Source organism: Pseudoalteromonas sp. CO109Y, from assembly GCF_004208935.1.
In the GTDB taxonomy this organism is placed as follows: Bacteria; Pseudomonadota; Gammaproteobacteria; order Enterobacterales; family Alteromonadaceae; genus Pseudoalteromonas; species Pseudoalteromonas shioyasakiensis.
Genome location: NZ_SGPD01000011.1, coordinates 1 through 57,671, shown reverse-complemented (window position 1 = coordinate 57,671; position 57,671 = coordinate 1). Strand labels below are relative to the sequence as shown.

Annotated in this window: 43 protein-coding genes (1 of these 43 running past the window's edge); 6 read left to right on the top strand and 37 right to left on the bottom strand. The window is 40.8% G+C overall.

Features of this window, described 5'->3' with window-relative positions:
* A protein-coding gene (locus EXT43_RS03055; RefSeq protein WP_130166317.1) for a YaeQ family protein crosses the window boundary here: on the bottom strand, positions 1–106 show its 5' portion. 422 nt of this gene lie to the left of the window's left edge; 106 of the gene's 528 nt are visible here — the first part of the coding sequence; its start codon is at positions 104–106; its stop codon lies off the left edge, out of view.
* A 166-nt stretch (positions 107–272) separates the two neighbouring features.
* Between EXT43_RS03055 and EXT43_RS03050 the strand changes: the two genes are divergently transcribed.
* Complete coding sequence (locus EXT43_RS03050) at positions 273–2,687, top strand: TonB-dependent receptor (protein ID WP_130166488.1); 2,415 nt, start codon at positions 273–275, stop codon at positions 2,685–2,687.
* Between the two features lie 86 nt (positions 2,688–2,773).
* On the opposite strand, the gene glnS is transcribed toward EXT43_RS03050, so the two are convergent.
* Positions 2,774–4,441 (bottom strand): glutamine--tRNA ligase, encoded by a 1,668-nt coding sequence (gene glnS, locus EXT43_RS03045; protein ID WP_130166316.1) that lies wholly within the window; start codon positions 4,439–4,441, stop codon positions 2,774–2,776.
* A 228-nt stretch (positions 4,442–4,669) separates the two neighbouring features.
* Here glnS and EXT43_RS03040 point away from each other — a divergent pair, with 228 nt between their 5' ends.
* Positions 4,670–5,740, top strand: a complete 1,071-nt coding sequence (locus EXT43_RS03040; protein WP_054561563.1) for a DUF3083 family protein — start codon at positions 4,670–4,672, stop codon at positions 5,738–5,740.
* Positions 5,741–5,817: 77 nt separating this feature from the next.
* Here the strand turns inward: EXT43_RS03040 and argA are convergent, their stop codons facing one another.
* From argA to sdhC, 9 genes are all read right to left on the bottom strand, one after another.
* A complete protein-coding gene (argA, locus tag EXT43_RS03035) occupies positions 5,818–7,158 on the bottom strand; it encodes an amino-acid N-acetyltransferase (RefSeq protein WP_054561564.1) in 1,341 nt (446 codons plus the stop codon).
* Between the two features lie 194 nt (positions 7,159–7,352).
* Positions 7,353–8,225 carry a succinate--CoA ligase subunit alpha gene (sucD, locus tag EXT43_RS03030; protein ID WP_054561565.1) on the bottom strand — a complete coding sequence of 291 codons (873 nt, stop codon included), beginning with the start codon at positions 8,223–8,225 and terminating at the stop codon, positions 7,353–7,355.
* Entirely contained in the window at positions 8,225–9,391 is a 1,167-nt protein-coding gene (gene sucC / locus EXT43_RS03025) for an ADP-forming succinate--CoA ligase subunit beta (protein ID WP_054561566.1), read from the bottom strand. Before sucC ends, sucD begins: the two co-directional genes overlap by 1 nt.
* A 177-nt stretch (positions 9,392–9,568) precedes the next feature.
* Positions 9,569–11,068, bottom strand: a complete 1,500-nt coding sequence (gene odhB / locus EXT43_RS03020; protein WP_130166315.1) for a 2-oxoglutarate dehydrogenase complex dihydrolipoyllysine-residue succinyltransferase — start codon at positions 11,066–11,068, stop codon at positions 9,569–9,571.
* Positions 11,069–11,071: 3 nt separating this feature from the next.
* A complete protein-coding gene (locus EXT43_RS03015; protein WP_063529502.1) occupies positions 11,072–13,891 on the bottom strand; it encodes a 2-oxoglutarate dehydrogenase E1 component in 2,820 nt (939 codons plus the stop codon).
* Between the two features lie 84 nt (positions 13,892–13,975).
* Positions 13,976–14,692, bottom strand: a complete 717-nt coding sequence (locus EXT43_RS03010; protein WP_054551369.1) for a succinate dehydrogenase iron-sulfur subunit — start codon at positions 14,690–14,692, stop codon at positions 13,976–13,978.
* 10 nt (positions 14,693–14,702) lie between these two features.
* Positions 14,703–16,475, bottom strand: a complete 1,773-nt coding sequence (gene sdhA, locus EXT43_RS03005; protein ID WP_054561569.1) for a succinate dehydrogenase flavoprotein subunit — start codon at positions 16,473–16,475, stop codon at positions 14,703–14,705.
* Positions 16,476–16,823, bottom strand: coding sequence for a succinate dehydrogenase, hydrophobic membrane anchor protein (gene sdhD, locus EXT43_RS03000; RefSeq protein ID WP_054551371.1), 348 nt, complete (start codon positions 16,821–16,823; stop codon positions 16,476–16,478).
* Positions 16,814–17,191 (bottom strand): succinate dehydrogenase, cytochrome b556 subunit, encoded by a 378-nt coding sequence (sdhC, locus tag EXT43_RS02995; protein ID WP_082401567.1) that lies wholly within the window; start codon positions 17,189–17,191, stop codon positions 16,814–16,816. The genes sdhD and sdhC overlap by 10 nt, the downstream gene beginning before the upstream one ends.
* A 409-nt stretch (positions 17,192–17,600) precedes the next feature.
* On the opposite strand from sdhC, the gene EXT43_RS02990 reads away from it, so the two are divergent.
* The 3 genes from EXT43_RS02990 to EXT43_RS02980 all read left to right on the top strand — a co-directional run bounded on the left by EXT43_RS02990 (position 17,601) and on the right by EXT43_RS02980 (position 20,640).
* Complete coding sequence (locus EXT43_RS02990; protein ID WP_054551373.1) at positions 17,601–18,887, top strand: citrate synthase; 1,287 nt, start codon at positions 17,601–17,603, stop codon at positions 18,885–18,887.
* Positions 18,888–18,998: 111 nt separating this feature from the next.
* Positions 18,999–20,213 (top strand): SufS family cysteine desulfurase, encoded by a 1,215-nt coding sequence (locus EXT43_RS02985; RefSeq protein ID WP_130166314.1) that lies wholly within the window; start codon positions 18,999–19,001, stop codon positions 20,211–20,213.
* 13 nt (positions 20,214–20,226) lie between these two features.
* A complete protein-coding gene (locus EXT43_RS02980; protein WP_054551375.1) occupies positions 20,227–20,640 on the top strand; it encodes a SufE family protein in 414 nt (137 codons plus the stop codon).
* 3 nt (positions 20,641–20,643) lie between these two features.
* Here EXT43_RS02980 and tcdA read toward each other — a convergent pair whose 3' ends face one another.
* From tcdA to EXT43_RS02945, 7 genes are read right to left on the bottom strand one after another with little or no spacing between them, the layout of a single operon-like run.
* Positions 20,644–21,438, bottom strand: coding sequence for a tRNA cyclic N6-threonylcarbamoyladenosine(37) synthase TcdA (tcdA, locus tag EXT43_RS02975; protein WP_054561573.1), 795 nt, complete (start codon positions 21,436–21,438; stop codon positions 20,644–20,646).
* On the bottom strand, positions 21,439–22,113 hold the full coding sequence (locus tag EXT43_RS02970) for a TIGR01621 family pseudouridine synthase (protein WP_063529407.1): 675 nt from the start codon (positions 22,111–22,113) through the stop codon (positions 21,439–21,441). It abuts the gene before it with no gap.
* A gap of 2 nt (positions 22,114–22,115) precedes the next feature.
* A complete protein-coding gene (gene kdsB / locus EXT43_RS02965; protein WP_130166313.1) occupies positions 22,116–22,871 on the bottom strand; it encodes a 3-deoxy-manno-octulosonate cytidylyltransferase in 756 nt (251 codons plus the stop codon).
* Positions 22,859–23,056: a Trm112 family protein gene (locus tag EXT43_RS02960; RefSeq protein ID WP_036968654.1), complete on the bottom strand. Its 198-nt coding sequence runs from the start codon at positions 23,054–23,056 to the stop codon at positions 22,859–22,861. The genes kdsB and EXT43_RS02960 overlap by 13 nt, the downstream gene beginning before the upstream one ends.
* Entirely contained in the window at positions 23,046–24,023 is a 978-nt protein-coding gene (gene lpxK, locus EXT43_RS02955; protein WP_130166312.1) for a tetraacyldisaccharide 4'-kinase, read from the bottom strand. Before lpxK ends, EXT43_RS02960 begins: the two co-directional genes overlap by 11 nt.
* The gene (gene msbA / locus EXT43_RS02950) at positions 24,023–25,765 is read right to left on the bottom strand and encodes a lipid A export permease/ATP-binding protein MsbA (RefSeq protein WP_054561577.1); all 1,743 of its coding nucleotides are present in this window, start codon (positions 25,763–25,765) and stop codon (positions 24,023–24,025) included. Before msbA ends, lpxK begins: the two co-directional genes overlap by 1 nt.
* Positions 25,766–25,824: 59 nt before the next feature.
* Complete coding sequence (locus EXT43_RS02945) at positions 25,825–27,978, bottom strand: DNA internalization-related competence protein ComEC/Rec2 (protein WP_130166311.1); 2,154 nt, start codon at positions 27,976–27,978, stop codon at positions 25,825–25,827.
* Between the two features lie 96 nt (positions 27,979–28,074).
* Here EXT43_RS02945 and EXT43_RS02940 point away from each other — a divergent pair, with 96 nt between their 5' ends.
* On the top strand, positions 28,075–28,584 hold the full coding sequence (locus EXT43_RS02940) for a DUF2062 domain-containing protein (protein ID WP_054561579.1): 510 nt from the start codon (positions 28,075–28,077) through the stop codon (positions 28,582–28,584).
* A 133-nt stretch (positions 28,585–28,717) separates the two neighbouring features.
* Here the strand turns inward: EXT43_RS02940 and EXT43_RS02935 are convergent, their stop codons facing one another.
* From EXT43_RS02935 to EXT43_RS02845, 19 genes are all read right to left on the bottom strand, one after another.
* Positions 28,718–30,454: a DUF3466 family protein gene (locus EXT43_RS02935; RefSeq protein ID WP_130166310.1), complete on the bottom strand. Its 1,737-nt coding sequence runs from the start codon at positions 30,452–30,454 to the stop codon at positions 28,718–28,720.
* Positions 30,455–30,465: 11 nt separating this feature from the next.
* Positions 30,466–32,376, bottom strand: coding sequence for an ABC transporter ATP-binding protein (locus EXT43_RS02930; protein WP_058585102.1), 1,911 nt, complete (start codon positions 32,374–32,376; stop codon positions 30,466–30,468).
* 14 nt (positions 32,377–32,390) lie between these two features.
* Positions 32,391–32,624 (bottom strand): glutaredoxin family protein, encoded by a 234-nt coding sequence (locus EXT43_RS02925; protein WP_054561582.1) that lies wholly within the window; start codon positions 32,622–32,624, stop codon positions 32,391–32,393.
* Positions 32,617–34,734, bottom strand: coding sequence for a bifunctional 23S rRNA (guanine(2069)-N(7))-methyltransferase RlmK/23S rRNA (guanine(2445)-N(2))-methyltransferase RlmL (gene rlmKL / locus EXT43_RS02920; RefSeq protein ID WP_130166309.1), 2,118 nt, complete (start codon positions 34,732–34,734; stop codon positions 32,617–32,619). Before rlmKL ends, EXT43_RS02925 begins: the two co-directional genes overlap by 8 nt.
* A 178-nt stretch (positions 34,735–34,912) precedes the next feature.
* Positions 34,913–35,443, bottom strand: coding sequence for a cell division protein ZapC domain-containing protein (locus EXT43_RS02915; protein ID WP_055022164.1), 531 nt, complete (start codon positions 35,441–35,443; stop codon positions 34,913–34,915).
* 120 nt (positions 35,444–35,563) lie between these two features.
* Complete coding sequence (gene pyrD, locus EXT43_RS02910) at positions 35,564–36,574, bottom strand: quinone-dependent dihydroorotate dehydrogenase (RefSeq protein WP_130166308.1); 1,011 nt, start codon at positions 36,572–36,574, stop codon at positions 35,564–35,566.
* A 114-nt stretch (positions 36,575–36,688) separates the two neighbouring features.
* On the bottom strand, positions 36,689–41,527 hold the full coding sequence (locus EXT43_RS02905) for an NAD-glutamate dehydrogenase (RefSeq protein WP_130166307.1): 4,839 nt from the start codon (positions 41,525–41,527) through the stop codon (positions 36,689–36,691).
* A 212-nt stretch (positions 41,528–41,739) separates the two neighbouring features.
* A complete protein-coding gene (locus EXT43_RS02900) occupies positions 41,740–44,064 on the bottom strand; it encodes an MMPL family transporter (protein ID WP_054551390.1) in 2,325 nt (774 codons plus the stop codon).
* Complete coding sequence (locus EXT43_RS02895) at positions 44,064–45,068, bottom strand: YCF48-related protein (protein ID WP_130166306.1); 1,005 nt, start codon at positions 45,066–45,068, stop codon at positions 44,064–44,066. The genes EXT43_RS02900 and EXT43_RS02895 overlap by 1 nt, the downstream gene beginning before the upstream one ends.
* Positions 45,069–45,191: 123 nt before the next feature.
* Positions 45,192–46,556, bottom strand: coding sequence for a DUF1329 domain-containing protein (locus EXT43_RS02890; protein ID WP_130166487.1), 1,365 nt, complete (start codon positions 46,554–46,556; stop codon positions 45,192–45,194).
* A 12-nt stretch (positions 46,557–46,568) separates the two neighbouring features.
* Positions 46,569–48,653: a DUF1302 domain-containing protein gene (locus EXT43_RS02885; protein ID WP_130166305.1), complete on the bottom strand. Its 2,085-nt coding sequence runs from the start codon at positions 48,651–48,653 to the stop codon at positions 46,569–46,571.
* 298 nt (positions 48,654–48,951) lie between these two features.
* Positions 48,952–49,173, bottom strand: a complete 222-nt coding sequence (locus tag EXT43_RS02880) for a DUF2835 domain-containing protein (RefSeq protein ID WP_082401568.1) — start codon at positions 49,171–49,173, stop codon at positions 48,952–48,954.
* Positions 49,173–51,767 (bottom strand): aminopeptidase N, encoded by a 2,595-nt coding sequence (pepN, locus tag EXT43_RS02875; RefSeq protein WP_130166304.1) that lies wholly within the window; start codon positions 51,765–51,767, stop codon positions 49,173–49,175. Before pepN ends, EXT43_RS02880 begins: the two co-directional genes overlap by 1 nt.
* 41 nt (positions 51,768–51,808) lie before the next feature.
* Positions 51,809–53,290 (bottom strand): Na+/H+ antiporter NhaC, encoded by a 1,482-nt coding sequence (gene nhaC / locus EXT43_RS02870; RefSeq protein ID WP_054561590.1) that lies wholly within the window; start codon positions 53,288–53,290, stop codon positions 51,809–51,811.
* 178 nt (positions 53,291–53,468) lie between these two features.
* Positions 53,469–55,493 carry a carboxy terminal-processing peptidase gene (prc, locus tag EXT43_RS02865; RefSeq protein WP_062564479.1) on the bottom strand — a complete coding sequence of 675 codons (2,025 nt, stop codon included), beginning with the start codon at positions 55,491–55,493 and terminating at the stop codon, positions 53,469–53,471.
* Positions 55,494–55,520: 27 nt separating this feature from the next.
* The gene (gene proQ, locus EXT43_RS02860; RefSeq protein WP_055022158.1) at positions 55,521–56,171 is read right to left on the bottom strand and encodes an RNA chaperone ProQ; all 651 of its coding nucleotides are present in this window, start codon (positions 56,169–56,171) and stop codon (positions 55,521–55,523) included.
* Positions 56,172–56,185: 14 nt separating this feature from the next.
* On the bottom strand, positions 56,186–56,464 hold the full coding sequence (locus EXT43_RS02855; RefSeq protein ID WP_054561593.1) for a hypothetical protein: 279 nt from the start codon (positions 56,462–56,464) through the stop codon (positions 56,186–56,188).
* Positions 56,461–56,922 carry a GAF domain-containing protein gene (locus EXT43_RS02850; protein WP_054561594.1) on the bottom strand — a complete coding sequence of 154 codons (462 nt, stop codon included), beginning with the start codon at positions 56,920–56,922 and terminating at the stop codon, positions 56,461–56,463. The genes EXT43_RS02855 and EXT43_RS02850 overlap by 4 nt, the downstream gene beginning before the upstream one ends.
* Positions 56,923–57,047: 125 nt before the next feature.
* The gene (locus EXT43_RS02845) at positions 57,048–57,443 is read right to left on the bottom strand and encodes a hypothetical protein (RefSeq protein ID WP_054561595.1); all 396 of its coding nucleotides are present in this window, start codon (positions 57,441–57,443) and stop codon (positions 57,048–57,050) included.
* Between the last annotated feature and the right edge of the window lie 228 nt (positions 57,444–57,671).

Here is a 57,671-nt window from a genome sequence, read left to right as displayed (position 1 = left end):
TTTCACGACGATCACAAGCAGTGGTAAACACCTCTTTATGATTGCGGTGCTCTCTTAAATCAGCAATGGTGAAATTTGCTTTAAATACCCTATTTTTATCAGACATAAGATTTGGCCATCTCAGTGTAACAGTCTAAGTATAGTGTATGGTGTTAAAATCGCGACTTAGGGTTAAGGTATAGGTAAAGTTATAGTATAACGTTATTGCAGTTAAAAAGTTGCGGTGTTATATTATATCACCACAATCAACAACAAACTTAGAAGTAGTAATGATGAAACAAGTTTCAATTCTTTCTAGTGCTGTTGCCGCTGCGCTGTTTTCTCAATCAACAATGGCTGCTGTGATCACAGGTCAAGTATTAGATAAAAACCAACAACCTATCAGCAATGCTGAAATACATGTACACGGCAAATCACAAAGCGTTGTCACTGACAAACAAGGTCAGTTTAAAATTGATGTAGACAGTAAAGGTCAGCTTCACATCAGTAAAAACAATTTCATCGATAAGCGTGTTGCTATTAATGCCGAAGACCAAAATGTTGTGGTTACGCTTACACCAACATCAGTTGAAACTGTTGTTGTTTATGCATCAGCACTTCATAAAAATAGTCTTGAAATGATTTCGCCTGTGAATGTTTTAGCCGGCGATGAGTTAAAAAACAAAGCAAAACCGACATTAGGTGAAACACTAAAAGGTTTACCGGGCGTTAATGCTAGCTACTTTGGCCCAGTTTCATCAAGCCCTATTATTCGTGGTTTAGATGGTCCGCGTGTGAAGATCACCCAAAATGGCCTTGATAGCAGTGATGCATCTCGTATCGGCCCTGACCACGCAACATCAAATGACAGCCTAGCAGCAGAGCAAATCGAAGTACTTCGCGGCCCTGCTACCCTACTTTATGGCTCTGGCGCTATCGGTGGTGTGGTGAACGTTGTTGATAACCGTATTCCTACCGATAACATTGAGTCTTTAACCGGTGCTGCACAATACACACACGATACAGTATCAAATACCAACACCTATGCTGCAAAACTTGAAACCGGTAATGATGGTTTCAACTTCCATTTTGATGGTACAAAGCGCAAAGGTCACGATTATGACACGCCAAACTTCGAGCTTCCTGAGGAACATGAAGAGCACGAGGAGCATGAAGGTGAAGAGCATGAAGAACACGAAACAGCTAACAGCGTAGAAAACACCTTTATCGATAGCCAAACAGTTAACTTTGGTACGAGTTACGTAGGCGATCACCTAACGCTAGGTGTGTCATTCGGCCGCATCGAAACAGATTACGGTATTCCTGCTCATGAGCATCATCATCATGAAGAAGAGGAAGATCATGACGAACATGAAGGTGAAGAAGAGCACGAAGAATCGGTATTTGCACAGCTAGAGCAAGACCGCTGGCAAGGTTACATGAGCTATGCACTTCATGATAACTGGATTGAAAATATCTCACTACGCGTTGGCTACACAGACTACAAACACGCTGAAATTGAAGATGGTGAAGTGGGCACGGTGTTTACAAACAAAACAACCGAAGCACGTGCAACCGTTGAGCACAAGTTAGGCCTTTGGCACGGTATGGCTGGTTATCACTACACTGAGTCTGACTATGATGCAGATGGTGAAGAAGCCTTTACGCCAGCAAGTGTTACTAAAACAAACGCGTTATTCGTTCTTGAAGAGCGCCAGTTTGGTGATGTGACCGTTGAGCTAGGTGCACGCCTTGAAGATTACCAAATCGACTCTGCTGTAAGCATGGCTGAGCACCATCATGATCACGATCATGAAGAGGAAGAAGAGCACCATGACGAAGAAGAAGCTGAAATCATTAACTACAGTGAAGATTTCACAAACCTGAGCTTATCTGCTGGTGCAATTTGGCAATATCAAGAAGGTCAAAGTGTTGCTTTGAGTGTATCTCGTTCAGAACGTGCGCCGCTAAGTGCTGAATTACTTTCAAACGGAATTCATATCTCAACAGGTACTTACGAGCTAGGCCTTGGTTATCATATTGAAGATGGCGAAATTCATTTTGAGCCAGAAGATATCGAGCAAGAAACTGCAACGAACTTTGATTTAAGTTTCCGCCGCTTTATTGGTGACTTTGGTTACACAGTTAACTTCTTCTATAACGACATTGAAAACTACTACTACCAGCAAAATACCGGTTTAGTTTTCGACGAAGAGCATGGCTTAGAATCAGCAGCTGATGCAGATGAAGATGCAATGGCGGTTTACCAATTCACAAGTAAAGATGCGAAATTATACGGTATTGAATTTGACGTACATTATCAAGTGACGCCAAGTGCGCTAGTTAAAGTGTTTGGTGATTCAACAACGGCTAAGCTAAAAGATGATGAAGGTTACTTACCGCGTATTCCGGCTAATAAACTGGGTTCTGAATTACAGTACACAGTGTCTGATTGGAAGTTTAGCCTAACAGGTACTCATTATTTTGAGCAGTCTGACATTACTGCTTACGAGACAAAAACTGACGGCTATACCCTATTTGATGCATCAGCTAACTACCAACTTGACTTAGGTCCTGTTGATACACAGCTTTACATCAATGTTGACAACTTAACTGATGAACTTGGTTTCGTACACAGCTCATTCATTAAAGAAAAAGCACCACTACCAGGTCGTAATTTCAGCTTGGGTATTCGCGGTTATTTCTAATCGCTTTTAATAGTTATAAAAAAAACCCTTTCACTTTTAAAGTGAAAGGGTTTTTTATTAAGCATAGAAACTAAATAGATTAGCTATCAGCCCTTTTGTTCAATCTTAGCCCATGAATCACGAAGACCCACAGTTTGATTGAATACTAATGTTTCTGCTTTGCTATCACGACAGAAGTAACCTGTACGCTCAAACTGGAAGCCCTGCTCTGCTTGTGCATTTGCAAGTGACGGCTCAACTTTCGCATTTTCAAGAACCACAAGTGATTCTGGGTTTAGTGTTGCGTTAAAGTCTTCTGCTGCCGCTGGGTTTGGCACGTTAAATAAACGGTCGTATAAACGAACTTCAGCTGTGATAGATTCACTTGCTGATACCCAGTGAATTACACCTTTAACTTTACGGCCATCACTTGGGTTTTTACCCAGAGTTTCAGGATCGTAAGAGCAGAAGATAGTCGTAATTTCACCGTTTTCGTCTTTTTCAACGCGCTCAGCTTTAATTACATAAGCACCACGTAAACGTACTTCTTTATCAAGAACTAAACGCTTAAACTTGTTGTTTGCTTCTTCACGGAAGTCTTCACGCTCGATATAAAGCTCACGAGTGAAAGGTACGTCACGGCGACCCATCTCTTCTTTATTCGGGTGATTAGCAACAGATAACGTCTCTACTTTATCTGCGTCATAGTTTTCGATAACAATCTTCACAGGATCAAGAACAGCCATTGCACGAGGTGCATGTTCATTTAGGTCTTCACGGATACAGGCTTCTAGCATGCCCATTTCAACCATGTTCTCTTGTTTAGTGATACCGATACGAGAACAGAACTCACGTACTGATGCAGGTGTATAACCACGACGACGTAAACCAGCAATCGTTGGCATACGTGGGTCGTCCCAGCCTTCAACATGACCATTTACCACTAAGTCGTTTAATTTACGCTTAGACATAATGGTGTACTCAAGATTTAATCGTGAGAACTCGATTTGTTGCGGATGACACTCAAGGCTGATGTTATCTAATACCCAATCGTATAAGCGACGGTTATCTTGGAACTCAAGCGTACATAATGAATGTGTAATACCTTCTATCGCATCTGAAATACAGTGCGTGAAGTCGTACATTGGGTAAATGCACCACTTGTCACCTGTTTGGTGGTGATGAGCAAAACGTACACGGTATAAAATTGGATCACGCAATACCATGAATGAGCTTGCCATATCGATTTTAGCACGCAGTACACATTCGCCTTCTTTGAACTCACCATTACGCATTTTTTCAAATAGCGCTAGGTTTTCTTCAACTGGCGTATCACGGTATGGGCTATTTTTACCCGGCTCTTTTAAAGTACCACGGTATTCACGGGCTTGATCTGGCGATAAGAAACACACATACGCTAGGCCTTTTTCGATAAGCTCAACAGCATAGCCGTATAACGCATCGAAATAGTTAGATGAATATTTAATTTCACCATCCCACTGGAAACCTAACCACTGCACATCTTCTTTAATCGAGTTTACGTAGTTGATGTCTTCTTTTTCTGGATTCGTATCATCAAAACGTAAGTTACAAAGACCTTGATAATCTTGGGCGATACCAAAATTTAAACAAATAGACTTTGCATGACCAATGTGTAAAAAACCGTTTGGTTCAGGTGGAAAACGCGTGTGTGTAGTCGCATGCTTACCGCTTGCTAGATCTTCGTCGATACGCGTTCTAATAAAGTTACTTGGGCGATTCTCAATTTCCGCCATAGGAGCATAATCCTCTGAATATTGCATGGTGACAAAACTAATGCATTATTACAAAAACAAACCCTAACATACAGTGGTTGCATCATGTTTATTGAAGATATTACGTCGATTGTTGAATACATAGTTCACAGACTCGACAAAATCGGTAAAAAAATTGTTCTAACGCAATAAAATGATCATTGACTAGCGATATAGTGCCGTCAGTTTCACTACCAATAAGGAAAAAAGATGGCTTCGCTCAATCAACATCGAGTCTATATTCCAAGCTCAGCACGTGCAAACCAGTATGTGTTAGTTGAATTTAAACCTACTGATGAGTTTTTTGCCCAGTTCACCAATGTGAGCTGTGCTTATAAGCGTCTTGCAAGGGAGTTATTTGCACTATGTGATGAGTATGAATTACATAATGTACACCTAATCGCCAACGATAAACTGCCAGTGGTTCGTTACCATGATGAGGCATATAGCTTAGAAACCGCTAAGCAAATTTTGTTTTTCTATAACCCACAATACCATGAAGCACATAATGTATTTGCTGATGGTGAGCAAAAATGCAAAAAAATTCGTTTATTATTCTTAGCGACTGGTGAAGATATTCGCGCTCATGCGGCTAGTTTTCATCATAATGTGCAAAGAGTGATCAACTCACTACAAGAAAAACTACTAAGCGGCCAACCACCTCTTAAAATTCGTGACCACCAACATCTAACTTATGATTTATTTGCTAAAGCAAAAGGTCACAAAGAAAGCTATGGCTATAAATTACGTAGCTTATATCCACGATATCAGTCTCGCCAATGTCATTTGCCAAATGAACACAGTGAGATGACATACGCTGGGTTTTCAATTCCGGTTACTCGCGCCATTAAGACGCAATTTCAACATATGTTGAATGAAGAGAATTACACGCAGTTTTATCAATACATCTTTGATGCATTCAAAAGAGCATGTGATAAACGCGGATTAACACTCGGCGCTTTCATCGCTAACGGTACCCGCCCTATTGTTCGTAATAGCAATATTGATAACGCACAAAGTAACAGCGAACTGCAAAAGCTAACCTTTGATTGCAGCTCTGAGCAGGTGCAATTACAACAGTATTGGGATGCAGATCAACTTGTAGATTCACTACATTTTGTGATTGCCGCAGCCGATAAAGACAAGCATGACATTGGTTATGGTAAGTTTATGAATCAAGTGCAAAGTGCGATAAATGAAGTTACTGACGAGCTGGCATTTAATCCAACTCGCCAAGATTTACGCGTGCGTTTTTATCAGCACATTAACTATCAATATTAAGAGTATATCCAACCCCCCTCAAGATGCAGAAACTCGCACCTTGGGGTGGTTTGGGTATATTAGAGGTGACGCATGCGTCACCTCTTATTTCCTAGCTTAGTTAAATCTAGACGCAATACTTTAGAGCGGCGTTCATGGTTATAAAGCGCTTTTTTCTTCGCAGGTAGCTCATCAACTGTCACTATTTCAAAACTTTGCTCTAAAAACCAGTGAATGCTGCGTGTAGTGAGTGCAAATAAATGCGAATAACCCGCACGTTTAGCCTTATTAATAATAAACCTTAGTAGATAACTGCCGCGATCGGCATCTCGATACTGAGGGTGAACAGCCAAACTTGCAAACTCCCCCACTTGTTCATCTGCAAACGGATACAAAGCCGCACACGCTATAATAAGACCATCACGCTCAATAACCGTAAATTGTTCAATTTCGATTTCTAGCTGTTCACGAGAACGGCGCACCAAATAACCTTGCTGTTCAAGGGGTCTTATAAGGTTAATGATTCCGGTAATATCAGCAATACTTGCACTTCGTAATTGCTCAGAGCTTTGTGGTGCGATTTGTGTACCAATACCATCTAAAGAGAACAGCTCTTGTAATAAGGCGCCATCTTCTTTGTAACTAACAAGATGGCAACGATGTACGCCACCTCGACAAGCATCAATTGCAGCTTGTAAGAATACGGTTGCGCTTACACATGAGTCAGGTTGCTTGCGATAGTTTACTAGTAGCTGCTCAGCTTCATTTGGCATTAGCTCTGCAATCGCCTCACCATTTTCATCCAAAATACCGGCTTCTTTACAAAAGCCAAGCATTTTATCGGCGCGTAGTTTGAGAGCTACTTGCGTAGCAATTTCTTCAGCAGTTAAGTTAAAGCTTTCACCTGTAACAGACGCCGCTATTGGCCCAAGCAGAACAATTCCGTTGTTATCTAACTGGTGGCGAATACCCGCAACATCGATACGTCTCACTCTACCTGAATGATGATAATCAACACCTTCATCAACACCTAAAGGCTGAGCAATAACAAAATTACCACTCACCACATTTAAAAATGAGCCAGACATTGGGGTGCTACTTAAAGACGTAGATAAACGCGCGGTTATATCGAACTGCATTGCACCCGCAACTTTTTTAATTACATCAAATGTTGCGTTATCAGTTACACGTATCTCATTATGAAACTGACTAGTTATGCCAACTTGTTCAAGCGCTGCGTTAAACTGTGGGCGAGCACCAAACACTAAAACAATCTTAATACCAAGACTAGTTAATAACGCGACATCGTTGATGATGCTGCGACAACCAGACTGATCGATCGCCTCTCCGCCAAGCATAACAACGAATGTTTTACCGCGGTGAGCATTAACGTATGGGGTTGACTGGCGAAATCCATCTACCAATTCTGTGGTACGCACGTAATATTTACCTTATTAAAGTCGAGTGTTTTAATGAAAACAGATATACAAGCCACAAGTGTAGAGAATTTATATTCACAAATAAAGCATTATTATTCTTAATTTGTGGTTGGAATTTTCTTGTCGGGTAGAAGGATGTGATAGATACAAAAAAGGCCCGCATAAGCGAGCCTTTTTTAAGAGATTAGAACTGATTACCAGCCTGTTTTCTCTTTAAGTGCATTACCGATATCAGCTAATGAACGTACAGTTTTTACGCCAGCAGCTTCTAATGCAGCAAATTTCTCATCAGCAGTACCTTTACCGCCTGCGATGATTGCACCAGCGTGACCCATACGCTTACCTGGAGGTGCAGTAACACCCGCAATGTAAGAAACAACTGGTTTAGTCACGTTGTGCTTGATGTATTCTGCAGCTTCTTCTTCTGCAGTACCACCGATTTCACCGATCATAACAATAGCTTCAGTTTGCTCGTCTTTTTCGAACATTTCTAAAACGTCGATGAAGTTAGTGCCAGGGATTGGGTCACCACCGATACCAACACATGTTGATTGGCCGAAACCAGCGTCAGTAGTTTGCTTAACCGCTTCGTAAGTAAGAGTACCAGAACGTGATACGATACCTACTTTACCAGGCTTGTGGATGTGACCAGGCATGATACCGATCTTAGTTTCACCCGGAGTGATAACACCTGGGCAGTTAGGACCGATCATACGAACACCAGTTTCATCAAGCTTAACTTTAACGTCAACCATGTCTAGTGTTGGGATACCTTCAGTGATACAAACGATTAGCTCGATGCCAGCATCGATAGCTTCTAAGATTGCATCTTTACAGAAAGGTGCTGGTACGTAGATAACTGATGCAGTTGCGCCAGTTGCTTCAACAGCGTCACGTACTGTGTTGAATACTGGAAGACCAAGGTGCGTTTGACCGCCTTTACCTGGGCTTACACCACCAACCATTTGTGTACCGTACTCAAGCGCTTGCTCAGAGTGGAAAGTACCTTGGCCACCTGTGAAACCTTGACAGATAACTTTTGTATCTTTATTGATTAATACAGACATTATTTGCCCTCCGCAGCAGCAACAACTTTTTCAGCTGCGTCTGTTAGTGATTCAGCAGCGATGATGTTAAGGTCAGAACTAGCTAGTACTTCACGACCAAGTTCAGCGTTAGTACCTTCTAAACGTACTACTACAGGAACGTTAACACCTACTTCTTTAACTGCGCCGATGATACCTTCTGCGATCATGTCACAACGTACGATACCACCAAAGATGTTAACTAAAACAGCTTTAACGTTGTCGTCAGATAAGATGATCTTGAATGCTTCAGATACACGCTCTTTAGTTGCACCGCCACCAACATCTAGGAAGTTAGCTGGCTTGCCACCGTGTAGGTTTACGATGTCCATAGTACCCATTGCTAGGCCTGCACCGTTAACCATACAACCAACGTTACCGTCTAGTGCAACGTAGTTAAGCTCGAAGCTTGCAGCGTGAGCTTCACGCGCATCTTCTTGTGAAGGATCGTGCATTTCACGGATTTTAGGTTGACGGTAAAGCGCGTTACCATCTACACCGATTTTACCGTCTAGACAGTGAAGGTTACCTTCGTCTGTGATTACTAGAGGGTTGATTTCTAATAGAGCGAAATCGAAGTCGTTGAACATGTTAGCAAGACCCATGAAGATCTTAACGAACTGTTTCATTTGAGTAGGGTTTAAACCTAGTTTGAAGCCTAACTCACGAGCTTGGTAAGCTTGAGGACCAACTAGTGGATCGATCTCAGCTTTGTGAATTAGTTCTGGAGTTTCTTCTGCAACTTGCTCGATTTCAACACCACCTTCAGTAGATGCCATGAAAACAACTTTACGAGAAGCACGATCTACTACAGCGCCAAGGTATAATTCGTTAGCGATGTCAGTGCAGCTTTCAACAAGAATTTTTGATACTGGCTGACCATTTTCGTCTGTTTGGTAAGTAACTAAGTTTTTACCTAACCAGTTCGCAGCGAACTCTTTAACTTCGTCAGTTGTTTTAACTAGCTTAACACCGCCAGCTTTACCACGGCCACCTGCGTGAACCTGTGTTTTAACAACCCACATATCACCGCCGATTTTCTCAGCAGCTGCTGCAGCTTCTTCAGGTGTATCGCAAGCGAAACCTTGAGAAACTGGTAAACCATATTCGGCAAAAAGTTGTTTTGCCTGATACTCATGCAAATTCATGATGCTTTATCCAATTTTTTATACTAAAAGAGCTGAATATTTATGCAAAATAAACAGCTATCCCAAATTGCGCACTTAGTATAAATCCCAAGGCTCCACATGAAAACCCCAGTTAGACCAAAGGCGCAAAAAAAAAGCTGTGAACGAGGTTCACAGCTTAGTTTTCATACAACCAGATTAAACATCTAGTAGTAAACGAGTCGGATCTTCAAGTAACTCTTTAATTGTTACTAAGAAACCTACTGATTCTTTACCATCGATTTGGCGGTGATCATAAGATAACGCTAAGTACATCATTGGTAAGATTTCAACTTTACCATTTACAGCCATAGGACGCTCTTGGATTTTGTGCATACCTAAGATTGAAGACTGTGGTAAGTTGATGATTGGTGTAGATAGTAATGAACCGAATACACCACCGTTAGTGATAGTGAAGTTACCACCTGTCATGTCATCAATTGATAATTTACCGTCACGACCTTTAAGCGCTAGCTCACGGATACCTTTTTCGATTTCAGCAACTGATAGCTTGTCACAGTCTTTAAGAACTGGAGTAACAAGACCACGTGGTGTAGAAACCGCGATGCTGATGTCGAAGTAGTTGTGATAAACAATATCATCACCGTCGATAGACGCATTTACTTCAGGGAAACGCTTAAGTGCTTCAGTAACTGCTTTCACGTAGAAAGACATGAAGCCTAAACGGATACCGTGACGCTTTTCGAATACTTCTTGGTACTGCTTACGAAGGTCCATGATTGGCTTCATGTTAACTTCGTTGAAAGTCGTTAACATTGCAGTTGAGTTTTTCGCTTCAAGAAGACGATTAGCGATTGTTTTACGTAAACGAGTCATAGGAACACGTTTTTGTGTACGGTCACCCATAGGTGCTGCTGGCGCTGCTGCTTCTGCTTTAGGAGCTGCTGCCGGTGCTTTTAAGAATGTATCAACATCTTCTTTAGTTACACGGCCATTTTTGCCAGTACCTTTAATTTTTGATGCATCAAGGCCTTTCTCAGCGATTAAACGACGAACTGACGGCGTTAATACGTCAGAGCTGTCATTTGATTCGCTTGCTGGTGCTGCTTCAGCTTTAGGAGCTGCTGCTGCCGGTGCTGCACCCGCTTTAACTGTACCAATTACTTGCTCACCAAGTACTGTTTCGCCTTCAGCGTGAATGTGCTCACCCATGATACCGTCTTCTTGAGCAACAACTTCAAGAACAACTTTATCAGTTTCGATGTCAACAAGGTTTTGGTCGCGAGTTACCGCTTCACCTGGTTGAACGTGCCAAGTAGCAATTGTCGCGTCTGCGACTGATTCTGGAAGTACAGGTACTTTAATGTCCACTTCTTTACCTTCTGATGCTGGTGCTGATTGCGCCGCTGGCGCGTCTTCTGATTTAGCTGGTGCTGATTCGTCACTTGCTGGTGCAGCATCTGCATCACCAAGTAATGCAATTACTTGTTCGCCAAGTACCGTTGCACCTTCTTCTTGTGAAATTTCAGTGATTACACCGTCATTTGGTGCAACAACTTCTAAAACAACTTTATCTGTTTCGATATCTACTAAGTTTTGGTCGCGGCTTACTTTGTCGCCAACACTTACGTGCCATGTTGCAACAGTAGCATCAGCAACCGACTCAGGAAGTACAGGAACTTTAATTTCTGTGCTCATTGCTTATCCTTTCTTTTCAATAGTAAGCGCATCTGCAACGAGCGCTTGTTGTTCTTTATTATGCACTGACATGTAACCACACGCTGGTGATGCTGATGCTTTACGACCTGCGTAAGTTAATTTAGCACCGGCTGGGATTGCATCAACAAAGTGGTGTTGAGAACAATACCATGCACCTTGGTTTTGTGGCTCTTCTTGACACCAAACAAAATCTTTAACGTGTTGGTAACGCTGCATGATTGTATCCATCTCAGCGTGTGGGAATGGATATAATTGTTCTACACGAACAATAGCAATGTTATTTAATTCTTGCTTACGACGCTCTTGTAGTAGCTCGTAGTAAACTTTACCGCTACAGAATACAACGCGTTCTACTTTATCTGCAGCAATATCATCGATTTCATCGATCATATTGTGGAACACACCTTCAGATAACTCTTCAAGTGAAGATGTTGCCAACGGGTGACGAAGTAGCGACTTAGGCGTCATAACAATCAATGGACGACGAAGTGGACGTACAGATTGACGACGAAGCATTGCATAAACTTGCGCAGGTGTTGAAGGAACACATACTTGCATGTTGTGATCAGCACACAACTGTAAGAAACGCTCTAAACGTGCCGAGCTATGCTCAGGACCTTGACCTTCATAACCGTGTGGAAGTAAACATGTAAGACCACATAAACGGCCCCACTTCTGCTCACCTGAACTTAAGAATTGGTCAAATACAACTTGTGCACCGTTAGCGAAGTCACCAAATTGTGCTTCCCACATTACAAGTGACGTAGGTTCAGCTGTTGCGTAACCATATTCAAATGCAAGTACTGCTTCTTCAGAAAGAACTGAGTCATAGACTTCAAATGCACCTTGCTTTTCGCTGATATTTTGCAGCGGCAAGTATGTTGATGCATCTTTTTGGTTATGAACAACAGCATGACGGTGGAAGAATGTACCACGGCCTGAATCTTGACCAGTTAAACGGATATCTGTACCTGCATCAACAAGGGTTGCATAAGCAAGTGTTTCAGCCATACCCCAATCAAGTGGTTTTTCACCTGTCGCCATTAGCTTACGGTCGTCGTAGATTTTCTTAACGCGCGACTGTGCTTTGTGGCTTTCTGGGAAGCTTGCTACTTTTTCGCCAAGCTCTTTTAACTTCTCAACCGATACTGTTGCATCGTACTCAACATCCCAATCGTGACCAACAAACTTAGCCCAATCAGAAGAGTGCGATGTTTCTAGTTGAATTTCTTCAACAACACAGTTGCCTTTGTCTAAACCGTTACGGTAATCATCAGCAAGTGCTTTAACTTCATTTTCTGAGAATGAACCTTCAGCAACTAATTGGTCTGCGTAAATTAGACGAGGTACTGGATGCTTTTTGATTTTTTGGTACATAAGTGGTTGAGTCGCGTTCGGCTCATCCGCTTCGTTATGACCATGACGGCGATAACATACTAAATCAATCACTACATCACGTTTAAACTGGTTTCTGAAATCAAGTGCAATTTGAGTAACAAATGCAACCGCTTCAGGATCGTCAGAGTTAACGTGGAAAATTGGTGCCTGAACCATTTTCGCTATATCAGTACAGTATGGTGTAGAACGTACATCAGACTGTTTAGACGTTGTGAAACCAACTTGGTTATTTACAACGATACGGATACTACCACCACAACTAAATGCATTAGTTTGCGATAAGTTAAATGTTTCTTGTACAACACCTTGACCTGCGATTGCAGAGTCACCGTGAATAGTAATTGGTAATGCTTTAATTCCTGACTTATCACCTAGACGGTCTAAACGAGCACGTACCGAACCCATAACCACTGGGTTAACGATTTCTAAGTGAGACGGGTTAAATGCAAGTGCCATGTGCACGTTGCCACCGTTAGTTGCAAAGTCAGATGAATAACCCATGTGATATTTAACATCACCTGAGCCTAATGTGTCTTTGTGTTTACCAGCGAACTCATCGAATAATTCTGATGGGTTTTTACCTAAAACGTTCACTAGTACGTTCAAGCGACCGCGGTGAGCCATACCAATAACAGCTTCTTTTTGTCCGCTTTCACCTGCACGATGAATTAGTTCTTTAAGCATTGGTACTAACGCATCACCACCTTCAAGTGAGAAACGTTTTGCACCAGGGAACTTAGCCCCTAAATATTTTTCAAGGCCATCTGCAGCTGTTAATCCTTTAAGGATACGTAGCTTTTCTTCTTTAGAGAACGTTGGACGTGATTGCACTGATTCTAAACGTTGTTGTAACCAACGTTTTTCTTCAGTTGAAGTGATGTGCATATACTCAGCACCTACCGACCCACAATAAGTCGTTTTGAGTGCTTGATATAGCTCACCTAATGGCATGGTTTCGCGACCGACAGCAAACGAACCCACATTGAATTCACGGTCAAAATCAGCTTCAGATAAATCGTGGTACTCTAATTCTAGATCACGAACACGTTCGCGTTGCCAAATACCTAATGGATCTAGGTTGGCATTTTGGTGACCACGGAAACGGAAAGCATTAATAAGTTGTAGCACCTTGACCTGTTTAGGATCGCCAGAGCCACCCTCTGCTACCACTACTTCTCTATGCTTGTTTTTAGCAAGCTGTGCAAATTGTGAACGAACTTCTGAATGTTTAACGTCAACATCCACACCATCAACTTTTGGTAATTGTTCGAACACTTCTCGCCATTCTTCTGGCACAGAAGTCGCATCATCTAAGTACGCTTCATAAAGCTCTTCTACGTAAGCAACGTTACCGCCGTTTAAGTGAGAAGATTCTAGCCATGCCTTCATCACACCTTCGTGCATTTATAAGCCCTTTTCTTTAGCGCAGAAATTAATTGTTGTAAAAACAAGGTGGTTAATCACTTAACCACCTTACATATTCAAGCTTTAAACAGCGCGGTTTAATAGCATTGATTTGATTTGTCCAATTGCTTTGGTCGGGTTAAGACCTTTTGGACACACGCTAACACAGTTCATGATACTGTGACAACGGAACACGCTGAACGCATCGTCAAGGTCAGCAAGACGCTCTTCAGTAGCTGTATCGCGGCTATCAGCCAAGAAACGATACGCATGAAGAAGACCCGCAGGACCGATGAACTTGTCTGGATTCCACCAGAACGAAGGACACGATGTTGAACAACATGCACATAAGATACACTCATATAAGCCATCTAACTTATCACGTTCTTCGATTGACTGAAGACGCTCACCCGCCGCAGGCGTGTCGTTGATTAGGTAAGGCTTAACTTTTTCGTATTGAGTGTAGAACTGACTCATGTCAATAACAAGGTCACGTACCACAGGTAAACCTGGTAAAGGACGAATTACAATTTTACCTTTGCCACCTTTAAGTAGCGTTGATAAAGGAGTAATACACGCTAAACCGTTTTTACCATTCATGTTGATACCGTCTGAACCACACACACCTTCACGGCATGAACGACGGAATGATAATGTTGGATCTTGCTCTTTTAATTGCATAAGCGCATCCAATACCATCATATCTTGGCCTTCTTGCGTTTCTAGCGAGAAATCCTGCATACGTGGTGCATTATCAACATCTGGATTGTAACGATAAACCGAAAATTGTACTTGTGCCATCGTCTCGCTCCTAGTATGTACGTGCTTTAGGTGGGAAAGCTTCACGCAGTTTCGGCGCGTAGTTTACTTCACGTTTTGTCATTTCATCTGTAACTGGGTTATAGATAGAGTGACATAGCCAGTTATCGTCATCACGATCTGGGAAGTCAAAACGAGAGTGTGCACCACGGCTTTCTGTACGGAAGTTTGCAGCTACTGCTGTTGAGTATGCTGTTTCCATCAAGTTATCAAGCTCTAGACATTCGATACGTGCAGTGTTGAACTCAGTTGACTTGTCGTCAAGACGAGCGTACTGAAGACGTTCACGAATTTCTTTAAGCTCTTTAAGACCTGTTGCCATTGCATCACCTTCACGGAATACCGAGAAGTTAAGTTGCATACACATTTGAAGGTCTTTCTTGATTTGTACTGGGTCTTCACCTTGGCCAGCTTTAGAGTTTTCCCAACGGTTAAAGCGTGCAAGTGACGCTTCAAGGTCTGAATCAGACGCATCTTTACCTGCTTCAACACCGTTAAGGTACTTACCTAAGAAATTACCAGCTGCGCGGCCGAATACAACTAAGTCAAGTAGTGAGTTACCACCTAGGCGGTTAGCACCGTGTACAGATACACATGCAATCTCACCAACAGCGAATAAACCTTCAACTACTTTCTCTTGGCCGTTTGCATCAATTTGTAATGCTTGACCATTTACGTTAGTTGGAACACCACCCATCATGTAGTGACATGTTGGGATAACTGGAATTGGTTCTTTAGCTGGATCAACGTGTGCGAATGTTTTCGCAAGGTCGCATACGCCTGGAAGACGTAAGTTAAGTGTTTCTTCACCTAAGTGGTCAAGCTTAAGCTTGATGTGTGGACCGTAAGGACCATCACAACCACGACCTTCACGGATCTCAGTCATCATTGAACGAGCAACAACGTCACGAGACGCTAAGTCTTTTGCATTTGGTGCGTAACGTTCCATGAAGCGTTCGCCGTCTTTATTTAGAAGGTAACCACCTTCACCACGACAACCTTCAGTTACAAGTACACCGGCACCGGCGATACCTGTTGGGTGGAACTGCCACATTTCCATATCTTGCATTGCAACACCAGCACGTGTAGCCATACCAACACCGTCACCAGTATTGATGTGTGCATTCGTTGTCGATGCGTAGATACGGCCTGCACCACCTGTTGCTAAAACAACAGCTTTTGATTTGAAGTAAACAACTTCGCCAGACTCGATGTCGATTGCTGTACAACCAACAACGTGACCGTCGCTGTTTTTAACTAAATCTAGTGCGTACCACTCAGAGAATACGTTAGTTTTGTTTTTAACGTTCTGTTGGTATAAACAGTGTAATAGCGCGTGACCAGTACGGTCAGCTGCTGCTGCAGTACGTGCAGCCTGTTCACCACCAAAGTTTTTCGACTGACCGCCGAAAGGACGTTGGTAAACACGGCCATTTTCAAAACGAGAAAATGGTAAACCCATGTTTTCTAATTCAGTAATAGCTTCTGGGCCTGTTTTACACATATATTCGATAGCGTCTTGGTCACCGATGAAATCGGAACCTTTAACAGTATCGTACATGTGCCATTCCCAGTTATCTTCATGCGAGTTACCCAGAGCAACCGTAATACCACCCTGTGCAGACACAGTGTGAGAACGTGTAGGGAAAACTTTTGAGATAAGTGCACAGGTTTTGCCTGATTCAGTGATAGCTAGTGCTGCGCGCATACCCGCACCACCTGCACCAATCACTACAGCGTCAAATTCACGAACAGAATAATTCACTTAAACACCCCATAAAACGATTAGACCAATTGCTACGTAAGCAACAGCCATAAGGTTTAATACAAAGCCTAAAACAGCACGTAATTTAGCGCATTTAACATAGTCAGTAAGAACTTGCCAAAGGCCGATACGGGTGTGAACCATGATGCAAACCAGGGTAATTAAGGTAAACCCTTTCATTGCTAGGTTAGAGAATAGGCCTTGCCAGGCTTCGAAAGTGACTTCTGGCGTACATAAAAAATAGCCGATAATAAAAATCGCGTAAGCGCTAATTATTAATGCTGTTGCACGTAGTGATACGAAATCTTGTACACCATCACGTTTAAGAGTTGCTTGATTTAAAACCATATCCACACTCCTGCTAGAATTGCAGCTACAACACCTAAAGCTAATGCAACTTTAGCGCTGAAGTTACCTGATTCAAGTTCTTCCCAGTGACCCATGTCCATAATGATATGACGGATACCACCGATTAAGTGATACGCCAATACAGAAATGGTGCCCCATGCTATGAATTTGGCAATGAATCCGCTGAACAGACCCTTGACGAATTCAAAACCTTCTGCAGAAGAAAGAGACTCAGACCAAGCCCAAATGACAAACGTTAAAGCAAAAAATAATGCAACACCGGTGACGCGGTGAAAAATTGATGCTTTAGCCGTTGCCGGCATAGATATAGTTGTTAGATCTAGATTTACAGGTCTTTGCTTTTTCACAGTTACTTGCCCATCTTGCCCACTAAGGAGCTCATCTACTTGTTTTTCTAAAACCCATCAAAATGAATTTCGATGGAACTATCTAAGTAAACCGTGTTGATACACAAAAAGTTCACACTTATGCAAAACTCAAATGTAAAAATAAAGTTTACCTACAGACAATACGGTATAAAACCTTGGATAGTATATATAGCCAAAGGTCTTTTTACAATTCTTGTTTAGTAAGAGACGTTTGCGAATTAGCCAATAGTATAATATTTAATCCTGGCAGAATATTTATTATCCATTTGTGCATAATGTTTATAAAAATTGACTTTATACCCCTCTTTCACGTTAAAATGAAAAGAATGTGCTTAAACAGATTCAGAACATAACAATCAGAGTTGTTATCTTAATAGGAGATAAATAGATGGCGGATAAGAAAGCCACGGTCCATATTGATGGTCTTGATCCAATCGAACTTCCAATTTACCAAGGCACTGCTGGCCAAGACGTAATCGACGTACGTACGTTAGGTTCACACGGTCACTTCACTTACGACCCAGGTTTCATGTCGACCGGTTCTTGTGAATCTTCAATCACTTACATCGATGGCGGCAAAGGTGTTTTATTACACCGTGGTTACCCAATCGAGCAATTAGCTGATGAATCAAACTACATCGAGCTTTGCTACTTACTATTAAACGGCGAATTACCGACTAAAGAACAATACGAAGCGTTTGCTCAAGAAATCACGCACAACACAATGCTTGATACTAAAATCGCAAACTTCTTCCAAGGTTTCCGCTTTGACGCTCACCCAATGGCAATGCTGTGTGGTGTTGTAGGTGCTCTTTCTTCTTTCTATCACGAAGATTTAGACATCACTGACGCAACACAACGTAAAACAAGCGCAATCAAGCTAGTTGCTAAATTACCAACTATCGCTGCGATGGCTTACAAATACAATGTAGGTCAACCGTTTGTTTACCCACGTAACGACTTAAGCTTCGCTGAAAACTTCTTACACATGATGTTCTCAGTACCAGCTGAAGAATACAAAGTAAGCCCTGTTCTTGCTAAAGCAATGGACAAAATCTTCATGCTTCACGCTGACCACGAGCAAAACGCATCAACGTCAACTGTTCGTCTAGCTGGTTCTTCAGGTGCTAACCCTTACGCGTGTATCGCGGCTGGTATCGCATCTCTATGGGGCCCTGCGCACGGTGGTGCTAACGAAGCATGTCTTAACATGTTAGAAGAAATCGGCTCTGTTGACCGTATCGACGAGTACGTTGCTAAAGCAAAAGATAAGTCTGATCCTTTCCGTCTTATGGGCTTTGGTCACCGTGTATACAAAAACTTCGACCCACGTGCGACAGTAATGCGTCAAACATGTCACGAAGTACTTGCTGAGCTAAACATTCAAGATCCACTTCTTGATATCGCTATGAAGCTTGAGCAAATTGCACTTGAAGACCCATACTTCGTTGAGAAGAAACTTTACCCTAACGTAGATTTCTACTCAGGTATCATCTTAAAAGCAATCGGTATTCCAACAAGCATGTTCACTGTAATCTTTGCAATGTCACGTACTGTTGGTTGGATCTCTCACTGGGATGAGATGCTTTCTCAACCTGGTCACAAGATCAGCCGTCCTCGTCAGTTATACACTGGTGAAACTTCACGCGATTACGTACCAACAGACAAGCGTTAATACGAATTTGCGTTTAAAAAAGGCCGCTATGCGGCCTTTTTTGTTGCCCTGCACTTGTCTATTTGTGCAAAGTAATTAAAATCGTCGCATTCTTGTAGCTTAAGGCCTTTCATGTTCGATATCACAAAAATACGTGCTGACTTTCCCATACTGAATGAAACAGTCAATGAGCAGCCTTTGGTGTATTTAGACTCAGCAGCGACCTCGCAAAAGCCACAGGCAGTTATCAATGCTCTTAGCCGTTTTTATAGCCACGAGAACGCCAATGTGCACCGCGGCCGCCATACACTCAGTGAAAACGCGACACGCCAATATGAGCATACACGAACGCTACTTGCAGATTATTTCTCTGTAAAAAATAATGAGATAGTGTGGACCAAAGGGGCAACCGAATCGATTAATTTAATCGCAAATGGTCTGGCTTCGAGGCTTAATGCTGGCGATAAAATTGCCCTATCTGCTATTGAACACCACGCTAACATCGTCCCTTGGCAACAGCTAGCTCAGCGTACCGGTGCAGAAGTCATTATTTTGCCGATAGAAAATGATTTAACTATTAATAGCGTGCACTGTAGTGAATTTATCAAGCAACAAAAGCCTAAAATAGTCGCTATTACCCATGCATCAAATACCCTTGGTAACATCACTGATTTAGCGCCAATCATTAGCGCATGTAAAGCCATTAATGCTATTTCTGTTGTTGATGGTGCGCAGGCAGCGATGCATTTACGCCCTAATTTACAAGAAATTTCCTGTGATTTTTACGTATTTTCTGCCCATAAAATGCTCGGGCCAACAGGTTTAGGAGGCCTATATGGCCGATTTGAGCTGTTAAATTCGCTGGATGTATATCAAACCGGTGGCGAAATGATCGAAACAGTGAGCCTAACACACAGCACTTTTCGTGATGCACCGGGTAAATTTGAAGCAGGAACACCCAATATTGCAGGTGTCATTGCCTTTAGTGAGGCAATAAATTATTTAACATCGTTAGATTTTCAGCAAATGCGTCAACATGAGCATACAGTTTTTGACTATGCGATAAAACAATTATCAGCTATTGATGGTATTAATATCTATTCAAACCAAACAGATAACATCGGTAACATTAGTTTTAATTATCGCGATGAACATCCGTTTGATTTAGCCACCCTACTTGATGGATTTGGCGTTGCCGTGCGTAGTGGCCATCATTGTACGCAACCTATAATGAGTCATTTAGGCATCCCAGGTACTGTACGAGCAAGTTTTGCGTTATATAACACTAAAGCTGATGTCGATGCCTTTATCAGTGCTGTTAAAAGTAGTATTGAGTTATTAGATTAATTTTGGATAAGTAATGAATTCAGCGTTTGAAGCCGTTAGTAAAAACATTGAAACAGCTGCAGGCTGGCAGCAAAAATATCGCCAAATAATGCTCTTAGGTAAGCAATTACCTGTTATGCCTGAAGTACTCAAAGTAGATGATGCCCTTGTTAAAGGCTGTGAAAGTAAAGTGTGGCTGTATATCGACTTTGATCATACAGAAAACAGCCTAGTTTTAGCGGGCGATTCAGATACTCGCATCGTTAAAGGACTATTGGCTTTAATTTTAGCCTTATACAATGGTCTAACACCGGAGCAAGCGGCGCAAATAAATGCTTATGATGAATTTGAACGACTCGGTCTAATTAGCCATTTAAGCCCTTCTCGTGGTAATGGTATTAAAGCCATGGTTGATAAAATTCAAACCATGGCTGAACAAAAACAATAAGTTTTATAAACTACGCTGTTTTTTATCAAGGTATTTTCTAATCGCTTTGGCTGCAACAAAAAAGCCAAAGCTGCCTGTCACCATGGTTGCAGAGCCAAAACCATTATTACAGTCCATATTCATTGAACCATCTGCACCTTGTTTTGCTTGGCAAACCTCACCTTCAGAGGTTGGATATACAAGCTGCTCTGTAGAATAAACACAATCGACGTTAAATTTTCGCTTTGGATTGCTACTAAAGTTGTACTGTTTTCGCAAAATATAACGTACTTTTGCAAGCAATGGATCATGGGTTGTCTTTGCAACGTCACCAAAACTGATTTGACTAGGGTCGGTTTGCCCGCCTGCGCCTCCGGTGGTAATAACCGGTAGTTTTATGCGTTTACAGTGAGCAATAAGCGCAGCTTTTTCTTTGACCGCATCAATACAATCAATCACATAGTCAAAACCTTGAATATGCTCACGAATGTTATCTAGCGTAATGAAATCGTCAATAACATTAATTTTGATATCTGGATTTATAAGCTCACAACGTGTTTTCATCGCTTCTACTTTTGCTTCGCCTACGGTGCCAGTTAAAGCATGAATTTGACGATTAACATTGGTTGCACAAATATCATCTAAATCAATGAGGGTTAGTTGCCCGACACCCGTTCGAGCCAATGCTTCAGCAGCCCAACTCCCTACGCCACCAATACCAATGACACAAAAATGTGCTTGTTGTAACCAATCAAATTGTTGATGGCCATATAAACGTTTAATGCCACCAAAACGGATGTCTTGTGTTGTTTCTTTCATTTACCAATCCAACGTCCAAGGAGCTGTCCACTCTTTGAATTCGTCTGAGTTAAAAACTTCATTAAGATGAGTACCTAAAGTGTAATCACATCGATACTCTTTAAGCTGCTCTTTATAGCTAAATTGTAGTGCATAGGCATGCAAGTTTGTGCGCTCGTCTTTACTTCCAGCATAGGTACTATCACCTAGAATTGGAGCGCCTAAGCTTTTCATCGCGACTCTAAGCTGATGTGTCTTACCAGAGAATGGCTTTAACAAGTATGCACGAAGCCCTGGTCGAATACTTTTTGAGTAAAAGCGTGTGATAGCAGGATTCGTTTGGCTCTTTAACAGCTTAAATGCACCACGACGACTTTTCTGCATATCCCCTTTTATCCAACCTTGCTTTTTCTTAGGCTTAGCATCACTTACGGCTAGATAAAACTTATTTATTTTATGATCAGAAAATAGCGAAGTGAATTCAGCTGCTGCTTCTTTGTTACGGGCTAATATAATTAAACCTGATGTTACTTTATCTAGCCTATGAACCGGATAGAGCTTCTCATTAACAAGCTCTTCAGCAAGTACGACAAAACCAGCACATTGTTCACTATGAAAGCTCACACCTGCTGGTTTATAAAAAACAAAGAAGTCATCTTCACTGGCATGAAGATGAACATTATTTACATCATGCATTTTTAGTTGCCAAGCACTGCAATAACGCGCGCTAAGTCTTCAGGGGTATCTACGCCTGCTTGCGGTGCACACAGAGCTTTTGCGATTTTAATTTTGTGACCATGATAAAGTACGCGAAGCTGCTCTAAAGACTCTAAAAGCTCTAATCGAGATTCTGGTAATTCGATGTAGTCCTTAATAAAGCCAGCACGATAAGCATAAATACCAATATGGCGTGCAAAATCAGCAAGATTTAGCTTATCTCGGTCATCATTCATCATCGCATCACGGTGATAAGGGATTGGCGAACGCGAAAAATACAGTGCATTGTTGTCTGCATCGTTAATGACTTTTACACAGTTTGGATTAAATATATCATCAATCTCATCAATGCTGGTGCTCAAAGTCGCCATTGGCGCATCAGAATCAGCAAGTAGCATGGCAACTTGAGATACATTTTCGCTTGCCAATAAAGGCTCATCACCTTGCACGTTGACAACAATAGTGTCACTTTCAAGTTTTAACTGTTCAACAACTTCAGCTAAACGTTCTGTGCCTGATTGGTGATCTTCTCGTGTCATCAATACATTATCAGTAAACTTCTTTACTGCATCAAACACTATTTGATGATCAGTCGCTACATAAACTTGTGATGCACCTGATGCAACCGCTTTTTCATAAACATGTTGGATCATTGGTTTACCACAAATATCAGCAAGTGGTTTACCTGGTAAACGCGTCGATGCGTAGCGAGCTGGGATAACGACTACGAATTCCACTTATCAACCTCTTCTTGGCTTAATTCACGGGCTTCATTTTCTAAAAGCACCGGGATATCGTCTTTGATTGGGTACGCTAGTTTCGCAGCAGTACTGATAAGCTCTTGATTTTCTTTATCAAGACGTAATTTACCTTTACACACTGGGCAAGCGATAATTTCAAGTAATTTTGTATCAAAGGCCATTGAGGATCCCTTTTTGTTTTAATAATAAATTAAGTTTTTCGATAACTGCTGCTGTTGGCTTTGCATCAACAGGTAAATAATACCAATTTGGTTTAGCAAAACTAAAGCATTTAACTGCATCTTTTTCTGTCATAAATACAGCGTCATCTGCAAAATCGCTAAAGTCATTTGCTTGGTAGGCATAATGATCACGAAAATGATGAGTTGATAGTAAGTTAATGCCTTGCTGCTCAAGACTTATTTCAAAGCGTTTGGGGTTACCAATAGCACTGACCGCATGGCCTTTACCTTGAACTGAATTGGCAAGTTCTGAATTACTTACGGTACGAAATGGGCTTGATGCTAAATCATAGCGGCTTTGAGCGTTGCCACCATTTTCTATGACTAAATCAACCGATTTTAAGCGCGCTTTGGTTTCACGAAGTGGGCCTGCAGGCATTAATAAACCGTTACCAAATTGGCGTTCACTATCAACGATACAACATTCGATATCACGCGCCATTTTATAATGCTGCATGCCATCATCAGAAATAATGACATCGATATCATGTTGTTCTAATTTTTTTATACTCGCTTGTCGGTCAGGGCCAACCATTACAACACAACCTAGGCGGCGTTTAATAAGTACTGGTTCGTCACCAGCTTGCGCTGTACTCGTTTGTTCAGTCACTAACAAAGGATACGAATCAGACTGACCACCATAGCCACGGCTGATCACAGCCACTTTTAAACCTTGCTGCTGTAAGTACTCAGCAAGCCAAATAACAAATGGCGTTTTGCCGTTTCCACCCACGCTAATGTTACCAACAACAATGACTGGAAGATGCGCTTTAAATGCTTTTAATATATTAAGCTTATATAACAAAGCACGAAGCGTTGAGATAAGCCAAAAAAGAACACTGAAAGGTAACAGTAAAACACTGAGTAAGCCTGGCTTTTTATACCAGCTTTTTTCAATAACACTCACTACTGCTCACCAAATTGCATCTTACATAACGCACTATAGGTACCGTCTTTTTCAAGAAGCTCGCTATGTGTGCCCTTTTCGATAACTTGACCATGATCGATAACATAAATGCAATCACTGTTTTCTATTGTTGATAAACGGTGTGCTATCACAATCGATGTTTTTTCTTTCATTAAGCTATCAAGTGCTTGTTGGATCAGTTTTTCAGATTCAGTATCAAGTGCAGATGTCGCCTCATCTAGAATCAAAATAGGGGCATCTTTTAATATTGCACGTGCAATAGCTATTCGCTGGCGCTGACCGCCTGACAACATAACGCCGTTTTCACCCACCATGGTATCTAAACCTTCTGGTAAATCTTTAACAAACTCCCAAACATGGGCTTGCTTGGCAACCGCCATTAACTCCTCGTTTGTTAATTCGCGGTCGAGGCCATAGCAAATGTTATTCGTAATAGTGTCGTTAAATAAAACCACTTGCTGAGATACCAGTGCAAATTGCTTACGTAAGTCTGTCAGTTTGTAATCAGCAATGTTGACGCCATCAAGCAAAATTTCACTGTCACCTTCAAGCTCATAATAACGCGGTAATAAATTTGAGATGGTCGATTTACCTGAGCCAGAACGGCCAACCAATGCGATGCTTTCGCCGGCATTAATCGAAAGTGATAAATTCTTTAATACAGGCTCATCCTTCGTTGGGTATTTAAAGGTCACATTGTTCACTTCAATTTTCCCAGTTACTTTATCAACGCTGTATGTGCCAGTGTCTTTTTCTACTTCTTCATCTAGTACTAAAAAGATACTTTGCGCTGCCGAAATACCACGTTGTAAATCACTATTAACGTTAGAAAGTTGCTTCAGTGGGCGTAATAACATCATCATTGATGAAATAAGTAATACGAAGTCACCTGAACTGATGGTATCAATCATCGAAGGCATAGACACAACCCATAAAATCACGGCCATCGCGCTTGCTGCCAAAATTTGGATAACAGAAACGCTTAACGCTTTAGTTGCATCCATTTTAATGCGCTGCTGACGATTATGATTATTAATAGCCGAGAATTGCGATATCTCTTGCTGTTGACCACCAAAGCCATGAATCACCTTGTGACCAGATAGCATTTGCTCTGAACTGCGAGTTACTTGGCCCATAGCAGATTGGATTTTTTTTGAAATCATACGAAAACGTTTCGATACAAAGGCAACGATAACGGCCACCAGCGGAATAATGACTAAAAATATCAGTGATAGCTTCCAACTGGTATAAAACATATTAAATAGTAAGAAAACAACAAAGGCCCCTTCCCTTACAACAATTAACAGGGCTTTAGTAATGGCTTGTTGAACCTGCTCAGTATCAAAGGTGATTTTAGAGATTAAATCGCCATTTGAATTTTTATCATGAAAAGACACCGGCAGATGTAAAATATGTTCGAATAATTGTTGGCGCAACGTTCTTACAACTTGAGAGCCTACATAACTTAAACAGTACGACGACATATAGTTAAACATGCCACGACCTAATACCAATGCAATTACAACAAATGGTGCATAAGTTAAAACATCAGTGTTACGATCATTTAAACCTTCATCAATGAAGGGCTTCATTAAATTTATAAACAATGCATCCATGGCTGAATAGCCAATCATGCCTACAATGGCGAAAAACGCGATTAACTTATAATCACCCACATAACTGATTAATCGCTTATAGATTTGGGATGTAGTTTGATCCATAACACTCTCTTATTCATAGACTTCGACTATTGTAGCCTTTAGGGGGTAAAAACAAAACGTCAATCTTGTTCGAACCAATAACTTTCCTGCTCTCGCGCAAATTCTAAGCGATATTTATCTTCGTAAAATTTTATGCGTATATGGCCATATTCTGCCGTCGATAACTGCTGTATATGGTGTTGGTTATAACGATTTACAACTTCAGGATGAGGAAAGCGCCATTGCCCTTGATAAGCAGATGAATGGATAACTACTTCAGGGTTTACTGCACCTATAAATTTATAACTGGAAGAAGTATTACTACCATGATGGGGGCTTATTAAAATAGTCGCTCGTAAATCCTTCCCCGCTTCAACAAGCTGAGTTTCTGCCGCTGCAGATATATCCCCAGTCAGTAACACTGAGTAATTAAAACCCGTTACTTTTAATAAACACGACTGATCATTACGACTCGCATTTTCTACCTTTGCTGTAAAACTTCTGATATTAAGCTCATCAAGCTTGAGTGTTGTTGTTTTGCACTTATTTCCCAGCCCCTGAGGATGAAAGATAGCTAGAGTGTCTTGAAACCCTGCCATTTGCCAACTTGTTAAACCGCCAGAATGGTCGTTATCTAAGTGGCTTATTATTGTTGCGATAACAGATAACTGTTGTTTATTGATGTTGTTGAGTAATACACGGCGTACATAATCATAACGACCAAAGTACTGTGGGCCTAAATCATATATTATCGCTTTATTTTTGTGGCTTACCATCAGCATTAAGCCATGCCCTACATCAAACACATCTAACTGAAACTTAGCTTCTGGCTTTAATTCACTCTCAACGGCATATATACAAACAGGAATTAAGCACACATATTTATTTGGACTAAAGTACAACAGCAGAAGTGTTATGTAACTTATGATCAATAATGAAAAACTAAACTCATTGAGCGAGAACCAACGCCAGCCATTAGGGATAGAGAGTAGTAATTGATAACCATAATACAGCGCACTGTCGACGAGTGATAACAAACCAGAAACATCCAGTAGGCTAGAAACCAAACTATAAAAAATTAAGAAAGGCAATAACAGCACACCAACCAAGGGCACAGCAATAAGGTTAATCAATAAACCTATGACACTAGTGCCTGAGAAGTAATATAAGGATAGAGGCAGTAGACCGACAAATAAAGCGCACTGAACTTGCAGTAGCTGTGCAAATCGCTTTAAAAAACCAAGTGACAAATTAACTGTGTTTTTAGTCAGTAGAAAGATGATCGTAACGGCCAAAAAACTGAAATAGAGCCCAGGGTTCAAAAGTGCAAATGGGTCTATAAACAACACAACACTCAAGGCGTACAAAATTGAACGCCAACGCACTGGGTTTTTCCCTAGGTTATAAATAACAAGGTAACAGCCTAACATCAGCAGCGCTCGGCTTGCGGAAACTATAAAATCACTTAAGTAGACATAGACGAACGAGCAACTGAACCCTACAAAAACAAATAACTTATTTAATTGAATTGATTGGCTTACGCGTAAATGACTCATTCTTAACAGCCACTTACTACTATAAAAGCCGACTGCAAAGATAAGTCCGATATGAAGACCTGAAATAGCTAGTAGATGCGACAAGCCTAATTCACGTAAGTGTTTTCTATCTTCATAGCTTATTTTACTTTTGTCACCGGTTAAAAGCGCATAATAAAGCCATTGTAATTGGGTGCTTGCCGTCACTTTTTCAATATATGTGCGGTAACTCACTCGAAGCGAGTTATATCGATGATGATTTAAATTGCTTATCTCCCCTACGCTTCGGCCTTTATAAAATACTCGCTCAAGTAATGCTTGCCGTTCTCTATCAAAACTATAGAAATTTTTTACCGATCTGTAAGGTTTAAGTTTGAGTTCTGCGCTTAATTCATCTCCACGAGTAACAGGTTGATCTGAAGTAATGCTTAGCATTGCATTAGGAGCAGGTCGAATGCCTGTAGAGCAATATTCAATATTTTTCAGACTTGCTTTAATGTAATAAGGGCTTTGTTCACTGTATGTTTCAACTACCTCAAATCGAACTAATCGGCTTTGTTGATAATTGATTTGACAATCAGAGATTGAGTAAAAAATGAAGTAATGAAAAATCACTACTAAAATAGCGCAAATAAACCCTGACAATAGAGTTAAAAAAGGCTTAAAATAGGCACCTGCTAGCAATACAGCAAAACTCATTATATAAAACGCCGCAGTGCCAAATGTATATAGGGTGAAAAAACAGCCTATGACAAAGCCGCTGCATAACCAAATAGATGTAAATGGTTGCTTTAAATGGCTAAGAAAACGATCCAACGCTTTTTACCTGATCATAACAAGGTAAAAGAACACAAGTATTTAAGAATTTTTGGTCGTTTATTGCATGATGCCAATTTATGGCACTTAAATAGACGCTCAGCACGCGGTGCATTTGCTGTTGGTTTATTTTTTGCGTTCATCCCTGTTCCTTTTCAAATGGTTCTTGCAGCCGCCCTGGCTATTCCATTTCGAGTAAATTTACCGATTTCTGTTGCAACAGTGTGGATCACTAACCCACTGACCATGCCTCCTATTTTCTATTGTTCATATATTGTAGGCACCATTGCCCTTGCTCAACCACAGCAGCACTTCCAATTTGAACCAAGCTGGCAATGGTTTATAGATAGCCTTACAACAATTGGCCCTGCATTTTTAGTAGGTTCATTTATTTGTGCAACAGCTGCGGCAATCATTGGTTATTTTGGTACCGACATGCTTTGGAAACGTTCAGTCCGTAAAGCATGGATACATCGCCATAAAAAATAACTGATTTCAGTATAGACAAAAAACCCAGCTTAAAGCTGGGTTTTTTATTTCTTGCAAGAAAGCTATTTGCTTTGCATAAAGCTCTCTAATTGTACCAATCCGCTTAATTAAGTATTATTGCGGGTTGGTATTATTACTTCTTACGAAATACACGACGTGCTGCTGCAAATGGTAATAGCAATAATGCATACCAAGGGAAGCTTGCTGATTGACGCTCGTATTGTTCAATCTCTTCTGCAGGACATTCTTCAACAGAGCCATCAATTGGTGTTAACTTAACAGCCACTGCGACACTTTCATATTCGATATTGCCATTAACATCGACTACAACGTTACCGAATGAATCTGTCTTTTCAACAGTTTTAGTCGCAACACCGAAGATTTCATTATTGTTGTTAATTGATTTCGCTTCAGCAACCGTGTATTTAAAGCGAGTCTCACCATCGTCTTCATAACAAGGTAATAAATCGTTTAAGTTAACAACTGAATCTTCACCAATGGTGTACATGAAACCTTCACGACGACGGGTAGAAGTATTATAAATATCTGTTTCACCCTCACCAACAACAATACCATTATCATTGATATCGTTAGCTAATGAGCTTGAACTTGAGAAGTAATCCGTTGGGAAAACAACGCTATCGCTATTTTTATCGTAGTAGAAAAATTTTGTGCGCGTTGTACCGTCGATTCGCTTGCTCGCATAGCCAACAATAACATCGTCATTATTAACCGCTAAAGGCTGACCTGAAATCCAATCATCTTCTTGGTCGATAAATTCTTTTACTTCACCATTTTCGAAAATAACAGGCATAGTAATACGTGTGCTATTACTCTTATAACGCACATCAGACGTACCAACCACTAAACCATTTTCGTTGATCGCAAGTGCGTTACTACGGAACGCGAAATCTTCGTCATCTTCAGGCGTTAAACCTAAGCCATACATTTCTGTATTGGTAATGTTTAGATTAGTGTCTAATGTCCACTTAACAGCACGTTTATTATAAATACCCGTTGAATAAGTACGGTTGTACGCTTCTACACAGTCTGAAACTGGTTCATCTTCGCCGTCACAGTTATCAGTAATATCATCCAGTGGATCAACCGCAATATCAGTAGAGACAGTGCCTACAACTTCATAGCCATTTGCCGTTTTGATAATGTCATTTGCTGAGCTAATACCGCCGTAATCATCAAACTCTGGTGCAAGTTCAACTTTCACACCGTCTTCGCTGATAACAATTGCACGGCTAATGAAGTCTCTTAAAAAGTGGGTTTCTTCTTCGTCTTCATCTGTTTGAGTGAACGATGTTTTTTCGTAAGGTGCACTGCCCCAACCAACCATAACACCGTCATCTGTTACAGCATTTAGTAAGTTAGAAGTCGAGCGTGTTAAGCCGTCAAAATCAAGAGACTGTTCATCAAATAAAACTTGCTCTGAAGCACCTTCAGATGTGTAAAGCGTTGCAATTGCACTTGATAATTTTTGATATTCAGAGTCAGTTGAACGACCTGTTAAAAAACTTACCATAAATGCATGTGCATCAGCGTTTGTATATACCGCATCGTTATTCTCAATGTCATCAAGAGTAAATGTAATTTCTTTATCAATGAGTTCATACTGCTTTTTAGCTGTATCATAAGCATCTTTGATCAACGAATCTGTAAAATCGATATAAGAGACATCAACGGGTAATTTGTAAAGGCCATTTGCTAAGCCTATGATGTGACCGTTTTCACTAACATCTGTTACGTAGTTAAATTTAGCGCCATCAATTCCACCTAATTCTTCTAATTTATAGGTTGCGCTCATCGCTGAGGTACTTAGGGTGGCTAAAATACTGGCAGCGAGTAATTTGTATTTCATTTTAATCCTTACTACTGATTCTTTAAATCTTCGAGTTCTTCCCAGCGCTCAAAAGCGGCTTCAAGCTCAGACTCTAACTCGGCTAAATGGTTCAATGCTTCTGTTGTAATTGCAGCATCTTGCTTAAAAAAGTCAGGGTCATTAACCACAACTTGCTGAGCGTCTAACGCTTTTTCAAGTTGTTCCACTTTACTGGGTAATTCTTCTAATTCAAGTTTTAATTTGTAAGAGAGTTTATTACTTTTCTTTGGTGTTTTATCTTGGCTAACAACGGCCGGCTTTTCTTGCTTAATTTGTTGCTGTTGTTGTTTTTCTTGCTCAGCTAAATGAGCGGCATACGCTTCATAGTCGCTATAGCCTCCGACAATATCGGTGATCTTGCCGTTACCTTCAAATGCCCATACAGAATTACAAGTATTATCAATAAATTCACGGTCATGGCTTACAATCAGTACAGTGCCCTGATATTGGTTAATGATCTCTTCTAAAAGCTCTAAAGTTTCAATATCGAGGTCATTGGTAGGCTCATCGAGAACAATAATGTTAGATGGCTTTAAAAATAACTTTGCTAATAATAAGCGGTTTTTCTCACCACCTGAAAGCGCTTTTACTGGCGTACGCGCTCTTGCCGGTGGAAATAAGAAGTCTTGCAAGTAACCAAGCACATGACGTGAGCGCCCGCCCATCATAACTTCTTGCTTACCTTCAGCTACGTTATCTTGTACTGTAGCTTCTTCATCAAGCTTTTGACGATACTGATCAAAATAAGCAAACTCTAAGTTAACACCTTGCTTAACACTGCCGCTATCTGCTGTTAGGTCACCAAATAAAATTTTAAGCAGTGTTGTTTTACCAATACCATTTGGCCCAACAAGGCCAACACGATCGCCACGCATAACAAGGGTTGAAAAGTCTTTTGCGATGACTTTATCTTTAAATGCATGACAGATGTTTTTCGCTTCGAATACTAATTTACCTGAACGATCTGCTGTTTCAATATTGAAATCGGTTTTACCTACCTGATCAACACGCTGCTTACGCTCTTTACGTAACTCTTTTAAAGCACGTACACGGCCTTCATTACGCGTTCTACGTGCTTTAATACCTTGGCGGATCCACGCTTCTTCTTCTGCTAAGCGCTTATCAAATAATGCGTTTTGTGTTTCTTCTACTTTTAGATCATGCGCTTTTTGTTCAAGGTACGTCGCGTAATCGCCAGGGTATGAAACCAGCTTACCACGGTCTAAATCAAGAATACGGGTTGCAACTGCTCGAATGAATGCACGGTCGTGAGAAATAAAAACGATGCCGCCTTTAAACTCTTTTAAAAATTGCTCAAGCCAAATAACACTACTCATATCTAAGTGGTTGGTAGGCTCATCAAGTAGCAGTAAATCGGGTTCACTAACCAAGGCTCGTGCAAGAGCAACTTTACGTAACCAACCACCCGATAATGATTCAAGCTTGGCTTCTGGGTCTAGCTCTAAACGAGATAAAACGAGCTGAATACGGGTATCAAAACGCCAGCCATCAACCGTTTCTAATTGATTAGATAAACGCTCTAATTTGTTAAGCAATTTATCGTTATAGTCAGTTTGCATTTGATTACTGACTTGGTGATATTCTATCAGTAAGTTAGCGATGTCAGGCATGCCCTGCGCTACATAATCAAATACTGAGCCTGCCGCCCCTTTTGGTGGATCTTGCTCTAAACGAGAAATGCGAATACCGCCTAATTGGTTGATTTCACCATCATCCAATGTCACTTGGCCATCAAGCACTTTTAATAGTGTTGATTTACCTGCACCGTTTCGACCAACGATACAAACGCGCTCACCTGACTCAATAACGGCATCGGCATCATCTAGTAGCGGATGCGTACCATAAGCGAGTTGAGCTTTGGCTATTCTGATTAAATCCATCGTGATTACTACTCTTATTCTTTATTATCAGCAATAAATTGCGCTAATTGCTCAGCATCAAAAGGCCAAAATAATTTCTTGCCTTGATGAGATTCCACAACCGGAATACTGGTTTGGTAAAGTTCAATCAGCTGTTCACTGTCCATAATATCTTTTGCTACAAACGAAGCGTTTGTAGCAATTAATAATTCATCGGCCATTTCACACAGATGACAGCCATCAGTGTGGTACAGGGTAAAGTTAGCCATGGGTAATAAGCCAGCTATTATGAATTTGCTTATTACGTTTAAAATCTGGTGATAAAGTCTTGTCAGAAATGTTTTCTGCTTTTAAACCCAGACCCATTAGCCCTACTTCATCCATGCTAAAGCCACGCTTATTATTTGAGAATATAAGCGTACCGTTAGGGCTTAAAATTTTCTTAACCCAGGTAAGTAGTTTGATATGGTCGCGTTGTACATCAAACGCATCTTTCATACGTTTTGAGTTTGAGAACGTCGGTGGATCTAAGAAAATTAAATCATATTGGCCTTGTGCATACTCAAGCCACTTCAAGCAGTCTGCTTGCTCAAAACGATAACGGGTGTTACTGATATCATTCAGAGCAAAGTTTTCTTGCGCCCACTTTAAGTAGGTTTTTGACATATCAACCGTGGTAATGGCTTTAGCACCACCCACAGCAGCATGCACAGATGCGCTGCCTGTATAAGCAAACAAGTTTAAGAAACGTTTGCCTTGTGCGTTTTGTTGGATATAACGACGAGCTAATCGGTGATCTAAGAACAAACCAGTATCTAAATAATCAAATAAGTTTACTTTGAATTTAGCGCCAAACTCTTCTACTACTTGAGTACGATTTTGTCTTGCTACCTTGGTATATTGCTCTTCACCTTTTTGCTTTTTACGCACTTTAACTGCAATATTTTCTGGTGCTATCTTTAACTGCTCAGCGGTCAAGCTGATCACATCTTGCAAACGTTTTTGAGCCGTATTGTCATCGATTTCTTTCGGTGCAGCATATTCAAAAATAACCGCTGAATCATCGTATACATCAACAGCTACGTTATATTCTGGAATATCCGCATCATAAACACGGTAGCAGCTTACTTCATTTTGCTTTAACCAGTTCTTTAAATTTTGCTTATTTTTCTTTAAACGGTTTGCAAAGGCTGTTGAACCTTCAAAATTAAGAGCCGGCTTATCTTCTTTGCTAAGTTCTACTTGTTTATCGTCAAGTTGGTATAGATTTAATACAACATCTAAAGGGCCATTTTTAAACTTATAGCGTTTTAACTTAACTAACTTTAATAACTTAAATAAGCTTTCGTCAGTGCCAAGTAAAGCAAGTTTCCAATGATTAAAGTGCTTTTTGAAGCCAACACCTAAGCTACGGTGTAAGTTAACCAGCTCAGCCATTGAGCCTAAACGTTCACCATAAGGTAAGTTTGAAATCACCACACCAGGTAGTTTCGCAACTGAGGTTAACTTAGTGGCATCACTTTGTTTAAACTTAATCACATTACCAAGGTCAGCACGCTCTGCGTTTTCTTGCGCTTTTGAAATCACACTGGCGTCAATATCATGGCCAATAAGCCAAAGTTTAGGATCTGTAATTTGTGCAGTTAGTTCTGCTTTTAATTCTTTGTATTTTTGAATTCGGAAACTAGGCAGGCGCTCAAAGGCAAAACCTTCACGGAATAAGCCCGGCGCTTCATTGCGTGCCATGCTTGCAGCTTCAATTAAAATGGTACCAGAGCCACAACATGGATCGAATAAAGGTTGCTGTACGTTTTCAAGCCAACCACTTCGTTTCACAAGGGCTGCAGCTAAATGCTCTTTAATCGGCGCTTTGCCTTGATCTTGACGATAACCACGCTCAGATAAACGCGGGCCAGAATAATCGATATAAAGAGCAACACCTTGACGGTTCAACCTTGCTACAACACGTACATTGGCATTGTATTTATCAACATCAGGACGTTGCTCGAATAAATCCGCGAAGTAATCAACAATCGCATCTTTTACAACTAGACCTGAAAATTGCGTATTTTTTAAATCGTTATTAGTACCACTAAAGTCAACAGCAAAGGTTTGTTTAGGGCCAAACCACTCCTGCCAAGGCTGCAAGCGCGCAAATTGATAAAGGCTGTCTTTGTCTTTTACGCCTTCCTTTTCTTCTATCAGCATCATGATACGAGTCGCAAAACGGCTCGATAAACAAATCTTTTGTGCTAATAAGCTATCTGCTTCAAAACGTACAGAGCCCACGGTTTGTTTTGAGACTTCTGCACCTAGTGCTGTAAGCTCATCAACAAGTAAATTTTCTATTCCGATAGAAGTAAGTGCGATAAATTGCAAAGTAAAAACCCTTAAATGCTAATTGCGCAGGATTATAGCATAGCTTGGCGAACAAAAACGCCAACATTTGCAAGGATATTAGCTGGATTTTTACTTAGCTCACTAGGTTACGAATCTCGCGCGGCGATTAAATCGCTCCTAAAGTGAACAAATTTTAATTCACAAAGGTCAACACGCCCTAGGCAGATTTAAACTGTTTTTGTTGAATATAAACAGGATGGATACGGTTATTTAAAACCTTAATAGCCTCAAACTGTTCAAGAGAAAGGTTTTCGTCTAGTTGAAAGTGTTGGCTTAGGTTAATACACACTGAGGCTTCGCTTGAGTGATCAACAATCAAAAACTCACCTTCTTGTGCCTGTGAGCACAATTTCACTACAGCTTCGACACTTGGTTGGCTACCATGATACTCATGAAAGAACCAACTTTTTGCAAGTACTGGCTTTAAATGAAATTTGACCGCAGTAGCATTTAGCGCGATTTGGCAAAGCTCTGCAGGGTTCCATAGTGAGAAAGTTTCGAGGTATTGATAAACTTGCTGATAAAATGCAGCGTCTTCAAGGCTAAAGTTAGGCTCTTGTAAAACAGCATCGGTGAGTTGGCGAAGTTTGTAAGGCGTGCACAGTTGCATATCTTGGTCTAGGTCAACCAAAAGACGATTATTTTTTGCACAAGCAAGCCATTTCCATTGCTTAGATGCTTGTAACATGTCTCCTCCCTAACGAATAAATACTGTGCGCATAATCACAAATTATAACTAAAGCAGACCATTAATAAAATGATTTCTTAGAACATTTTATTAATGATCAATTGCTTAGATAACTGATCCTTATAAGCTGTTAAGGATCGTTTTTACCAATTCTGGGCCTTTATAAATGAAACCAGTGTAAACTTGTACAAGGTCTGCACCTGCTGAAAATTTCTCTTTTGCCGAATCAGCATCGTCAATACCACCCACACCAATGATAGGTAATTTACCTTCGGTTAAACGCTTAAGTTCACTAACCACGTGGGTTGAACGCTGACGCACAGGCTGGCCTGATAAACCACCCGCTTCATTTGCGTATTGTTGGCCTTGTACCATTGCACGCTCAAGTGTGGTGTTTGTAGCAATAACACCATCGATCTTATTGTTGATCAATGACTCACTAACTTGGCCGATTTGTACTTCATCAAGATCAGGAGCGATCTTAACTAGCATAGGCACTTGCTTGTTATGTTTAGCAACTAGATCAAGTTGTTCATTCTTTAAGCTTTGCAATAAGTCATCAAGCGCTTCGCCGTATTGTAAATCACGAAGACCTGGAGTATTCGGTGAAGAAATATTTACTGTGATATACGATGCATGCTCAAATACTTTACGCATACAGTGAATGTAATCATCTTTACCCTGCTCGTTTGGTGTATCTTTATTTTTACCAATATTAATACCTAGAATACCGTCGTATTTCGATGCTTTAACATTGTTAACTAGGTTATCAACGCCCTTATTGTTAAAGCCCATGCGGTTAATAATCGCATTTGATTCAGGTAAGCGGAAAATACGCGGCTTGTCATTACCCGCTTGAGGACGTGGTGTAACAGTACCTACTTCAACAAAACCAAAACCCATTTGCGAAAATGCATCAATACACTCGGCATTTTTATCTAAGCCTGCCGCTAAACCTACTGGATTTTTAAACTCTAAACCTAAAAAGTTAACGGGTTTATTAGGGACAGATTGAGACCACGCAGCACTCAATGGCGTATGAGCAAATCGGCGTAAATTATTAAGTGCAAATTCATGAGCCCACTCCGCATCACGGGTAAACATAAAACGGCGAGCTAGATCATAAAACATGGTTTGTTCCTTAGGTAAAAATAAACAAGGTAGCCGTTTGTAAACGGACCATTGCAAATTAAGGGCAAAAAAATACCCCAGCGAGCTGGGGTATGTATTTTAACGACTTTTCACTTATTTGGAAGTGTCACAGTTGTGGCTTAACAACATTAGTTCACGAAGTGCCACTGAGAACTTCGCAAAATCATGGCTTTGCGATGTTTTGAACTCAGATAGCATCTGCTTCCAACGTTGTAATAGTAGATCTTGGTTATCCATCCACTCATCAATTTGTGCATCAATGTCTTTGCTGTCTGCAGCAAAGCTATTAAGTACCACAGCTGATAATGTACGTTGTTGCCAATCCAGCTCTTCACGGTAAGAAGCACGAGCAAGTGCTTGCCAGTGGTTCGCAACTGGTTGGTTGGTGATTTGGTCAAGGAACCAATGTAAGCCCATACGCGCACCTAGCTTGAAGTAGGTGTTAGAAACCATATCAATGCTACGCTCTGAATTGTTAGCGATTTCAGCTAAGTCCATTACAGAGAATAAGCTTGATAGTGACACAATACGTGTTGCAAGTGCTTTTGGTACATTGCTGTCAATTAGCTTATCTGCCGCTTTAACTAGGCGCTCGCTTTCTTTTTCAACCATGTAGCTGTTTAAGTTTTCACTTAAATCAGCAAATGTTGGTGCAAAGAATTCAATTGCTTGCTCAATCGTTTGTGCTTTATTGCGATGACGTAAGAACCAACGTGTTGCACGACGAACCGTACGACGTAATTGATATAGCATTTCTGTTTGTACAGCTGCTGGGATCTTATTATCAAGTGCAACAATTGATGACCATGTTTCTGGCATCTGGAACACTTCTTTTGCAATTGAGTAGCAAAGTGCGATTTCAGCTTCGTTAGCACCTGTTTCTTCGTGCATACGAACCATAAAGTTAAGACCCATATCGTTAACGATGTTGTTTGCAAGTTTCGTTGCGATAATCTCTTTACGAAGTGGGTGGTTATCCATTGCATCGTTAAACTTCTCACGAAGTGGCACTGGGAACGACTTAACTAATAACTGACGGTAGTAAGGGTTTTCAGTGATTTCATCAACCACTAGAGACTCTTTTAATACCATCTTCGCGTAAGAAACAAGTACAGAAAGCTCTGGACGAGTTAAATCTTTACCCGCTGCTGCGCGCTCTGCAAGTTCTTCATCCGTTGGGATGAACTCGATTGCACGGTTAAGCTTGCCATCTTTTTCAAGGGCATGGATGAAACGTACTTTTTCTTTAAGCGTTGACGTACCTTTTGATTGAGTAATCGATAAGGTATGCGTTTGACGATAACAGTCTTTTAATACTAACTCAGACACTTCATCAGTCATTGAATAAAGTAACTCATCACGCTGTTTACGTGTTAAGTCACCTTCAGCAACTAAGCCATTAAGTAAGATTTTGATGTTTACTTCGTTATCTGAACACGCAACACCACCTACGTTATCGATGAAGTCAGTGTTAACACGACCGCCTTTAGCCGCAAATTCGATACGACCTAATTGAGTCGCACCTAAGTTACCGCCCTCACCTAAGATCTTCGCACCAAGCTCAGAACCGTTAATACGAAGTGCATCATTCGCGCGGTCACCCACATCAGCATCAGTCTCTTTAGAGTTCTTGATGTAAGTACCGATACCACCATTCCAAAGTAAATCAAACTCCATCATTAGAGCTGCTTTGATTAACTCGTTAGGTGTCATGCTCGCTTTCTTAGTGCCAAGCATTTTCTTCATTTCTGGGCTTAAGCTAATTGATTTAGCCGCACGAGAGAAAATACCACCACCTTGTGAAATAAGGTCTTTATTGTAATCTTCCCAAGAAGAACGCGGTAGATTAAATAAACGCTCACGCTCTGGGTAAGATGTCGCTGCATCTGGGTTTGGATCAACAAAGATGTGCATGTGGTTAAACGCTACTTGTAAGCGAATGTGCTTAGAAAGCAACATACCATTACCAAATACGTCACCCGCCATGTCGCCGATTGCCACAACAGTGAAATCAGTTGTTTGACAGTCAATGTCCATTTCACGGAAATGACGCTTAACAGATTCCCACGCACCTTTTGCAGTGATACCCATTTTCTTGTGGTCGTAACCTACTGAGCCACCTGATGCGAATGCATCACCTAGCCAGAAGTTATATTCATTTGCGATGCCGTTAGCGATATCAGAGAAAGTCGCAGTACCCTTATCGGCAGCAACAACTAAATACGGGTCATCTTCATCATGACGAACAACATCAACTGGTGGAACAATCTCACCACGTTCAATGTTATCTGTGATATCTAATAAACCACGGATGAAAATCTTGTAGCACTCTTGGCCTTCTTTGAAGAATGCTTCACGGTCTGTCGGTAGCTGTTTACATACGAAACCACCTTTAGAACCTACTGGCACGATAACTGTATTTTTAACTTGTTGTGCTTTAACAAGACCCAGTACTTCAGTACGGAAGTCTTCACGACGGTCAGACCAACGTAAACCACCACGAGCAACTTTACCACCACGTAAATGCACACCTTCAACGCGCGGCGAGTATACAAAGATCTCAAACGCAGGCAGTGGTAATGGCATTTCTGGGATCATAGAAGGCTGAACTTTGAACGATACATATGACTTAAATTGGCCATCAGCTTCTTTTTGGAAGAAGTTCGTTCTAAGAGTTGCATTGATCATATCAACGTATAAACGGATGATACGGTCATCATCTAGGTTTGCTACGTTTTCTAGTTCAAGATTAACTTGTGCAACTAGCTTCTCAAGTGTCTTTTCACTACCAGGGTTCTTAACTGAGAACTTTTTAGTGAATAAGTTAACGATTTGAGATGCAATGTGTGGGTAATTTGCAAATGTGCTTTCGATGTAAGTTTGCGAGAAAGTTACACCAATTTGACGCATGTATTTAGCGTAGGCACGAAGAATAGACGCTTCACGACCTGTTAAGCCACCCATTAATACTAAACGGTTGAAACCATCATTTTCTAAACGGTTATTCCACACGTTCGTTAACGCTGCACGGAAACGCGCTGAGACTTTATCAAAGTCAGCAATGCCCTTGTTGTCAATTAGCATGGTGAAGTCCATGATCCAATTAACTTTACCGTCAGTCGTTTTCACAGAGTAAGGCGTTTCACCCACTACGCGTAAACCAAAGTTTTCTAACATCGGCATTACGTCAGATAAGTGGATTGGCACATCTTTATGGAATAAGCTTAAACGAACAACATTGGTGTTTGCTTCTTCTTGTGGACGGTAGAACAACATCTCAAGTTTGTTCTCGTCATTCAGAAGCTCTAGCTTTTCAATATCAACAACCGCTGCACTTGGTAAAACCTGATCTTTATACGCACTTGCAAACGCTTGTGCATATTTACGGTTTAGTTCTTTACCGCGTGCTTCACCTGCGCTTTCAAGTAGTGCAGATTGGAGTCTATCTTCCCAAGTACGGGCAGCTTCAATTAGGTTGTTTTCGATGTCTTTCACGTTATATTCAATATTATTGTCAGTCACACGCACCGTGTAATGTGTACGGGCTAATGTTGACTCAGAGAAGAAAGTAGTAAATTCGACTTTATCGTCAGAATTAAATGCATTGGCTAAGATACGTTGCGTTTCACGACGTAGTGCCGTGTTATAGCGCTCACGCGGAACATATACCATGCAAGAGAAGAAACGGCCATATGCGTCTTTACGCACAAAAATTCGGCACATATCACGCTCTTGTACTTGTAATACACCCATGGCAACTTCAAGTAGTTCAGTTTCACGTGCTTGCACAAGCTCATCACGTGGATACGTTTCTAAAATATTTAATACCGCTTTGTATGCATGGGTGCCTTTAGCAAAGTCACACATTTCCATAATGCGGTTAATCTTACTTTTCAGTACAGGTACATCAGCGGCGCTGTTGTTGTAAAAGCTTGATGAGAATAAACCAAGGAAACGGTCTTCACCAATTACGTTGCCCTCATCATCAAAACGCTTAATACCCACGTAGTCGATGTATGCAGGTCGATGTACACGAGACACTGAATTTGTTTTCGTTAAAATTAATAAGTTGCTGCTACGCGCTTCTTGGCGCGCTACTTCAGGTAACTCAGAAAGTAAGCGGCTATGCTCTTCGTCTGTGTTTTTCATTAGACCAAGGCTAGTGCCCTTTTTACCTTTTAACTGGTAATCACCTTGCACTGGCGAAAGTTCATACTCACGGTAACCCATTAGCGTAAAGTTATCTTTAGCTAACCAGTCTAAAAACTCTACCGTTTCTGCAACTTCGCTTTCGTTATTATTATGGTGGCGTTTAGGTAAGTCTTTCGTTACCGCAATTAGCTTTTCACGAATTGGCTGCCAATCTTCTACAGCGATAGATACGTCAACTAACACAGACTCAAGTTCTTTTTTGAAAGACTCAATTACTTTTGCATCTGTTTGACGATCAATTTCGATAAAGAACACAGTTTTTGTCGACGTTGATTCTTGCTCTGCTTTTAGGCTTGAAATACCCGTGATTTTAGTATTTTTATCACGTTGGATTTTCAGCGGAGAGTGAAGTAATAAGTGAGAAGCGATGTTTGCGCGGGTCATGGCCATACGCACAGAATCAACGAGGAAAGGCATGTCTTTCGCGATGATTTCAACAATAGTGTGCGATGACTGCCAGCCATCTTTTGCTACTTCAGGATTGAAAACACGGACAACCGCGTCATCAGAATTATTTTTTTCTAGCGAGTTCCATAGGCTTAGTGCAGCGCCATATAAGTCACTATCGTTGCGATGAGCCAAATCCTCTTTAGACATATTGCTGTACAAGGCTTTGGCGAATTTCTCAACGAGTAACACATTATCAGCGTGAACTTTTTTCTGGATCAGCTTACAGACATTATCTAAGATAACCGAGGCTTGCCCTTCATTTCGTGTCATTGTATGTTCCTTAATCTATACTACTTATCGATTAGTAGAATATTTGTACAGCCATTTATTAGCGTGGAGTCAGGTAAATTCTAACTCTTTTACAGCTAATAAACAGCCTTTTCGATGAAATCATTTTAAGCTTTTCAGCTATTTGGTCATCTATTCACAAAATATAGATATAAATGGCCATTACTGGCCATATTGGAGCACAATTATTCACATTATTTTTTCTGGTCAGTCCAGAGAAAGCTACCAATTGCAGGTAAAAGTAGTACTGCACCCAACATGTTAACCAAAAACATGAAGGTCAGAAGAATACCCATATCCACTTGGAACTTCAGATCAGAGAAAATCCATGTGCTAACACCAATGGCTAAGGTAATACCTGTGAACAGCACTGCACTACCACGCTCTGCTAACGCATTACGATAAGCTACTTCCAGTGCCACACCTTGTTTTAGCTGCCCCATCATTGATGAAAGTATGTAAATCCCGTAATCGACACCAATACCAACACCTAAAGCGATAACTGGTAATGTCGACACTGTTAAACCAATTTCTAACTGTACCATCAACGCTTGCGCTAAGGTTGATACGATGTACAGAGGTAATACAACCGCGACCGTTGCCTTAACACTTCTAAAGCTAATTAAGCATAGCAGGATTACGGCGCCGTAAACGTAAAGCATCATAGGTAGCTGTGCAGCCGATACCGATTCGTTCGTTGCAGCCATTACACCGACAGGGCCTGACGCTAGCTTAAACTTTAATTCATCGGTTTCTTCAGCCTTAGCAAACTCTTTAACTTTAGCTACCACATGGTCAATTGTTTCTGCTTTGTGGTCATTTAAGAAAATAATCACAGGCATTACAGAGCAGTTACCATCGAGTAAACCTGAGCTTGTTTCAACGCGTGAAGTAGCTTGCACTAAACTTGCCGTGTTGCGCGGCAGGCTTTGCCATTTTAGGTTACCTTCGTTAAAGCCGGCGTTCACAGATTGCGCAACTGAACTTAAGCTCACAGCCGATTGTACCCCTGCAACGTTTTCCATCTGCCATTGGAAACGACTAATACGCTCCATAACATCATGCTCAGTACACGCAGCAGGATACGCTTCTACAATCACTTTTAGGATATCTGATGAAATGGTGTATTTATCAGAAATCAAAAAGGTGTCTTGGTTATAGCGGGCATCTTGGTGTAAAGATGGCGCACCAGCATGTAAGTCACCAATACGCATTTTGTCAGCTTGCCAGTAACCCACTGCAAATAACACAGCCGTAAAGACGATAATAAAACCAGCTGTTTTACGATCAGTCGCTTTTACTAATAGCTCGCGTAACTTGTCTAGTAGATTTGGTTTGTCTGTGTGAGTACCTGCTTGAATATGCACAGAACCTTCAAAGCGCATGTACGATGCCCATACAGGTAATAAAATTAAGTTGGTGAAAATAATTACCGCTACACCTAAACTCGCTGTGATAGCAAGTTCACGAATAATACCAATATCAATGGTGAGTAAGGTTAAAAAACCAATTGTGTCTGATAGCAGTGCAATACCACCAGGGATCAAAAGTGCTCTAAAGCTTGCCTGACAACAAACCCGAGTTGAACTACCCGTAGACACTTTTTTACCTATGTCATTAATCATTTGCACGCCATGGCTTACACCAATTGCAAACACTAAAAACGGCACTAAAATAGACATAGGGTCTAAACCAAAGCCTAAGCTTGAAAGCAAGCCTAACTGCCAAACAACAGCAATGATTGAACAGGCAATTGGTAAAATTGTCAGTTTTAAAGAGTGGCAGAACAGCCAAACCATCACAAATGTGAAAGCAATGGCAATAGCAAAGAATAGCAGTACGCCCTTAGCGCCCTCTGCGACATCCCCTGCCATTTTTGCAAAACCGATAATATGAATACTGACCTTGTCAGTACTTAGCGGTTCACGAACTTGTGTTTCTAACTTTTCAGCAAAGGCTAAAGTATCTAGTTTTTCTTGCGTTTGTGGATCAGTTTCGAGTAGCTGGGCTGTCACCATCGCACATGAGTAGTCACTGGCAATCATACGGCCAACGACTTTTGCTTTTTCGATGTTTTCTTTTACAACCGCAAGACCACGTTTATCAGCGGTAAAGTTTGCTGGAATAATTGGACCGCCAGCAAAACCATCTTCAACCACTTCAACAAAACGCGCACTCGGTGCGAAGATTGAATTAACTAACGGACGATTTACACCCGGAATAAAGTAAAGCTGATCATGAACTGCTTTAAGTTGGGTGAAAAATTCTTCATTGAAAATATCACCGTCTGCATCACAGACAGAAATCAAAATGCTGTTTGCTCCACCAAACTGTTTTTCATGTTTGGTGTAAACTTTCATGTAGTCATGATTAAGCGGAATATTTTTATTAAACGACGCGTCTAATTGAATTTGTGTTGCTTTGAATAATAAGAAACAAGTGATCAAAGCAAAGGAAATAATTGCGAATAAGCGATGACGAAACACCGCTCTTTCTAAAATATCTAAAAAACCACGCATTACGGATTCAACTCCTTCACTTTAATGCCATTTTCTGAAGCCATAACTAGTTTGTCTTGAAACACAACACCATCAAGTAACGATTTACCATCGGCCATTTGTTGTTCTGATAATTGGCCATCCTCAATTTGGAAAATCACCCCGCTGTTGGCAAATAATAACCACTGGTTGTTGTATTTAATTGCGCTATTTACGGTTGCATAATTGTCGTGTGGTATTTGTTGCCACTGTTCACTGCCAGCTTGGCGAGTGAAAATGTTGCCTCGGAGGCCTGCAACTAGGTCTTCACCACCTTGATCTGCAGTTGACGCAAACGTAAAGAAGGAGCCCATATAGATCTCTTCAAGACGCTGCCAGGTTTGACCATTGTCGAAACTTTGTGCCATTAAACCCATTTCACCGGCTAGAAATAGACTCTCCTCAGTTTTAACGATGCGATTAAAATGTGGCAGTATTGAAGCTGTTTCAATTTCATAGCCTTCTGGGTCACTGTCTTTTAAATCATTGAGGTATTCACGGTCTTCTTCAAATAACAGACTATCTAAAAAACGTTTCTGCCAAGTTTGGCCACCATCGTTAGTTTCAAAAAACATTCCGTATGCACCAACTGCATAGCCATGTTTTTCAGTAGTAAATAAAATATCTAAACATGGCTTATCCATGTTTGGTAAAGATTGCTGTAACTGCCAGGTTTTTCCTGCATCTACAGTATTAATGATGGTTGCATCATGACCACATGCCCAGCCTAAATCGTTATTATAAAAATCAACGGCTGTTAGCAGCACTTGAGTAGGCACACTGGCTTGTTGCCAAGTTTGAGCGTCTGTACTTGTGATAACCACACCGTGTTTACCAACTGCAATGAGATTTGGGCCAGCTAGTTCAATGTCGGTGAGAAGAGTTTTGTTTGCGTTAACAGCGCTAATCGCTTGTTGCGGCATAGGCATGTCTTGAGCAAAACATGAAGCACTATAAGCAAGACAGGCATAAAGCAAATACTTCATAAAGATAAATCGCCTTCGAAAAAATAAAAAGAGAAGTCAAAAAAGCCACTGAGAAATCTATTGCGTGTACTGATGACTTACGCGAATTGCAAAAGGCACCTGGGGTCAGGTGCCTTAATTTGATTAACGACCTTCGCGGCGTAATGCGCTTGAAGTAAACTCGTTATCGTTGAATGATTGTGAGAAATCATACATTTTTTCTTGGTTGTCTAAACCAATTGCTAAATAACGACGAGAGTTAAGGTCATGGTAAACTTCTAACGTACTCCAATGAGTTGGTACTTCATAGTAGTTAAGACCATGCGCCATCGCTACACGATACATTTGATCACGGTTATCATAGATATCCGTTACATGAACTTGCCAGCTATCTTCATCAATAAAGAAAACACGTTTTTTATAGATATGACGCGTGCCCTCTTTCAGGTTCGCTTCAACAACCCAAACACGGTGTTTTTCATAACGAACATGTTCAGGATTGATATGGCCTGCTTGCAGGATATCATCGTAGCTTAGTTTGTCGCTGTGAAGCTTATAGCTGTTATAAGGAATATATAGCTCTTGCTTACCTTTTAATGTCCAGTTGTAACGATTTGGAGAACCGTTAAACATATCAAAGTCATCAGTTGTACGTAAGCTATCTGCTGCTGTTCCCGGTGCATCATAGGCAACATTAGGTGCACGACGAACACGACGCTGACCTGAGTTGTATGTCCATGCTTGGCGTGGCGTTAAGATTTGGTCCATTGTTTCATGAACTAGTAACGCAGTACCTGCAAGGCGCGCTGGCTCAGTTACTTTTTGCTTAAACTTAAACAAGATATTAGATTCTTGTAGCTTTTCAGGCGTTGCTTCAGGTGATGAATACTCAACTAACAGTTGCTCATCAAAACCTACATAGTTATATGAACCAGATGCTGTCGGTGCAGCTTGGCCACCAGAACGCTCAATTGATAAACCACGGAAACGTAATAAGTGGTTCCAAATCGCTTCTAAGCCATCTTTAGGGATTGGGAACGGAACACCCACAGCGGTATTTTTAATACCGTTACCGCCCTCTACTAACTCAGCTGTCGTTGCATACTTTTTAGTTGCATCATATACAAACTGAGGATAAGACGCGCTACGACGTGTTGGATAGATGTTCATTTTGAACGTATCAGGATAGGTATTGAATAATTCAATTTGACCTGGGCTTAAGAAATCTTTGTACTCAGCTACATTCGATTTATCAATCGTGAATAAGATTTTATCATCAGCAAACGGATCAGGATGATGCATTCCTGGTTTATAACCAGCAGGTGGTGTTGTGATACCACCATCCCAAGCTGGAATTGAACCATCTTTATTCGCAGCTTTTTCTGCGCCAATAGGTGTTAAATCTTTACCTAAACGTGCCGCTTCATCAGCGGTAATTTTTGCAAGTACACTTGAGCTTGCGAAAACGCCACAAAATGCTGCAGCAATGAGGGTAGGTTTTCTAATAATCATAATTTACCCTTAAATTGAATATTTAATATTGAAAGATACATAATCGCGGTCAGAGAAAGTATTCGTTGCGCCACCACCCCAGAATGAGTTGTAGCTAAAGTCGAACGACCACGCATTTTGATAGTTGAAGTTCATAGTAACACCGAGCGATTTACGGTCTTCAACAAATAGGAACATTGGATCAGGTGTAATACCATTCACATCGTGCGAGAACACAAAACGTGGAGAGAAGTTAACACCACTGAAGAAGTTATAATAATCACCTTTCGCAATTAAACGATAACCCCATGCAGAAGCCGTTGGGAACGGGTTCGTTTCAGGACCATTAGAAAGACCTAAGTGCAGTGTTGAATAATCATCACTTAATGGGCCTTGCATAATACCGCTTCGACCAGTACCAGCAACATTTAAACGAAGCTCATCGTAATCTGGCATATTGTTAATGCGTACACCACCAATTTCACCAACTACCGCCCAGCTATCAGCTCCAAGTGAAGGGCCAAATAGGTGTGTTGCTGTAAATTGTAATTGTGCAGTGTTACGTAGGATAAAACCTTGTGCTACTTCACCAGGGCCTACAACGCTTGTAGCATCGCCTAGGCTCATTTGTGAAATACCAGCAAAGTCAGGACGAATACCTGCAACTGCTAATTGCTCAGGCATACCCGCATATAACAGCTCTACGTCATCAATTTGCAGAGGCTCATCTTGGCGGAATGCAAATTCACCAGCAAGTGCCGTTTCGCCTACTGATGTATTGAAGCTAAGACCGTACAGTTTAATATCTTCAGGGTATTCTAACTGGCCTTTAGTGAATGCTTGAAGATTAGTTACATTATCTTCTGTGATATCTGTTGTTAATAACATACCGATATCAGCAGCGATTGCCGCATCAGTGAAGTTTGATACCTGACCAGAAATTACCGGACGACGGCTATGATAGTTAATGTGGTATAACGCCACTTCAGTGTCGTTTAATTCAGGTAAGTACATACCTAAACGTAAACCATACTGGCCACCATCGTCTGGCTCGTTTTTACCTGCACCACCTTTGCCTTTTAACGCCACTTTGGTTGGGTAAGCTAAGTACATTTGCGCCATCATTGCTTGGCCTTGTGCTGATGTAGGATCAACACCTTGCGAGCGAACAATGTCATCTAAATTATTTAAGCTTTCAGTTAAGAATGCTAAATCAATATCCGGGTTTGACGTGAAGCCCAATTGAATATTTTGCTGATAACCATTTTCTGACGCGAAATCGTTCGTCGAGAAGTATGTACCAGCCGCTGGAAGACGTGTTTCATGCCATTCATATTGGTAGAAACCTTCTAGCGTTAAATTATCTGTGATGCCTAGTGATGCCCAAAGCATACCAACAGGTATGAAAGCTTCTTTTAACTCTGCACCTGGCGCTTTTAAACGATCGATATCAACTGGGTTAACGTTAATACCATGAGAAATCAAGGTACTCTCACCCCAGTTCACAACTTGTTGGCCTAAACGAATAGACAGCGGGTTACGGCCTTCATTTAAATCAAAGTTTGCCCATACATAAGCGTCTAGTAAACGTAAATCAGCACACACTTGTTCTTTTGTGTCGTCATCGTCACATGGGTCTACTTTGTTACCTGATGTTGGGTTGCTATAAGCGTAATCACCATCCATCAAGGCAAAGTCGTAAAAGTACATAAAGCGAGTGAAGAAACCAAAATTATCTTTGCTGATTGATAACTCATGGTTACCTTTTAATAATTTTGAGAATGAATCACCACTATCAAAATTGAGGTTACCTGCATCACCATTATTTGAGTATGCACCTGGTTGGTTCCATACATCAGCAGAAGAATAAATTGGATTTAAAGCAGAATGATAACCCGTCCAGTCAAATGAAGGATTATTACTCTTACCTATATGTTGAAAATCTCGGTCTTCAACACGAATGCTTTGGCCATAAGAGAAGTTAGAGTCAAAACGTATATCGAAGTCACCTAACTCAAAGTTTGCCGCATGCAAAGATGTGCTTGAGAGTCCGAGTGTAGCCGCCGCGAGTCCCAAAGCTATTTTGTTTTTAACAAAAAGCGATCGTTTTATCATTGTGTTCATCCCCCTGTAACGGGTTGTTTTGTGATCAAATTGTTGTTTTTAGTATCTTTCTAACGATAGAAGCGAAACAGTAAAATTACAATATAGAACGCGTTCAATCGGTTAATATTTATTTAAAAATGTGACGTTTACGTATTGGTAAGACGTCATACCAGATATTTTATACACGTAAATTAACAATAGAACAAATCGAATTAACAAAAATATAATAAATTTAGCGAATTGGGGACAGTGAAATTTAGCATTTTGGACGACAAATATTACAAAAAAAGCAGCTAATGCTGCTTTTTTAACTAATTTTCTCGAGTTTTAAAAACTGATTTTCAGCCGTTAATGTCAACCTAAAGCGCCCTCTTATTCCTAGTGAAGAAATAAAAGGACGCAAATGGTGAGCGTCAAAGCGAACTGTCTTGCCACCATCCTCTGTAACTTGCACAGATTTATATTTACCATGATAGTAATCAAGACACTCTGAGTAACTCAGATACAAGGCAAAATAGTACTCTGTCATTAACTTTCGAGTGCTTTCTCTACTTTTTCAAACAGATCATCACTAAGGCCGTCTAAATCAGCTAAACGTTGAAGTTGTGCTTTCATTGCAGCAGAACGATTTTTATCATAGCGTTTCCATGACATAAATGGCGTTAGCATGCGTGATGCATTTTGCGGATTAATATCGTTAAGCTTCACTAATAAGTCACCTAATAGCTGATACCCTTCACCATCGGCTCGATGGAATTGAGTGATATTAAAGTGGCTAAAGCTACCAACCAAAGCTCGCACACGGTTAGGATTACCAAAGTCAAAACTTGGGTGATCATAGAGCGCTTTAATATCGCTGATACTCGTTGCTGAATCTTTCATCGCTTGCAGTGCAAACCATTTATCCATAACGAGCACATCATGACGCCATTTAGCATCAAACTCTGTTAAAAGCGTATCACATAGTGAGTGATTTGCTTTTACAACAGCACTTAATGCAGCAAGTGCATTGGTCATATTATTACTGTGGGCAGACTCTTCGATAAGGCCATTAACGTCGCTGTGATTTGTTTTCGCTAAATAGTGTAAACAAAGTTGCTTAAGAGCACGCACTGCAACGGCTGTAGCAGATGTTGAACCATCATCTTCAAGCGCGTTATAACAATTAACCAATGATTCTGTTAGAAAGTTGGCAATTTGCGATTCAAATGCATTTTGAACAGCAATAATGTCATCAACAGGGATGACAGCATATTCAGCTGCAAGAGTATCGTAGCTAGGCAGTTTTAACAGCTCCGCAATCAGCGCAAGGTCACCTTCACGATTATCAACTAGTAGCTTTAATGCCGACAAGATATCATCCGATAAGCAAGCTTCACCACTGGCAATCGCCGCTTTCATTTCATTAGTAAATAAGCGCTGCTGAGCATCCCAACGTGAAAAGTCACTGCGAGCAAAACGCATAATATGTAACAGTTCCGCTGCAGATGTATTTTGATTAACGATGCATGGCGCAGAGAAATCTTCTAGTAGTACTGCGACTGGACGCTGTTTAATGCCCTCAAAAACAAACTGCTGTGTTTTTTCTGTGACATTCAATACCGAATCTTGTGGCTGATTATCAATCACAAGTGGTAGCGACTGCCCTTCACTATCTAAAAGTTCAATAGCAAAAGGAATATGCAGTAAGGCATTGTTAGGCTGATTATCAGGTGCAAACTGCTCAATGCTTAATGTGAAAGTTTGGTTTTGTTCATCATACGCTTGCTCTACATTGAGCTTAGGTGTACCCGCTTGACTATACCAGCGCTTAAATTGCGTTAAATCAATGCCAGACGCATCACTCATGGCAGCGACAAAATCATCACAAGTAACTGCTTGTCCGTCATGGCGCTCGAAATACAATGCCATACCTTGTTGGAACTTTTCTTCTCCCAGTAAGGTGTGCATCATGCGAATAACTTCAGCCCCTTTGTCATACACAGTCACTGTATAAAAGTTATTCATTTCAATGACTTTTTCAGGGCGAATTGGGTGAGCCATAGGGCCTGCATCTTCACTAAATTGGTGAGTACGCATTACTTTAACCGCATCAATACGATTAAGCGCACGTGAGCCTAAGTCGCTACTAAACTCTTGGTCACGGAAAACCGTTAAGCCTTCTTTTAAAGACAACTGGAACCAGTCACGGCAAGTCACACGGTTGCCGGTCCAGTTATGGAAGTACTCGTGACCTACAATTGATTCAATCGTATGGTAATCTTTGTCTGTAGCTGTTTCTTGATTAGCAAGAACACATTTAGAGTTAAAGATATTCAGGCCTTTATTTTCCATTGCGCCCATGTTGAAGAAATCAACGGCAACAATCATGTAAATATCTAAATCGTATTCAAGGTTAAAGCGCTCTTCATCCCATTGCATTGATTTCTTTAAAGAAGTCATGGCATGAGGCGTTTTTGATAAATTACCTTTATCAACAAACAAGGCTAATTCAACTTTTCGTCCAGACTGCGTCGTGTAATGGTCACGTAATACGTCAAAATCACCGGCGACTAATGCAAATAAGTAGCTAGGCTTTTTAAATGGGTCTTGCCATTTTACAAAATGACGACCGTCATCTAAGTTACCTGATTCAATTTGGTTACCATTAGACAGCAAGTGAGTGTACTTTTTGTCGGCAATAATGGTTACATCAAAGCTAGCAAGCACGTCTGGGCGGTCAAGGTAATAAGTAATCTTTCTAAAACCTTCTGCCTCACATTGCGTACAATAAGCACCACCCGACAAGTACAAACCTTCTAACGAGGTATTCGTTTGCGGGTCAATATGGTTTTCAATTTTCAGAATAAAGCTTTCAGGTAAGTTATGAATGATCAGCTTTTCATCTTCAAGCGTGTAATCATCATACGCTTTGTCATCAACCATCAATGAAATTAGCGTTAAATCAACACCATCTAGCGCAAGATCTGCATTGCTTTCATCGGTACGATTGATTGTCATTGTTGACTGCACTGATGTTTTTAAAGGGGCTAATTCGAAGCGTAAATCGATGTGTTGGATTGAGAATTGTGGGGCTTGGTAATCTTTTAAATATTGAGCTTGAGGTTTACTCGTAGCAGACATTACTGACTCCAAATGGCCCTGCTTAGCAGGGCCTAAATAGTTTATTCGGCGTTAGCTTCTTGTTTAAGATGTTTTGGGGTAATACGTAAAATTTTAATACCAAAATAGGCATAAACAACCGCTAAGAATGGATTAATTAAATTAAAGAACGCGTACATTGCATAGTCAAATGGATTGATTAGTAAAACACTTTGCATATAGGCACCACAGGTATTCCAAGGAATAAGTGGGCTAGTAATTGTGCCACCATCTTCTAATGTACGAGATAAATTTACAGGCTTTAAACCGCGTTTTTCATATTCGTCTTTAAACATACGACCAGGAACAACAATCGCGATATATTGGTCAGCTGCAACCGCATTGGTACCAATACACGTTGCAATCGTTGCAGTGATAAGAGAACCTGTGCTTTTAGCAATCTTTAAGATGCTCTTAACGAACATATCAAGTAAGCCGGTTTTTTCCATGATAGCGCCAAACATCAAGGCCGTCATAATCAGCCAAGTGGTTGTTAGCATGCCAGCCATACCACCACCGCTTAATAGTGAATCCATTTTTTCATCGCCAGTGTCAATGCTGAAACCATCGAAGAATGTTGTCCAAACTAATTTGAAGTAACCAATTGCTTGGCCTTGTGATGCATCAATTTGGCTATTTATTAAATCTGATTGAAATAACATAGCCCAAATCGCACCTAGCACCGCACCAATCGAAATAGCAGGGAAAGCTGGCATTTTACGAATTGCTAAAAACAATAACACCACCAGTGGTACTAGCATTTCAAAACCAATATTAAAGTTTTGCTCTAATAAATTAACGATTTCATCAATACGGCCAGCTTCAGCAGAACCACCGGCATTAAAGCCCATAAAGATAAAAATAATTAACGCAATAATGAAGCTTGGCACTGTAGTCCAAAGCATATGATGGATATGCTCAAATAAATCTGCCCCTGCCACTGCTGGTGCTAAGTTTGTTGTTTCAGAAAGCGGGCTTAATTTATCACCAAAGTAGGCACCAGAAATGACCGCACCTGCCGTGACGACTTGCTCTAACCCAAGACCAGTTGCAACACCTAATAACGCCACACCGATAGTCGCAGCTGTAGTCCAAGAGCTACCAATACTCATAGCCACAATGCCACAAATCAAACAGCTAGCGGCATAGAACCAGCTAGGATTGATAATTTGTAAGCCATAGTAAATTAGAGTGGGTACAGTTCCTGATAACAGCCAAGTACCGATTAAGGCACCTACCATTAATAATATAATGATTGCTCCAAGGGATAAGGTGATCCCCTCAATCATGGCTTGTTCTAGTTTCTTCCAGGTATAACCATTTTTTAAGCCAATTAATGCCGCGGTAAACGTAGCGAATAATAAAGCGATTTGGTTAGGACCCGATGATGAGTTGTCACCGAATAAATAAACAGCAGCGCCTAGTAGGCACACGAGCACAGTAATTGGGATTAAGGCATCTAAAAAACTGGCCTGTTTAATTGGCTTCTCTTCAATTGAATTCAAAAGATAGTCTCCTACACGTCTTATGTGGCGTGTTTAATTATTATTGTAAGCTTTGACGCAAAACTTCAGTGGCCTTATGCAGCCAGATTTTGTGATTATACCAATCTAACCTGTTTTAGGTAGCAAAAAAGGCGCTTAAGCGCCTTTTTATTAATCGATATTGCTAATTAATTGCTAATTATTTCTTAGCGATACGACCATATTTTATATAATCTTGGGTGATTAATGCCGCTTCTTCTAAGAAAGGGTCTAGCTCGTCAAGGCTATCAGGTAAATCGTCAAGCTTCTCTACTGGCTTTTCACCAAGGCGAACAAGTCGTTCATTAGCACGTTCTAACGCGCGTTCTTCACCTTCGTCTTTCTCTTTTAGACGGGTCGCTTCAACCAATGAGATAGTCTTACGGTCTTTCTCTTCTTGATAGCGCTCAATGTCAGCAAACACATAACCAAATTCAGGCTCATCTGCTATACGCGCATCATGAAGCTTATTAACGTAAGCAATCGCTGGTTTTAGGTTATCAACAGAGTTGTACTTAGCACGTATGATGCTATCCCAAGGTAGCGCGTTGTCTTGTTGACTCTCGCCCCACTCTGATGGCTCAATTGCCGATGGGAATGACACATCTGGAATCACGCCTTTGTGCTGTGTGCTTCCGCCATTAATTCGGTAGAATTTTGCAATGGTATACTGCACGCTACCTAATGGATGGTCATATAAGTCATAAGCACGGCCAAGTGGTTTGTGCTGCTGTACAGTACCCTTACCAAAGGTTTGCTCACCAATCACAATAGCACGGCCGTAATCTTGCATCGCTGCTGCAAAAATCTCTGAGGCAGATGCACTGTAGCGATCAACCAACACAGTGAGTGGGCCATCATAAAAAGTGACGCCGTCACGGTCTTTTTGCTCTTCAATACGATTATTTAGCGTATGAATTTGTACTACAGGACCTTGATCGATAAATAAGCCAGAAAGCTGAGTCGCTTCGTAAAGTGAACCGCCGCCGTTTTGACGTAAATCGATGATGATACCGTCTACTTTGGCTTCTTTTAATTTTGCAATTTCAACTTTAACGTCTTGCGATAAATTATTATAGAAACCAGGGATTTCAATCACACCAATTTTGCTGGTTAAGTCTGAATATTTTGCTTCAAATACTTCAGATTTTGCAGCGCGGTCTTCTAAGCGAATTTTATCACGCGTGATTTCAACCACTTTTGGTGTCCCGTGAGCATCTGCACCTTTTAAGTATTGCAGGCGAACTTTTGTGCCTTTAGGGCCTTTGATTAAATCAACTACGTCATCTAAACGCCAGCCAATCACATCAACAAAGTCTTCACCTTCTTGGGCAACACCAATGATACGGTCATCTGCTTTAATTTGTTCAGACTTATCAGCCGGGCCGCCAGGTACTAAGCTACGGATTACCGTGTAATCTTCGTCATAACTGAGTACCGCACCAATACCTTCTAATTCAAGATCCATGTCCATCTTGAATTGCTCAGCGCGACGAGGTGATAAATAAGAGGTATGCGCTTCAATGCTTCGTGCGAATGAGTTCATCACGATTTGGAAAGCATCTTCACTGTTCGTTTGTACTAAACGCTTTTGCGCATTGTGGTAACGTTTGGTCAAGACTTCTTTAATGCCTTGCCAATCTTTACCAGTCATTTTTAATCGTAAAGCATCGTATTTAACGCGCTGACGCCAAAGTTCATCAAGCTCAGCTTGGCTTGTTGCCCAATTAGCGTCTTCGCGGTCAAACAGATACTCATCTTCTTTATCGAACTTCATTTCGTTTTCAAGTAACGATAAAGAATAGTCATAGCGTTCAAAACGACGTTTTAAACTTAAGTTAAAAATATCAAAGGCAAATCCCAATTTACCTGTCGACAATGCATTATCAAACTGGTCTTTATATTGCTCAAACGAGGCAATGTCAGAGGCTAAAAACACATTTTTATTGTAGTCGAGAGATTCAATGTAACGATCAAAAACCTTCTCAGATAATTCATCGTTAAATTTAATTGGTTTGTAGTGTGCACGAGTAAATAAGTTTGTCACCCGTTTGCTTGCCGTACTATGTTGGCTTTCTTGCTTGAGTACTGGCAGGTCTTTTTCAGTCAGATTGTCTGAAGATGCCAATAATGAACCTGAAAACAGGGCAGCGACTAACGGAATGAGCGTAAACTTTTTACTCATACACAACTCCTTTATTTTTTACAGCTATTAAATGATATACAGGCTGTCTGCTTTGGTCTTAACTTGCATCCCTGTTACTAACTCAACGTGAACTTCATCTTTATTCACTTCAGTAATAACCGCGTTTACAAGTGCTTGGCCAAGTTTAACTTTAACTTTGCTATTAACCTTGACCTCTGAGGCAGGTAAAGGTTCAACTTTTCCTGAACGTTTTGCAGGAGCAGCTTTAGCAGGCTTATTATTTACTTTAGCGCCTTTTTCACCAGATTTAGCGTGGTGGCCACTATTCTTTTTGTAAGATTTTGTGTCACCGTCTTTGCGTGGACGTTGTGGCTTCTTACGCTTCGCCATTTTAGCGCGGCTTTCTTCTAACGCTTTTTGTGCGTGCTCAATGTGCTCTTGTTCTACTTTTTCGTCTTGATTACCATCAAGATCGATACGGAACTCAGACTTAGTCACAGCTTCTAAATAGCGCCAGTTTGAGGTGTACTTTCTTAGTGCTTGACGAACCTGAGTTTTACTTACTTTCTCAGAACCTTCAATACGCTCAGCGATATCTTTAAAAATACCTACTTTAAGCGGCTGAATACCGTCTTTTTGTTTAAAACATTTTGGAAATTCTTGGTATAAGAAATCCAGTACTTCATTAATATCTTTTAGCTTGTTTGTGGTTTCCATGTTAGAACCTTTTATTACATCTTTTCATCAAGTGATGAATCGACATAGTGTGTTACCCAGTCGGTCAACTCTTCGAAGTCCGCTTCAATAAGCGCTAAATCACCACGAAGGTGTTCCCAAATACCATTTATAATTTCATCAATTGATTCACAGTCAAGGTCATCCGGTAGACGTTCCCATGCCATATGAATCAAGTCGTTGAGCCTTTCGGCAACAACTTCTTCTTCCCCTTCCCAATCACCAACATCTTGGATTGCAAAGAGGTAATCTTGCACATTTAGCAGATCTTTCATTTTAGATTTGCCTCAAAGCATTTTACCAATGCTTCTAAACCAGCTTGATCATCAGCATCGAATCGCGCAATGCTTGGGCTGTCGATATCAAGTACAGCAAATACTTTACCGTCTTTGAAAATCGGCACAACTACTTCTGAGTTAGATGCAGCATCACAGGCAATATGACCAGCAAATGCATGCACGTCTTCAATGAGTTGTGTTTGTTGTGTTTGCGCGGCAGTTCCACATACCCCTTTACCTACTGGAATACGGATACATGCAGGATTACCTTGAAACGGCCCTAGCACTAATTCTTCAGGTGAATCCATTAAATAAAAGCCCGCCCAATTGATATCCTCTAAAGAGGTAAATAACAGCGCACTAATATTTGCCATGTTGGCAATAACATTTGATTCACCAGTGATTAGCGACTCAGTTTGTTTAACTAATGACTGGTAAAAATCTTGCTTTTGCATACCAAACTACTTCTTATTAAACATACAGTAGCTAAAGGTACTCTTTGTAGACGACAAATGAAACCTTTTGAGGGCAAAAAAAAACATTTTGCCCTCAATTTCAGTCAGCTTGATTAAATATTCTGCTATTGATGAGAAGATTGTGTTGTAAGGCCCTGTCTTAAACCAAATAAAAACAGTCCAGCTGCCAGAGCAGACATCACAGCATTGACTATAAAAGCCATACCTGTTGTAGCGCTAAGTAAGTAGCTGAAAATTGCGCCACCTAGTAAGCCAAGTGTCAGAACACCTGAATAATTAACCTTTGCATACTTATACATAAGTAAATAACCAGGCACCACAAACGCTGCCATAGTTAGACCTACAATGTGGGCATTGGCGATTGCGCTAACGAATAAGTTAAAGAAAATGTTTAAACCATTTCCTTCAAGTGTAAACGCATAATAAAGGCCTAAGATACAACCTATGATCACAGGCGATAATAAAGAAAGTCCTACACTCTTTGCTAAACGATGTTTCATAAATTCCCTAATGTCACAAAGATAATACGAGAAGTGTTAAGCATGGACTAACTAGTTAAAATGCGAAATATCGACAATAGTCGTAATTTGCAGAACAAATGAAAAGCACAAGAAACAAAAAAGCCGCTGAATAAATTCAGCGGCTTCAATGATGGTGGAGAGATAGGGATTTGAACCCTAGAGGGGCTACAAACCCCTGCCGGTTTTCAAGACCGGTGCATTCGACCA

Bases quoted from the DNA above. Each gene is read 5' to 3' on its own strand.
- EXT43_RS03050 (WP_130166488.1), top strand. From the start codon at position 273: ATGAAACAAGTTTCAATTCTTTCTAGTGCTGTTGCCGCTGCGCTGTTT.
- glnS (WP_130166316.1), bottom strand. From the start codon at position 4,441: ATGGCGGAAATTGAGAATCGCCCAAGTAACTTTATTAGAACGCGTATC.
- EXT43_RS03040 (WP_054561563.1), top strand. From the start codon at position 4,670: ATGGCTTCGCTCAATCAACATCGAGTCTATATTCCAAGCTCAGCACGT.
- sucD (WP_054561565.1), bottom strand. From the start codon at position 8,225: ATGTCTGTATTAATCAATAAAGATACAAAAGTTATCTGTCAAGGTTTC.
- sucC (WP_054561566.1), bottom strand. From the start codon at position 9,391: ATGAATTTGCATGAGTATCAGGCAAAACAACTTTTTGCCGAATATGGT.
- odhB (WP_130166315.1), bottom strand. From the start codon at position 11,068: ATGAGCACAGAAATTAAAGTTCCTGTACTTCCTGAGTCGGTTGCTGAT.
- EXT43_RS03015 (WP_063529502.1), bottom strand. From the start codon at position 13,891: ATGCACGAAGGTGTGATGAAGGCATGGCTAGAATCTTCTCACTTAAAC.
- EXT43_RS03010 (WP_054551369.1), bottom strand. From the start codon at position 14,692: ATGGCACAAGTACAATTTTCGGTTTATCGTTACAATCCAGATGTTGAT.
- sdhD (WP_054551371.1), bottom strand. From the start codon at position 16,823: ATGGTTTTAAATCAAGCAACTCTTAAACGTGATGGTGTACAAGATTTC.
- EXT43_RS02990 (WP_054551373.1), top strand. From the start codon at position 17,601: ATGGCGGATAAGAAAGCCACGGTCCATATTGATGGTCTTGATCCAATC.
- EXT43_RS02985 (WP_130166314.1), top strand. From the start codon at position 18,999: ATGTTCGATATCACAAAAATACGTGCTGACTTTCCCATACTGAATGAA.
- EXT43_RS02980 (WP_054551375.1), top strand. From the start codon at position 20,227: ATGAATTCAGCGTTTGAAGCCGTTAGTAAAAACATTGAAACAGCTGCA.
- tcdA (WP_054561573.1), bottom strand. From the start codon at position 21,438: ATGAAAGAAACAACACAAGACATCCGTTTTGGTGGCATTAAACGTTTA.
- EXT43_RS02970 (WP_063529407.1), bottom strand. From the start codon at position 22,113: ATGCATGATGTAAATAATGTTCATCTTCATGCCAGTGAAGATGACTTC.
- EXT43_RS02960 (WP_036968654.1), bottom strand. From the start codon at position 23,056: ATGGCCTTTGATACAAAATTACTTGAAATTATCGCTTGCCCAGTGTGT.
- msbA (WP_054561577.1), bottom strand. From the start codon at position 25,765: ATGGATCAAACTACATCCCAAATCTATAAGCGATTAATCAGTTATGTG.
- EXT43_RS02945 (WP_130166311.1), bottom strand. From the start codon at position 27,978: ATGAGTTTTGCTGTATTGCTAGCAGGTGCCTATTTTAAGCCTTTTTTA.
- EXT43_RS02940 (WP_054561579.1), top strand. From the start codon at position 28,075: ATGGCTAAGAAAACGATCCAACGCTTTTTACCTGATCATAACAAGGTA.
- EXT43_RS02935 (WP_130166310.1), bottom strand. From the start codon at position 30,454: ATGAAATACAAATTACTCGCTGCCAGTATTTTAGCCACCCTAAGTACC.
- EXT43_RS02930 (WP_058585102.1), bottom strand. From the start codon at position 32,376: ATGGATTTAATCAGAATAGCCAAAGCTCAACTCGCTTATGGTACGCAT.
- EXT43_RS02925 (WP_054561582.1), bottom strand. From the start codon at position 32,624: ATGGCTAACTTTACCCTGTACCACACTGATGGCTGTCATCTGTGTGAA.
- EXT43_RS02915 (WP_055022164.1), bottom strand. From the start codon at position 35,443: ATGTTACAAGCATCTAAGCAATGGAAATGGCTTGCTTGTGCAAAAAAT.
- pyrD (WP_130166308.1), bottom strand. From the start codon at position 36,574: ATGTTTTATGATCTAGCTCGCCGTTTTATGTTTACCCGTGATGCGGAG.
- EXT43_RS02905 (WP_130166307.1), bottom strand. From the start codon at position 41,527: ATGACACGAAATGAAGGGCAAGCCTCGGTTATCTTAGATAATGTCTGT.
- EXT43_RS02900 (WP_054551390.1), bottom strand. From the start codon at position 44,064: ATGCGTGGTTTTTTAGATATTTTAGAAAGAGCGGTGTTTCGTCATCGC.
- EXT43_RS02895 (WP_130166306.1), bottom strand. From the start codon at position 45,068: ATGAAGTATTTGCTTTATGCCTGTCTTGCTTATAGTGCTTCATGTTTT.
- EXT43_RS02885 (WP_130166305.1), bottom strand. From the start codon at position 48,653: ATGATAAAACGATCGCTTTTTGTTAAAAACAAAATAGCTTTGGGACTC.
- EXT43_RS02880 (WP_082401568.1), bottom strand. From the start codon at position 49,173: ATGACAGAGTACTATTTTGCCTTGTATCTGAGTTACTCAGAGTGTCTT.
- pepN (WP_130166304.1), bottom strand. From the start codon at position 51,767: ATGTCTGCTACGAGTAAACCTCAAGCTCAATATTTAAAAGATTACCAA.
- prc (WP_062564479.1), bottom strand. From the start codon at position 55,493: ATGAGTAAAAAGTTTACGCTCATTCCGTTAGTCGCTGCCCTGTTTTCA.
- proQ (WP_055022158.1), bottom strand. From the start codon at position 56,171: ATGGAAACCACAAACAAGCTAAAAGATATTAATGAAGTACTGGATTTC.
- EXT43_RS02855 (WP_054561593.1), bottom strand. From the start codon at position 56,464: ATGAAAGATCTGCTAAATGTGCAAGATTACCTCTTTGCAATCCAAGAT.
- EXT43_RS02850 (WP_054561594.1), bottom strand. From the start codon at position 56,922: ATGCAAAAGCAAGATTTTTACCAGTCATTAGTTAAACAAACTGAGTCG.
- EXT43_RS02845 (WP_054561595.1), bottom strand. From the start codon at position 57,443: ATGAAACATCGTTTAGCAAAGAGTGTAGGACTTTCTTTATTATCGCCT.